This is a genomic window from Vreelandella lutescens (genome assembly GCF_014640815.1).
GTDB lineage: Bacteria > Pseudomonadota > Gammaproteobacteria > Pseudomonadales > Halomonadaceae > Vreelandella > Vreelandella lutescens.
The window spans coordinates 459500-516500 of record NZ_BMHM01000002.1 but is presented as its reverse complement, the minus strand read 5'-3'; the positions used below and the strand labels follow the sequence as shown (position 1 = coordinate 516500).

The 57001-nt window shown below is 53.5% G+C and carries 55 protein-coding genes and 4 tRNA genes (2 of these 59 cut by a window edge); 18 read left to right on the top strand and 41 right to left on the bottom strand.

Features of this window, described 5'->3' with window-relative positions:
- From tamB to IEW65_RS06720, 4 genes are all read right to left on the bottom strand, one after another.
- Positions 1–2531 carry the 5' portion of an autotransporter assembly complex protein TamB gene (tamB, locus tag IEW65_RS06735; RefSeq protein WP_188638713.1) on the bottom strand. 1555 nt of this gene lie to the left of the window's left edge, so the window shows 2531 of its 4086 coding nt (coding positions 1–2531); the start codon lies at positions 2529–2531; the stop codon falls past the left edge of the window.
- A 9-nt stretch (positions 2532–2540) separates the two neighbouring features.
- Positions 2541–4391, bottom strand: coding sequence for an autotransporter assembly complex protein TamA (tamA, locus tag IEW65_RS06730; RefSeq protein WP_188638712.1), 1851 nt, complete (start codon positions 4389–4391; stop codon positions 2541–2543).
- A 66-nt stretch (positions 4392–4457) separates the two neighbouring features.
- Positions 4458–5291: a coiled-coil domain-containing protein gene (locus IEW65_RS06725; RefSeq protein WP_188638711.1), complete on the bottom strand. Its 834-nt coding sequence runs from the start codon at positions 5289–5291 to the stop codon at positions 4458–4460.
- Between the two features lie 9 nt (positions 5292–5300).
- Positions 5301–6593, bottom strand: coding sequence for a nucleotide sugar dehydrogenase (locus IEW65_RS06720; RefSeq protein ID WP_188638710.1), 1293 nt, complete (start codon positions 6591–6593; stop codon positions 5301–5303).
- 205 nt (positions 6594–6798) lie between these two features.
- Between IEW65_RS06720 and ubiG the strand changes: the two genes are divergently transcribed.
- Together ubiG and IEW65_RS06710 are read left to right on the top strand one after the other, a co-directional pair.
- Positions 6799–7542 carry a bifunctional 2-polyprenyl-6-hydroxyphenol methylase/3-demethylubiquinol 3-O-methyltransferase UbiG gene (gene ubiG, locus IEW65_RS06715; RefSeq protein WP_188638709.1) on the top strand — a complete coding sequence of 248 codons (744 nt, stop codon included), beginning with the start codon at positions 6799–6801 and terminating at the stop codon, positions 7540–7542.
- A complete protein-coding gene (locus IEW65_RS06710; RefSeq protein WP_188638708.1) occupies positions 7543–8214 on the top strand; it encodes an HAD-IA family hydrolase in 672 nt (223 codons plus the stop codon).
- A 12-nt stretch (positions 8215–8226) separates the two neighbouring features.
- On the opposite strand, the gene IEW65_RS06705 is transcribed toward IEW65_RS06710, so the two are convergent.
- The 13 genes from IEW65_RS06705 to IEW65_RS06645 form a co-directional block, all read right to left on the bottom strand.
- A complete protein-coding gene (locus tag IEW65_RS06705; RefSeq protein WP_188638707.1) occupies positions 8227–8988 on the bottom strand; it encodes a YciK family oxidoreductase in 762 nt (253 codons plus the stop codon).
- A 33-nt stretch (positions 8989–9021) separates the two neighbouring features.
- Positions 9022–9831, bottom strand: a complete 810-nt coding sequence (ybgF, locus tag IEW65_RS06700; protein WP_188638706.1) for a tol-pal system protein YbgF — start codon at positions 9829–9831, stop codon at positions 9022–9024.
- Positions 9832–9878: 47 nt separating this feature from the next.
- A complete protein-coding gene (gene pal, locus IEW65_RS06695) occupies positions 9879–10421 on the bottom strand; it encodes a peptidoglycan-associated lipoprotein Pal (RefSeq protein ID WP_188638705.1) in 543 nt (180 codons plus the stop codon).
- A 45-nt stretch (positions 10422–10466) separates the two neighbouring features.
- Positions 10467–11753 (bottom strand): Tol-Pal system beta propeller repeat protein TolB, encoded by a 1287-nt coding sequence (gene tolB / locus IEW65_RS06690; protein WP_188638704.1) that lies wholly within the window; start codon positions 11751–11753, stop codon positions 10467–10469.
- Entirely contained in the window at positions 11753–12946 is a 1194-nt protein-coding gene (gene tolA, locus IEW65_RS06685) for a cell envelope integrity protein TolA (RefSeq protein ID WP_188638703.1), read from the bottom strand. The genes tolB and tolA overlap by 1 nt, the downstream gene beginning before the upstream one ends.
- Positions 12947–12959: 13 nt before the next feature.
- Positions 12960–13397 (bottom strand): protein TolR, encoded by a 438-nt coding sequence (gene tolR, locus IEW65_RS06680; RefSeq protein WP_188638702.1) that lies wholly within the window; start codon positions 13395–13397, stop codon positions 12960–12962.
- Positions 13398–13417: 20 nt separating this feature from the next.
- Positions 13418–14110, bottom strand: coding sequence for a protein TolQ (gene tolQ / locus IEW65_RS06675; RefSeq protein WP_188638701.1), 693 nt, complete (start codon positions 14108–14110; stop codon positions 13418–13420).
- A gap of 35 nt (positions 14111–14145) precedes the next feature.
- Positions 14146–14556: a tol-pal system-associated acyl-CoA thioesterase gene (ybgC, locus tag IEW65_RS06670; RefSeq protein ID WP_188638700.1), complete on the bottom strand. Its 411-nt coding sequence runs from the start codon at positions 14554–14556 to the stop codon at positions 14146–14148.
- Positions 14553–15590, bottom strand: coding sequence for a Holliday junction branch migration DNA helicase RuvB (gene ruvB, locus IEW65_RS06665; protein WP_188638699.1), 1038 nt, complete (start codon positions 15588–15590; stop codon positions 14553–14555). Before ruvB ends, ybgC begins: the two co-directional genes overlap by 4 nt.
- Positions 15591–15646: 56 nt before the next feature.
- Positions 15647–16255: a Holliday junction branch migration protein RuvA gene (gene ruvA, locus IEW65_RS06660; protein ID WP_188638698.1), complete on the bottom strand. Its 609-nt coding sequence runs from the start codon at positions 16253–16255 to the stop codon at positions 15647–15649.
- A gap of 68 nt (positions 16256–16323) precedes the next feature.
- Positions 16324–16875 (bottom strand): crossover junction endodeoxyribonuclease RuvC, encoded by a 552-nt coding sequence (gene ruvC / locus IEW65_RS06655; RefSeq protein WP_188638697.1) that lies wholly within the window; start codon positions 16873–16875, stop codon positions 16324–16326.
- Between the two features lie 86 nt (positions 16876–16961).
- Positions 16962–18743: an aspartate--tRNA ligase gene (aspS, locus tag IEW65_RS06650; RefSeq protein WP_188638696.1), complete on the bottom strand. Its 1782-nt coding sequence runs from the start codon at positions 18741–18743 to the stop codon at positions 16962–16964.
- A gap of 67 nt (positions 18744–18810) precedes the next feature.
- The gene (locus tag IEW65_RS06645; protein ID WP_188638695.1) at positions 18811–19086 is read right to left on the bottom strand and encodes an FmdB family zinc ribbon protein; all 276 of its coding nucleotides are present in this window, start codon (positions 19084–19086) and stop codon (positions 18811–18813) included.
- Positions 19087–19284: 198 nt separating this feature from the next.
- Here IEW65_RS06645 and IEW65_RS06640 point away from each other — a divergent pair, with 198 nt between their 5' ends.
- Positions 19285–20235: a D-2-hydroxyacid dehydrogenase gene (locus tag IEW65_RS06640; RefSeq protein ID WP_188638694.1), complete on the top strand. Its 951-nt coding sequence runs from the start codon at positions 19285–19287 to the stop codon at positions 20233–20235.
- A gap of 70 nt (positions 20236–20305) precedes the next feature.
- Here the strand turns inward: IEW65_RS06640 and IEW65_RS06635 are convergent, their stop codons facing one another.
- The gene (locus IEW65_RS06635; protein WP_188638693.1) at positions 20306–20581 is read right to left on the bottom strand and encodes an acylphosphatase; all 276 of its coding nucleotides are present in this window, start codon (positions 20579–20581) and stop codon (positions 20306–20308) included.
- Positions 20582–20598: 17 nt separating this feature from the next.
- Positions 20599–21498 (bottom strand): YihY/virulence factor BrkB family protein, encoded by a 900-nt coding sequence (locus tag IEW65_RS06630; protein ID WP_188638692.1) that lies wholly within the window; start codon positions 21496–21498, stop codon positions 20599–20601.
- Positions 21499–21673: 175 nt separating this feature from the next.
- Here IEW65_RS06630 and IEW65_RS06625 point away from each other — a divergent pair, with 175 nt between their 5' ends.
- A complete protein-coding gene (locus IEW65_RS06625) occupies positions 21674–22768 on the top strand; it encodes a bifunctional nicotinamide-nucleotide adenylyltransferase/Nudix hydroxylase (RefSeq protein WP_188638691.1) in 1095 nt (364 codons plus the stop codon).
- Between the two features lie 11 nt (positions 22769–22779).
- On the opposite strand, the gene IEW65_RS06620 is transcribed toward IEW65_RS06625, so the two are convergent.
- The 7 genes from IEW65_RS06620 to IEW65_RS06590 all read right to left on the bottom strand — a co-directional run bounded on the left by IEW65_RS06620 (position 22780) and on the right by IEW65_RS06590 (position 30484).
- Positions 22780–23697 carry a LysR substrate-binding domain-containing protein gene (locus IEW65_RS06620; RefSeq protein ID WP_188638690.1) on the bottom strand — a complete coding sequence of 306 codons (918 nt, stop codon included), beginning with the start codon at positions 23695–23697 and terminating at the stop codon, positions 22780–22782.
- A 57-nt stretch (positions 23698–23754) separates the two neighbouring features.
- Positions 23755–25173 carry a cardiolipin synthase gene (gene cls / locus IEW65_RS06615; protein ID WP_188638689.1) on the bottom strand — a complete coding sequence of 473 codons (1419 nt, stop codon included), beginning with the start codon at positions 25171–25173 and terminating at the stop codon, positions 23755–23757.
- A gap of 128 nt (positions 25174–25301) precedes the next feature.
- Positions 25302–26807, bottom strand: a complete 1506-nt coding sequence (locus tag IEW65_RS06610; protein ID WP_188638688.1) for a fumarate hydratase — start codon at positions 26805–26807, stop codon at positions 25302–25304.
- 179 nt (positions 26808–26986) lie between these two features.
- Positions 26987–27811: an endonuclease VIII gene (gene nei, locus IEW65_RS06605; RefSeq protein WP_188638687.1), complete on the bottom strand. Its 825-nt coding sequence runs from the start codon at positions 27809–27811 to the stop codon at positions 26987–26989.
- A 3-nt stretch (positions 27812–27814) separates the two neighbouring features.
- Positions 27815–29839 carry an excinuclease ABC subunit UvrB gene (uvrB, locus tag IEW65_RS06600; RefSeq protein WP_188638686.1) on the bottom strand — a complete coding sequence of 675 codons (2025 nt, stop codon included), beginning with the start codon at positions 29837–29839 and terminating at the stop codon, positions 27815–27817.
- A 40-nt stretch (positions 29840–29879) separates the two neighbouring features.
- A complete protein-coding gene (locus IEW65_RS06595; RefSeq protein ID WP_188638685.1) occupies positions 29880–30287 on the bottom strand; it encodes an OsmC family protein in 408 nt (135 codons plus the stop codon).
- Positions 30287–30484 carry a hypothetical protein gene (locus IEW65_RS06590; protein WP_188638684.1) on the bottom strand — a complete coding sequence of 66 codons (198 nt, stop codon included), beginning with the start codon at positions 30482–30484 and terminating at the stop codon, positions 30287–30289. Before IEW65_RS06590 ends, IEW65_RS06595 begins: the two co-directional genes overlap by 1 nt.
- A gap of 191 nt (positions 30485–30675) precedes the next feature.
- Between IEW65_RS06590 and ygfZ the strand changes: the two genes are divergently transcribed.
- Entirely contained in the window at positions 30676–31626 is a 951-nt protein-coding gene (ygfZ, locus tag IEW65_RS06585) for a CAF17-like 4Fe-4S cluster assembly/insertion protein YgfZ (protein ID WP_188638683.1), read from the top strand.
- Between the two features lie 5 nt (positions 31627–31631).
- Here ygfZ and IEW65_RS06580 read toward each other — a convergent pair whose 3' ends face one another.
- From IEW65_RS06580 to IEW65_RS06565, 4 genes are all read right to left on the bottom strand, one after another.
- Positions 31632–32420 carry a TatD family hydrolase gene (locus IEW65_RS06580; RefSeq protein ID WP_188638682.1) on the bottom strand — a complete coding sequence of 263 codons (789 nt, stop codon included), beginning with the start codon at positions 32418–32420 and terminating at the stop codon, positions 31632–31634.
- Positions 32421–32440: 20 nt separating this feature from the next.
- On the bottom strand, positions 32441–34030 hold the full coding sequence (locus IEW65_RS06575) for a peptide chain release factor 3 (protein ID WP_188638681.1): 1590 nt from the start codon (positions 34028–34030) through the stop codon (positions 32441–32443).
- A 189-nt stretch (positions 34031–34219) separates the two neighbouring features.
- A complete protein-coding gene (locus IEW65_RS06570) occupies positions 34220–34429 on the bottom strand; it encodes a putative motility protein (protein ID WP_188638680.1) in 210 nt (69 codons plus the stop codon).
- Positions 34430–34532: 103 nt separating this feature from the next.
- Positions 34533–35774, bottom strand: a complete 1242-nt coding sequence (locus tag IEW65_RS06565) for an NAD(P)/FAD-dependent oxidoreductase (RefSeq protein ID WP_188638679.1) — start codon at positions 35772–35774, stop codon at positions 34533–34535.
- A 335-nt stretch (positions 35775–36109) separates the two neighbouring features.
- On the opposite strand from IEW65_RS06565, the gene amt reads away from it, so the two are divergent.
- Positions 36110–39484, top strand: a complete 3375-nt coding sequence (gene amt, locus IEW65_RS06560; protein ID WP_188638678.1) for an ammonium transporter — start codon at positions 36110–36112, stop codon at positions 39482–39484.
- A 203-nt stretch (positions 39485–39687) separates the two neighbouring features.
- Here amt and IEW65_RS06555 read toward each other — a convergent pair.
- The 4 genes from IEW65_RS06555 to IEW65_RS06540 form a co-directional block, all read right to left on the bottom strand.
- Positions 39688–39762 (bottom strand) — tRNA-His (locus IEW65_RS06555).
- A 64-nt stretch (positions 39763–39826) separates the two neighbouring features.
- Positions 39827–39901: transfer RNA gene (locus tag IEW65_RS06550), tRNA-His, on the bottom strand.
- A gap of 60 nt (positions 39902–39961) precedes the next feature.
- Positions 39962–40038: transfer RNA gene (locus IEW65_RS06545), tRNA-Arg, on the bottom strand.
- A gap of 88 nt (positions 40039–40126) precedes the next feature.
- Positions 40127–40203 (bottom strand) — tRNA-Pro (locus IEW65_RS06540).
- Between the two features lie 212 nt (positions 40204–40415).
- Between IEW65_RS06540 and folD the strand changes: the two genes are divergently transcribed.
- Complete coding sequence (folD, locus tag IEW65_RS06535; RefSeq protein ID WP_188638677.1) at positions 40416–41276, top strand: bifunctional methylenetetrahydrofolate dehydrogenase/methenyltetrahydrofolate cyclohydrolase FolD; 861 nt, start codon at positions 40416–40418, stop codon at positions 41274–41276.
- 50 nt (positions 41277–41326) lie between these two features.
- Positions 41327–42037, top strand: coding sequence for a 5'-methylthioadenosine/S-adenosylhomocysteine nucleosidase (gene mtnN, locus IEW65_RS06530; protein WP_188638676.1), 711 nt, complete (start codon positions 41327–41329; stop codon positions 42035–42037).
- 70 nt (positions 42038–42107) lie between these two features.
- Here mtnN and pyrC read toward each other — a convergent pair whose 3' ends face one another.
- On the bottom strand, positions 42108–43145 hold the full coding sequence (gene pyrC, locus IEW65_RS06525; protein ID WP_188638675.1) for a dihydroorotase: 1038 nt from the start codon (positions 43143–43145) through the stop codon (positions 42108–42110).
- 151 nt (positions 43146–43296) lie between these two features.
- Between pyrC and IEW65_RS06520 the strand changes: the two genes are divergently transcribed.
- Genes IEW65_RS06520 through IEW65_RS06510 form a run of 3 tightly spaced genes read left to right on the top strand, consistent with a single transcriptional unit; the run spans position 43297 to position 45587 of the window.
- Positions 43297–43713: a hypothetical protein gene (locus tag IEW65_RS06520; protein ID WP_188638674.1), complete on the top strand. Its 417-nt coding sequence runs from the start codon at positions 43297–43299 to the stop codon at positions 43711–43713.
- 9 nt (positions 43714–43722) lie between these two features.
- Positions 43723–44994 carry an ATP-binding protein gene (locus IEW65_RS06515; RefSeq protein ID WP_188638673.1) on the top strand — a complete coding sequence of 424 codons (1272 nt, stop codon included), beginning with the start codon at positions 43723–43725 and terminating at the stop codon, positions 44992–44994.
- Positions 44995–45047: 53 nt separating this feature from the next.
- Positions 45048–45587, top strand: a complete 540-nt coding sequence (locus tag IEW65_RS06510; protein ID WP_188638887.1) for a response regulator transcription factor — start codon at positions 45048–45050, stop codon at positions 45585–45587.
- Between the two features lie 11 nt (positions 45588–45598).
- Here the strand turns inward: IEW65_RS06510 and IEW65_RS06505 are convergent, their stop codons facing one another.
- Both IEW65_RS06505 and hybE read right to left on the bottom strand, forming a co-directional pair.
- Positions 45599–46372 (bottom strand): 3-hydroxybutyrate dehydrogenase, encoded by a 774-nt coding sequence (locus IEW65_RS06505; RefSeq protein WP_188638672.1) that lies wholly within the window; start codon positions 46370–46372, stop codon positions 45599–45601.
- A gap of 94 nt (positions 46373–46466) precedes the next feature.
- Entirely contained in the window at positions 46467–46907 is a 441-nt protein-coding gene (gene hybE, locus IEW65_RS06500) for a [NiFe]-hydrogenase assembly chaperone HybE (protein ID WP_188638671.1), read from the bottom strand.
- A 147-nt stretch (positions 46908–47054) separates the two neighbouring features.
- Between hybE and IEW65_RS06495 the strand changes: the two genes are divergently transcribed.
- Both IEW65_RS06495 and IEW65_RS06490 read left to right on the top strand, forming a co-directional pair.
- Positions 47055–47318 (top strand): GrxA family glutaredoxin, encoded by a 264-nt coding sequence (locus tag IEW65_RS06495; protein ID WP_188638670.1) that lies wholly within the window; start codon positions 47055–47057, stop codon positions 47316–47318.
- Between the two features lie 114 nt (positions 47319–47432).
- Positions 47433–48200 (top strand): VOC family protein, encoded by a 768-nt coding sequence (locus IEW65_RS06490; protein WP_188638669.1) that lies wholly within the window; start codon positions 47433–47435, stop codon positions 48198–48200.
- 37 nt (positions 48201–48237) lie between these two features.
- Here IEW65_RS06490 and IEW65_RS06485 read toward each other — a convergent pair whose 3' ends face one another.
- Both IEW65_RS06485 and IEW65_RS06480 read right to left on the bottom strand, forming a co-directional pair.
- A complete protein-coding gene (locus tag IEW65_RS06485; protein WP_188638668.1) occupies positions 48238–48900 on the bottom strand; it encodes a CoA transferase subunit B in 663 nt (220 codons plus the stop codon).
- A gap of 49 nt (positions 48901–48949) precedes the next feature.
- On the bottom strand, positions 48950–49648 hold the full coding sequence (locus tag IEW65_RS06480; protein WP_188638667.1) for a CoA transferase subunit A: 699 nt from the start codon (positions 49646–49648) through the stop codon (positions 48950–48952).
- 200 nt (positions 49649–49848) lie between these two features.
- On the opposite strand from IEW65_RS06480, the gene IEW65_RS06475 reads away from it, so the two are divergent.
- The 3 genes from IEW65_RS06475 (at position 49849) to IEW65_RS06465 (ending at position 52651) form a co-directional block, all read left to right on the top strand.
- The gene (locus IEW65_RS06475; protein WP_188638666.1) at positions 49849–50748 is read left to right on the top strand and encodes a LysR family transcriptional regulator; all 900 of its coding nucleotides are present in this window, start codon (positions 49849–49851) and stop codon (positions 50746–50748) included.
- A gap of 113 nt (positions 50749–50861) precedes the next feature.
- A complete protein-coding gene (locus IEW65_RS06470) occupies positions 50862–51743 on the top strand; it encodes an acyltransferase (RefSeq protein ID WP_188638665.1) in 882 nt (293 codons plus the stop codon).
- 104 nt (positions 51744–51847) lie between these two features.
- Positions 51848–52651: a LysM peptidoglycan-binding domain-containing protein gene (locus IEW65_RS06465; RefSeq protein WP_422822610.1), complete on the top strand. Its 804-nt coding sequence runs from the start codon at positions 51848–51850 to the stop codon at positions 52649–52651.
- Between the two features lie 94 nt (positions 52652–52745).
- On the opposite strand, the gene gcvT is transcribed toward IEW65_RS06465, so the two are convergent.
- Positions 52746–53858: a glycine cleavage system aminomethyltransferase GcvT gene (gene gcvT / locus IEW65_RS06460; protein ID WP_188638663.1), complete on the bottom strand. Its 1113-nt coding sequence runs from the start codon at positions 53856–53858 to the stop codon at positions 52746–52748.
- A 90-nt stretch (positions 53859–53948) separates the two neighbouring features.
- Positions 53949–55352 (bottom strand): alanine/glycine:cation symporter family protein, encoded by a 1404-nt coding sequence (locus tag IEW65_RS06455; RefSeq protein WP_188638662.1) that lies wholly within the window; start codon positions 55350–55352, stop codon positions 53949–53951.
- Between the two features lie 410 nt (positions 55353–55762).
- Between IEW65_RS06455 and gcvH the strand changes: the two genes are divergently transcribed.
- The gene (gene gcvH / locus IEW65_RS06450; RefSeq protein ID WP_188638661.1) at positions 55763–56152 is read left to right on the top strand and encodes a glycine cleavage system protein GcvH; all 390 of its coding nucleotides are present in this window, start codon (positions 55763–55765) and stop codon (positions 56150–56152) included.
- Between the two features lie 85 nt (positions 56153–56237).
- On the top strand, positions 56238–57001 hold the 5' end (the start) of the coding sequence (gene gcvP, locus IEW65_RS06445; protein WP_188638660.1) for an aminomethyl-transferring glycine dehydrogenase. 2131 nt of this gene lie beyond the right edge of the window; only the first 764 of its 2895 coding nucleotides appear in the window; the start codon lies at positions 56238–56240; its stop codon lies beyond the right edge, outside the window.

The window sequence follows — 57001 nt, the reverse complement described above, 5'->3', positions numbered from 1 at the left end:
TGGAGATTCGTTTGCCACTGAGCACCGCCCTGCCGCCAACTGACCGCAAGATCTGCCGTTGTATCGCCTTCAAAACTCCACTCTTCTGGGAGGAAAGGTTCCAGCATTTCCATTGGAACTTCGCGAATACTGAGCACTGCGCGGCCTTGGTCAGCGGATGCGTTGATGGGCTCTTCAGAACATACCAGCCCACCCTGCAGCCTACGTAGGCAGAAGGGTGTCAAACGTGCCTGACCATTCGCCAAGTTGTAGCTAATATCTAGCGGTGCTTCCAGACGAATATCGCCTGCTTCTGAATCAATCTCCAGCGGCGTCAGGCGTGCCTGATACTGCTGAGCCTGTTGGTTGAAACGCCCCTCCAGAGCAACGTTAGCTTGGCTTAAAACGTTATCCTGCTCGCCTGTCGCACTGAGCTGCAATGCATGCTGGGAAAGTCGTCCAGTGAGATCTAAAGCAATCGACGCCAGTGCTTGTCCGCCCGCATTGACACCTTGCGCATCTAAATCAATATTGAGCAGCGGGTCGTCTAGGCCTTGAACACTGCCTGAAAGAGACAGGGAAGCGAGCCTATTTTCTGCAAAGCGCAGGCTGCTACCGTTCAGATCCATGACAACTTCTGGCTGCGCGAAGCTGCCCTGCGCTTGGATATCGCCAGTTAATGCACCGGCTAAATCGGGGTGCAAGCTTTGCAGCTGATTTAGGGCGATATCTGCTTCTAAGGACATTGCTTGCTGAGATACTTGGCCTGATGCGGTTAAGCGGTTATTGCCCTGGGTAAAGAGGAGCTCTTGAATGTCCACTTCGAGATCGCTATTGGCTTCGAGCGCCGCTTGCAGTGTTAAAGGATACTCCTGTAACTGGCCTTGGATATCGAGCTCCGGAAGGCTAACGTCCCAACGTTCGCCACTTTGGCGCACGCTAGCCACTATGTCACCACTGAGATTACCTTCTAGTTGAGGCACAAACAGGGCTGGGTCGATATCATCCAAACGCACACGAGTATCGACAGAAATTGCTTCTGCCCAGCTTACTTCACCCTCACTACTCAGCGCGCTATCGGCGATGGATAGCGTAAGCGGTGACCAGCGGAAAGAGGTGAGATTCCCTTCCCCCTCTAGCCCAATAGTAGTGCCGGGCACCTGCGGCCCTTCGGCGTACGTGGCCAGCGTTACCTGGTAAGCCTCAAGACTGCCATTGACGACTAAATCTAAATTTTCAAGCACATACGGATCGCTTGATGTGCTGTCGGCAACACCGCTGTCCTGTTCCTGGGTTGCTGGTTCATCGCTTTCAGAAGCAGCGGCACCATCGCTGGATGCTGACATTTCAGTGTCAGCATCCAGCGGCCACTGGACGCGTTCGCTCTCAAGCCTAGCTTCAAAAGGCAGCGTTGGAGATAGCGCATCAATCTGTGCCGTCAGCGAGGCAGTAACAGGTCCTGATACATTGAGGTTGGCCGTTAGGTCCGCAAGGCTGCCAGAAAGATCCAGTGATACTTGCTCACCGCGCAAGGCGGGGAATAATTCTGGCAACCACAGCTCAGCTCGAAGCGCTGCGCTTAGAGGATAGTCGCCGCTGAGCGTGACGTTAGCAGACAAACGAGCGTCTGCGTCCGGCGTCGCCAGTTCCAACGTGGTCAGCGTAACGTCACTGCCGTGCGCTTCGGCTTCTACCCGTAGACGATCAACCCGATACTCAAACGCGCCTGTGACTTCCACATCCGTCGCTAAAAACGATGTTAGCGCTACGTTAATAGGGAGCTCGATATCGGGCAGTGCAAGCCTCTCACGCTCATTCACATCAAGCGTCGTCTCTACCGCCACCACCACAGGCTGTGACACCTGTATGGCTGCATCAATGCCAGCAGCCTCTAAGGGCGTGGCAGTGTTTTGTGTCAGCAATACTCCGTCACTAGGCGGCAAGTAAAGCGACAGCGACTCCAGCATCGTTGGCGCAATAGTGACCTGCTGCTGCTCTGCGGTGATGGATGTAGCAAAGGCTTCCCATCTAATCCGTGTACCGTCAGCCAGCGTCACCGCCACGTTATTCAGCGCGATATCGCGCAACTCAACCGGGAAGGGCAACGTGATATTAACTGGCCCGCTCTCTTCTTGAGGAGGCTCCTCGACCTGCGACCCCTCTGTTAAGTGAATATCAGCCCCTTCCACCCTTAGCGTATCCAAACAGAGCTTACCGGATAGCAGGCAGTCCTCTGCCCATGCCAGCTCAAAATCGCTCACTTCAATGCGGGTGCCCGCAATGACCATTTGGAAGCCTTGAAGACGAAAGCTATCCAGCAATGCGCCTTCCTGATGCTCATAGGTGAAAAAACCGCGCTGCTCGCCTTGAGAGAACAGTTGCCCTGTTCCCCATGGCGACAAAGCAACGCCCACCACGATCGCCACTAGGCTAAACAGCCAAAGCGGTAAGATGATGATGAGCCTTAGCAGGCTCCAAAGCGCTAACCAGGTGCGGCGTTTACCTGAGAGCTTCTGACGGTTTTTGGATGTTTTTTTTTCAACCTGAGTCAAAGCGCTCTCCTAGAATTCCGGACCGATAGAGAAGTGCACGCGGAAAGCGTCATCAACATCGAAGGGGTGGGCAACATCAAAACGAATAGGACCCACTGGGGATACCCACCGCACCCCCACTCCAGCACCGGTTTTAAGGTCGTTGGGGCCCCAGTTATCAAAAGCATCACCGGTATCGATAAAGGTAGCGCCCCACCAGTCACCGGTCACACGACGCTGATACTCCAATGTTGAGGTCAGCATCTGCTGACCACCGCGCAAACGCCCTTCTTGGTTGCGCGGAGACAAGCTTTCATAGGAGTAACCACGCACGCTTCTATCACCACCAGCGAAGAAGCGCAGTGATGGGGGCAATTTGTCAAAGTCTTCGGTTTCAATGGCACCCATGCTCAGCCGAGCAGAAAAGCGGTTGTCGTTACCGATCATACGAATCCATTCAGTATCCCCTGTCATGCGAGCGAACTGGGCATCCGATCCCCACGCGCGGTCAGAGTATTCAATAGAGAGCTGCTGACGGTCCCCCCATAACGGGAAGCGCTGAGGGCGGGTGCGAGTCCTCGACCACTGAATCCCGGGATAAAACAGCCACACTTCATCCGCTTGACCACCCTGAGTAAAGTCTTCGTAGGTGGTTCTAAAATAGAGCGTTTGTACCCAGCGGTTTTCAAACTCCCAACGACGCGCCACCTCAACCGTGCCTTCTAACGATTGGGTATCGCTGTCATCGATATTTCGTACCCCGTACTGCAGGCGGTAATTATCTCGGATGGGGTCTTCAAGCGGGATATTGTAAACACCGGTAAATCGCTGCTCGGGGGCAGATACATAGAGGTCATGGTCAAGGCTGTGACCAAAGCGATTAATCCAGGGCTGTTGCCAACCAAAACGAAGCCTTGGGCCTACATCTGTGGCAAACCCTACCCCTACCTCAAACTGATGGCGATCTGCTGGCTCTACATTAATGTCAATGGGTAGGCGGGTATCATCGCTACTGTGGAGGCTAAGGGCGCTGGCCAACGCTGCGCTGCTTACCCGTGGCCGCTGGGGCTGTGACGCGGTCGCTTCACTCCACCATGGGTCACCTCCACTAGGCGGCGCAATGGTCAGTTCTTGAGCCGTTTCTAAACGAGGCCGAACGGAAACAGAGCTAAACCAGCCTGTCTCCGCCAGACGCTGATTATAGCGAGCCAGCGACTCCGCCAGATAAGGGTCGCCCGCCTCGAATGTCTGCATTTCTCTCAAACGTTCAGGTTCAATATGGCTACCGGTAATCAGCGTATTACCAAACTGATAGCGAGGGCCACTATCAAAGGTCATGTAGAGGCGTGCACTTTCTAGATAGGGGCGCACTTCCATACGCCTATCTGAAAAGCCCCAGTCAAAGTAGCCTCGTTCAATAGCCAAGCCAGAAAACTGGGAGCGTAGATTATCCCAGGGGGCATGCCTTAATGGGTCGCCCTCTTTGAGCGGAAAGTCATCTAGCGCTTCTTGAAAAGGCGGGTCATTGCTTGCGTCGCCATTCAGGTTGATATCTAACACTTCGATGATGACTTGTGGGCCTGGCTCAATACGTACGGTGATAGGAGACTGCTCTAACTCGACGGTAATGTCAGGCTCGTAGTAACCATACACCCGCATCGCTTCTTGGGTGCGCTGGCGTATCTCGCCTTCTAGGCGCGCATCGGTGTACTGCTCCTCATCGATGTTTTGCAAATACGCATCGATGTTGGCTGACACTTGTTCATTAACACCGCTAATGGCAGCTTCAAGCGCCCATGCGGAGGATGATGCAGAAAGTAGTGGCAACACCAAACAACACGCCACCTGTTTGGCCGTAGGCCATCGCCGTTGTCTTCCCATACTGTTTTATCCCTAACCCCATCACCGGCTTGGTGGCTTATTCGTTCCGCAGCATGCGGCTGCTGGTTAATTACGCAGCATCTCCATCTGCGCACTGAAGGCTAGCTGAGCTTGCCTTACTTGCCGCACATCGCTCTCCAGCGTATTTAAGCGCTGCGTCCACTGCGTTTCTAGGGCTGTCAGCGCAGCTTGGCTTGCGGGCTCTTCCTGTGTGTTAACGTCGGCAACTGCCGAAGATAGCTGTGATAATTGCTGCTCGACGTCTTCCTGCCACGCTCTGAATTGCTCTTCAAGCGCGGTTCGATCGCTGGCCACCTGCCGCTCCATGGTGTCCAGTCGCTGCGTCATGATGCCTTCCAGGTGAGACACTTCTTCAACTAAATTTTGCCGCCCAGAAGTACCAGCCTGCTCTAGCGCATCTAATGAAGTACGAATGGCCGTTAACTGGCGATCACGTAGAGCAGCTTGCTCCTGAAATTGAGATATCTGTTGTGACAGCGTTTCTAGTGCTTCATCAGATACAAGTTCTTCATTGTTCGTTAAAAGCCCATAAAGCTCTTCGCGCGCATTGGTGAGTGCAACGGCAAGCTGTTCTTGCTCTTGGAACAATGTTTCCATTTGAGCTTGTACAAAGGTTATCGCATCCTGAGCATCCGTGTCACCTGAGTCGAGCCTTGCATGCAGGTTAGATACTTCACCACTGACACGATGCACTTCATCAAGCAGCCTTTCTCGCTCGTACCAAAGCCCAGCCGCCGACGCACCCAGTAGTAGCAGTACTAAGATCAATATCAGCCAAATTGGCCATAACGTTGGCCCCCGCCGATGACGCAGATGCTGTGCAGTTAGGCTTTGATCCACATCAGGAACGATACGTTGAGATGAAGTGGCGTCAGACATGAGTTTTCCTTAGAGCATCGTCGGATCGGCGCGTCGCCCAATCCCTCGGTAGTGCAGGCCGCAGCTGGATACAAAAGCGGGGTCATAGATATTGCGTCCATCTAATACTAGCTTTTCGTTGAGCATGGTGGCTAAACGGTGCCAATCAGGGTTCCAGTAAGCTTTCCATTCCGTTACCAACATCAGCGCATCCGCCCCTTGGCAAGCAAGGTAGGGGTCTTCCTCAAACACCACTAAATCACTGCGCTGTCCAACGGCCGCAAGGAGTGCCGGAATCGCCGCTGGATCGTGTAGTTGCACCTTCACACCTTGTGCCCAAAGTGCCTCAAGCAACGTCAACACCGGCGCATGATCGATACGGGCTGTTCCAGGTTTAAACGCCGCTCCCCATATCGCCACGGTTTTGCCTACTAAATCCCCTTCAAAAAATCCCCATAGCTTTCTGAACAGTGTCTCTTTTTTCTGCTCATTAATATCCATCACCTGCTCAAGCAGAGCCGAGTAGCGGCCACTTGCAGATTGAACATCGGCCAAGCGCATTAAATCGCGTGAAAAATTAGGCCCACCAAACCCGCATCCTGGGTATAAATACTCAAAACCTATGCGTGTATCAGCCCCCATGCCTTGGCGTACATGCTCAACATCCACGCCTAAGGTATCTGCAAGCCCTGCAATTTCATTCATATAACTGATACGGGTTGCCAACATACCATTGATCGCTAGCTTGGTCAGTTCAGCGGCTCGACAAGGCATGCACTGAAATACTTCGCTGCGCCGATTGAACGCGCGCAGCAACTCTCTGGTCATCTGCTCACCTAACGCGTCATCGCAACCCAGTAGCCAGCGCACTGGGCGAGTAAAAGAGAGCCAAGCACGACCTTCTTCCAAGGTGTCGGGCAGTGCTACCCGGCTATGCTGCTGTCCCATCAAGGAATGCAAACGTTCAGTTTCGCCCACCGGAAACGTCGAGTTATTTACTAACACCGCGCCACTGTAGGCATCAAACATGGCGTGCTGAAGTAACGCACTGGCGGATGACCGCTGGCTGGGAGAAAGTGCTAACCAGACAATATCAGGTGACTCAGAGGCGTCAGGAGAGGCGATAATGGTTAAATTGCCCGATGCCATGGCCTGCTCAAGCTGCGTCATTAGCGATGGTTCTCGACGCAGCCAGTCAGCCGACGCTAGCGTTGACCATGGAACGCTTTCGTGGAGTAGCCAGTCGACACGGTGGCCTACCCACGCCAGCGCCGCTGCCGCTGTCGCAGCACTTAGTTCACTACCATGCAGCAATACACGCATTTAGGTGCTCTCCCTGGCCAATAAGCGCCGATAAAATAAAGTGTTAGGCGTCATGCTGCGTTCCTTTCCATGCGTTCCGCGTCAGGAGTGGTTAGAATAACCATAATACTCAACGTTTGAGTGGATGCCACCTTGCCGAGAATACCGCTAACTGGCAAACCACGTTCATATGTCACTCAATACCAACTGCAGAGGGGGTTACACCATGCCAGTGACACTTCAGGATAGCACCACTCGTCGCTATCAAGACAACGTCGATGCCGCAGAAGTTGCGAAATTTGAAGCACTTGCCAGCCGCTGGTGGGACCCTGACAGCGAATTTAAACCGCTTCATGACATTAACCCTCTTCGCTTGGACTTTATTGATGCACGGGCGGGGCTTGCGGGCAAAAAAGTGTTAGATGTGGGCTGTGGTGGCGGTATTTTAAGCGAATCCATGGCGCACCGAGGTGCTAGTGTGACCGGCATTGACCTAGGCGAGGCACCGTTAGGAGTGGCGAGGCTTCATGCCGAAGAGAGCGGCGTCACCGTCGATTATCGCCATATCAGCGTTGAAGGCTTAGCCGCAGAGCAGCCAGGCCATTATGACGTGGTGACCTGCATGGAAATGCTGGAGCATGTGCCCGATCCTGCCTCGGTGATTCGTGCCTGCAGCACTTTGGTACGGCCTGGGGGTTATGTCTTTTTCTCTACGCTTAATCGCACGCCGAAATCTTATGCCTTTGCTATTTTAGGGGCTGAATACGTGCTGAAATTGCTTCCCCGAGGTACTCACGATTATGCGAAATTTATTCGCCCCTCTGAGATGGCTAACTGGGCGCGTCTGGCGACACTCGAAGTCCGTGAACAAACGGGACTGACGTACAACCCTCTCACACGCCATTACCGGCTGGTTCCCCACGATGTCTCGGTGAATTACATGATGTACTGCCGAAAAGTGAGCGAGTAAATGCTGATGCCCTCCCCTCAAGCCATCTTGTTTGACTTAGACGGCACGTTGGTCGACACCGCCCCAGACTTGGCCGCTGCCACCAATGCACTCAGGGCCCATCACGGCCTAGCTCCCCTGCCGTTTCAAGACATTCGTGGGCAAGTGTCGAATGGCGGTAGCGCCCTGGTCACGCTGGCACTTGGCCTTGAAAGTGGCAGTGCCGGGCACGACGAAGCACGTCAGTTTTTACTGGACGCATACGAACAGGCAGTGGCTGTGCATAGCAAGCTGTTTGAGCCACTAGATGAGTGGCTGATTGCATGGCAACAGGAGGCGCGCCAGTGGGGGATTGTCACTAATAAACCACGGCGTTATACACTGCCGCTTCTTGAGGCGCTGGCGCTAACGCCTGGGGCCCTGCTGTGTGCTGATGACTTGAGCGTTAAAAAACCCGCACCTGAGCCGCTTTGGGAAGCGGCAAAACGCTTAGGCGTTTCTCCCGAGGCATGCTGGTACATCGGTGATCATGTGCGTGATATGCAGGCAGCAAAAGCGGCCGGCATGACCGCCGTGGCGGTGGGCTATGGGTATATCAGCAAGGAAGACGACTACCAACACTGGCCTGCCGACGTGTGGTTTGCCACCTGTGAAGAGCTAGTGGCCGCCTTAGACGGCCACCGCACTGTTTGACGCTAACCTGCATTAAACGCGTGGCGGCTGAGCATCAAATTTCTGGCCGCTAACGCCCTTGCTGTCGGGGCCCATTAGCCACAGGTAGGTTGGCATGATCTCCTCTGGAGTACGCAGCGTAAACGGGTCTTCTCCCGGATAGGCCGTACGTCGCATTTGAGTACGTGTTGCCCCTGGATTAAGCGTATTCACGCGCACATTGGGTTGATTGCTCAACTCATCAGAGAGTACTTCGACAAACCCTTCTGTCGCGAACTTCGAGACAGAATAGGCCCCCCAATAAGCTCGCCCTTTGCGGCCAACGCTTGAAGAAGTAAAGATGACCGATGCATCATCCGATGCTTGAAGCAGCGGCAGCAGTGCCTGAGTCATCCAGATGGGGCCATTAATATTGACCTGCATCACCTGTTCCCAAAGTTCGGGATTGTACTGTTCAAATGGCGTAATGCGCCCTAGCAACCCAGCGTTATGCAACACACCATCTAAACGGCCAAACTCTTTGTCCAGAGTTTCTGCCATATCATGGAAATCTTTAAGGGTGGCGCCTTCAAAATTGAGCGGGAAAATAGCAGGCTGTGGCCCACCAGCTGCCTCAATGTCGTCGTAAACGCGCTCAAGCTTAGCGATGGTGCGGCCCAGCAATATTACGGTAGCCCCATGACGGGCATAGGTTAATGCCGCCGCGCGACCAATCCCATCTCCCGCACCGGTTACCAACACGACGCGGTTTTCTAATAGATTGGGCGCTGGTTGATAGTCGATTTTACAACTCATGAGGGTTCCTTGAAGCGTCAATATTAAACCGTATTAACCTGCGGACTGGCGTAAGAAATCATTAGCCAACCCAGCGGCGCTGCTTTGCGGATAGTCATCGCGCACTTGCTCTAGCAACTCACGACTGCGCTCTGCCTCACCTTTACGTGCCTTCACCAGGCCAAGCTTATACAGCGCATCAGGCACTTTGGTGCTACCGCTATACTGCTCGATGACTCGGGTAAAGGCTTGATCTGCTGAATCTAACTCACCTTCTGCAGCGTATAGTTCGCCAAGCCAGTAGTGCCCGTTTGCCGTCAGACTACTGTCTGGATGGTCAGCGACGAAGGCTTCAAAGGCGGCAATCGCATCACCGAACTGTCGCGCCTGCACATGAGCAAAGGCAGCCTGATAATCTGCCTGCGCATCGTCGCTGACGTTGCGAGTAGACGGTGCTTGCACTACCTGCTCCGCTACTTCTGGCTCAACTTGAGGCGTTGCCTGCTCAATTTGACTGGGCGCGCTGCTCATCAAGCGGTCTTCAATATCCAGGTATTGCTGCTGCGATTGATTTCGCAGTTGCTCTAACTGGTGACGCAGTTCTTCAATCTGGCCACGCAGCTGTTGAATTTCCTGCTGGTGCTCTTGCACTTGGTTAAACAGGACAAGATTACCGCCTGACGACTCTTGCCGCTGAGTTTGCTGATAAAAGCTATTGGACGAACCTGAGGAGAGGTCTTGGACCAGCGGCTGCTGCGCCAAGGCGGATGCTGACAGAAGGGATAAGGGCAATACGGACAGCGGGAGCGCTATGGCTCCCGCACCGCACAGCCTCTCAAAATAGCGTTTGAGACTGTGATTCATGATAGCTCCGAGTGATACAGTTGGCGTGCCAGGGCACGCCAATACTATCAGTAGTTAAAGACGACGCGACGGTTTTGCGAGTAGGCGCTTTCGTTTTGGCCACTCGCTGCCGGACGCTCTTCACCGTAGCTAACCACGCTCATTTGTGAAGGAGATACACCCTGAATATTCAGGAAACGCTGTACAGCTCCCGCACGACGCTCACCTAGTGCCATGTTGTATTCACGGGTACCGCGTTCGTCGGTGTGACCGTGAAGAACAACGCGGGCGTTCGGGTTAGCACGCAGGTAGCGCGCATGAGCCATTACCACAGATTCGTAGTCGCTCTTGATGGTATCGCGATCGTAATCGAAGTAAATAGTGCGTACTTCAGGAATACGAGAATCCGCCTGCTGACCAGCCGCGCCAGAACCTGACGTTGAGCCATACTGACCACTGGTGCCAACACCAGACGTGCTAGACCCCATACTGCTGCCATCCTGGCTTCCGTAAGAGTCACCGTCTTGTGTTCCGCCGGTGCTGGAACAGCCAGCGATAACTACGATAGATAACGCGACTGCTAATGAGCGAGCCAACGGCTTAAGTTGCATAATCAGACTCCTTGCCTGAAAACAGAAATTAGTGCTGTTCATCTATTAATTTAAGAAAGGTGACCACGCGGGATCACGTACATCACCTTGTGCTGCGGGTAACCTAAATGACGAGCGGCCATCGGCTGACACGGCACTAAGTACACCACTACTACCCTGTTGGGTAGCGAAGATTACCATGGTACCGTTCGGCGCAACACTAGGAGATTCATCTCTTGTTGAATCGCTTAATACTACTAGGCGACCACCATCAAGATCCTGTTTGGCAACTTGGAAACCCCGGCTGGAACGGTGGATCAAAAAGATCTGCTCACCGTCCGGTGAAAAGCGCGCGCGGGCGTTATAGTTGCCAGTAAATGTTAAGCGATTAGTTTCACCGCTACCCATCACATGCTGGTAAATCTGTGGACCACCGCTACGGTCGGACGTAAAGATGATGCTGCGACCATCAGGAGACCATGCGGGTTCGGTATCGATGCTGTTGCTCTGGGTAATACGGTCCAATGACCGATTGGCTACGTCCAGCACGTAAATTTCCGGCTGACCGTCTTTGGAGAGCGACATAGCGATACGGCGGCCATCGGGTGACCATGTCGGCGCGCCGTTGATGCCATCGAACGACGTCGCTTGAACGCGCTGACCGGTGTTGACGTCTTGGATATAGATAGAAGCCTTACCCGTCTCAAACGAAACATAGGCCAATTTACGGCCATCCGGCGACCATGAGGGCGACATAATCGGCTGATCAGATGTCAGCACTTGCTGGCTGCGTCGGCCATCGGCATCGGCCACGTAAAGGCCAAACTGCATGTTGTCGCCTAAGCCCTGAGCCGTCACGTAGGCAATGCGCGTCGAGAATGCCCCACGAATATCAGTGATCGCTTCAAAAACCTGATCGCTGATATAGTGAGCTGCACCGCGAAGATCATTGCCACTAACGGTCACGGTCTCGCTAATCATCGGGCGCTGGCCGCTAATATCGACGAGATCAAACTGTAGTTCGTAGCCGCCGCCTGTCTGCTGGGCACGACCTACCACCAGATAGCGCACGTCCAGCGAACGCCACGTGCCAAACTCCACGTCGGACGCTTGGCTTGGGCGATCAAACATTGCGCTGCGCTCCAGTGGCTCGAAGAGCCCGCTACGCTCTAGATCATCTTGCACAATTTGCGCAATGTCTTCTGGAAGGCCCTCACTGCCTGCAAAAGGTACCACACCGATCGGTAGTGCCTGATCGCTACCGCGTGTTATCTCAATGGTTAAATTGGCGTTAGCCACACTGCTAATTAGTAGCAGTACGCAAAAAAGCCACACTTTGCTTAACGTTTGCATCAGCGAACATCCCCCGGGGTAAATCGCAGATTAAATTGACGTAAAGTACGTTGCTGCTCCGCTGCTAAGTCACGTAATTCGCTGAACGGAGCGGCGTGTTCAACCGCTTGCATGGCTGAGCGATCAAAAGCACTGTCGCCGCTGGATGACACTACGGATGTCGCTAATAGCTCACCCGATGGCCCAAGCCTTACCTGTATCGTAGCACTCATCGAATCACTCGCTGCAGGTGGAATGAGCCAAGCCTGCTCAACAGCACGCCGAACAATATTAATAAAGCTATTGGCAGCCTGCTGTGCCTGTTGTGCATTGGCGGCCGCCTCGGCTTCACCGGCCAACTGCCGCTGCATGGCAGCCTCAGCGGCTTCTGCGGCACGGCGCTCTTCCGCTTCACGCTCACGCTGGGCCTCAGCCTCTCGGGCACGTTGAGCTTCGGCTTCACGTTGACGTTGAGCTTCCGCTTCGCGCTGGCGCTGCTCTTCCGCTTCACGTTCGCGCTGAGCTTCGGCTTCTTCACGGGCACGCTCCTCTTCAGCTTCGCGCTGACGTTGAGCCTCCTCCTCGCGTTCGCGCTGCTCTTCAGCCTCGCGTTGGCGTTGAGCCTCTTCTTCCCGCTCGCGCTGCTCTTCTGCTTCACGCTGACGCTGTGCTTCTGCTTCCGCTCTGACCCGTTCAGCCTCTGCTTCGCGCTGGCGCTGCGCCTCTGCTTCATCGCGGGCACGCTGCTCTTCGGCTTCACGCGCTTGCGCTTCTGCCTCCTGCTGTTCGGCTAAGCGCTCAGCTTCTTCTGCACGACGCTGGGCTTGTGCTTCTGCCTCAGCTTGTGCTTGCTCCAGCGCTTCAGCTTGTTCGGCCGCTTGTGCAGCCGCCTCCGCTTCACGCTGCGCTGCGGCGGCTTCAGCCGCTTGTTGCTCGGCTGAAGGTTCATCGCTGGGTGGCTCAGGCTCGGTCACATCTGGCTCTGCCGCATTATTCATCGCGGCCTGCTGTTCCGTTACCTGTTGCGCTTGATCCGTAAAGGTTTCAGTACTGACAAACGTCGCCTGCACAATGGATGAAGAGTCAGGTTCAGCACTCATACTGGGAAGCTTAATTAGGCTAAACACAATCACGAGCAGGTGCACAGCGACAGCCAAAATCGTTGGCCACGTATAGCCAACGTCTTGAGGGTCACGAGGTGGTTTTACAGCCATGTGCGACTCGCCCTTAACCATCTTGAGGCGGCTCAGAGAGCAGCCCTACGTTGGCGACACCCGCTCGCTGCAGCGTGCTCATCAGTATGACCACCTGACCATAAGGCACGTTACGATCTCCGCGCACCATGACTGGAGTACCGGGCCGACGTTGAAGGATAGCGACAATGCGCTCAGACATCTGATCCAACGTGACCGACGTTGAATCTTCCCCCAGCGTTATGAAATAGCCTCCGTCGCGGTCTACCGAGATAATGATCGGGTCATTATCTTCTTGGGTTTCAATAGGTTCAGAGGTGACTTGCGGCAGATCGACCTGCACCCCTTGCGTCAGCATAGGGGCAGTAATCATGAAAATGACCAATAAGACCAACATAACGTCGATAAAAGGCACGACGTTAATCTCACCCATGGGCTTTTTTTTGCCGCTTCGATTAAACGAACCTTGCATGACGAACTCCTTTACGGGCGTTAGGCTTGCGGCTTGCCATCACGACCTTGCAAGTTACGATGCAAAATAGCGTGGAATTCTTCAGCAAAGTTTTCATACTTGCCTAGCAATCGTGACGCATCATTCGAAAGTCGGTTGTAGAAGATAACGGCCGGTATGGCGGCGAGCAGGCCCATCGCGGTGGCAATAAGCGCTTCTGCAATCCAGGGTGCAACGGTTGCCAAGGTGGCTTGCTGGGTCATAGAAAGCGACTGGAACGAGCCCATGATGCCCCAAACGGTGCCAAACAGACCTACATACGGGCTAACAGACGCCACGGTTGCTAAAAAGACGAGATGCTTTGTGAGACGGTCTTCTTCTCGAGACCACGCCACCCGCATGCTTCGCTGGACACCCTCTAAAATGGTATCCGCACTGCGAGTTTTGGGCATTAAACGGTTAAATTCTCTGAAGCCAGACTGAAAGATATGCTCAGCACCGTGACGGGGATCATCCGCCGGAATTTCCCGATAAAGCTCATTTAAATCCACGCCCGACCAGAAAGACTCTTCAAACTGATTGTACTCTTGCTTCGCTCGGCGTAGCGCAATACTGCGCTGAAAGATCACTACCCATGAGAGGATCGACCCCACCACTAGCAGCAACATGACCAGCTGCACAACGGTGCTGGCACTCATTATCAAGTGGGGAATGGACATGGCGTTATCGTTCACAGTTGCCCTCTTCAATCAATTAATGTCGTTGTCGACTAGATAGTGGTATTAAGCGACATAGTGGTGTTAAGCGACGATGGCCACGCTTTTGGACGCATTGTCGTCGCGTTTAGGCAGGCTATCTCGACTGTTGCAGAGCATAAGAGTTCCTTGTCGCGCCGAACCTGTTGCTCAAATGTCATCCGGCACCGCCCTTTTTCCGCGATGTGGGCAGTAACCGTTAACGCCTCATCCAATCGTGCGGGTTTGGCGTAGTGACAGGCCATGCGGTATACCACTAGCTGCGTACCTTCGTCTAGCAGCGTTTGCTGATTCAGGCCTAATTTTCTTAACCATTCACTGCGCGCCCGCTCCATAAACTTCAAGTAGTTAACGTAGTAGACAATTCCGCCGGCGTCAGTATCTTCCATATAAACACGAACCGGCATACTAAACTTGCCTGTCATGGCCGACGCTCCCCCTCGACATCTATTGACTGCTCATGAGGCGTACGGTCAAAGTGAAGCCACGCTTGGCGAGTGACGACTCGGCCTCGGGGAGTGCGCATCATGAGCCCTTGCTGAATCAGGTAAGGTTCAATCACATCTTCAATGGTATCGCGCTCTTCGCCAATCGCTGCTGAGAGTGAATCAACCCCTACCGGGCCACCATCGAATTTATCGATCATCGCCAGCAACAAACGACGATCCATATGATCAAGACCGTGGTGGTCTACGTTAAGCATATTCAGTGCAGCGTCAGCCACATGTACATCCACTACGCCATCGCCCTTGATGTCGGCGTAGTCACGGACTCTACGCAGCAGCCGATTAGCTATACGCGGCGTACCACGCGAGCGTCGTGCTACCTCAATTGCCCCTTCACGGCTGGTTTCAACGCCTAACAAGCGTGCCGAACGGGCGACAATCTCTGTCAGCTCTTCCAGGTTATAAAACTCTAGCCGCTGAACAATACCAAAGCGGTCCCGTAGCGGTGAGGTCAATAGCCCTGCCCGAGTGGTAGCACCGACTAGCGTGAATCTGGGCAAGTCGAGCTTGATCGAGCGTGCGGCTGGCCCTTCACCAATCATGATATCGAGCTGGAAGTCCTCCATCGCAGGATAAAGCACTTCTTCCACCACAGGTGAAAGGCGATGGATTTCATCGATAAACAGCACATCGCCCGGCTCAAGGTTAGTTAGCATGGCCGCCAGATCACCGGCACGCTCCAAAACAGGTCCAGAGGTGGACTTGAGCCCCACGCCCATTTCAGTGGCAATGATATTGGCAAGCGTCGTTTTGCCTAACCCCGGCGGGCCAAATACCAGCGTGTGATCAAGGCTCTCTTCGCGCAGCCTCGCTGCTCCGATAAAAATTTCAAGCTGTTCGCGAACCCGAGGCTGGCCGATGTAATCTTTTAGATGCTTCGGACGAATAGCATGGTCGATACGCACTTCGCCGTGCTCTGGCTCAGCGGCAATTAATCGGTCATGTTCTAACATAGAGACTCTTCTTGAGTGCTATCTAATGAATACGCGCTCTTGCACTCATGGTGGCTTTAACCAGCCATTCGCTTGGTCAAGGCGGCTTTGATAAGCGCTTCTGTGGTTTGATTCGGGTCGACATCAGCCAGCATCTTCGCGGCCTCTGTCAGCTTGTATCCCAAACTCACCAGCGCAGCTTCCGCATCGGCTAAGTGATCTCTAGGGGCAGTCCGCCCATTTGTTGCTTCAAGAGCCAATGGCGCATCACTACCATGCTCCCACTCAGGAAAGCGGTCGCGCATTTCGATAATCAGTCGTTCTGCCGTTTTTTTGCCCACTCCAGGCAGTTTAGTCAGCGCTTTGCTGTCGTCATCTCGGATGCAGCGCATAAAGGCATCTTCGTCCATACCGGACAGAATCGCTAATGCGAGCTTGGGCCCCACGCCATTCACTTTGATTAAGGCACGAAATAGCGCCCGCTCATGCTCACGCCCAAATCCGTAGAGTAGATGTGCATCATCGCGAATAGTGAGATGAGTATAGAGCGACACTTGCTCGCCTGGGGCGGGTAACGCCACAAAGGTATTCATGGAGGCTTCTAGCTCATAGCCTACGCCATGCACATCCACGACCATCCATGGTGGCTGCTTTTCTAATAACAGGCCGGTTAGTCTTCCAATCATCACGCGCCTCACAGCAGGAAAAAACAGCCCTCACTATAAAGCCAGTCTGTACAGATGACCAGTAACCCCTAGAGCCGCCAACGGCCTGTTGAGCGACGCTTACTACGTGAAGGAGTCGCCGTCGCTAATGCACTGCCTGCAAACGCATGGGTGAGCGCGATGGCAAGTGCATCGGCAGCATCCGCTTGTGGCGTAGCCGATAGCGAAAGCAGCGTGGTGACCATGTGCTGCACTTGGCTTTTATCGGCCCCACCTTGGCCGGTAACTGCCTGCTTGATCTGCCGGGCCGCATATTCGGCAATGCTTAACCCGTGATTCGCCAGGCAAACGAGCGCCGCGCCGCGGGCTTGCCCCAGCTTCAGGGCTGAATCGGCATTCTTCGCCATGAAAACACGTTCTACAGCCACAGCATCAGGTCGATGCAGGCCAAGCACTTCGCTAATCCCTGCATAGATTTGGGCCAAACGCTGCTCTAACGCACCGTCTGCCGTGCGGATGCAACCGCTGGCCACGTAGCGAGGCTTGACACCGACGAGGTCGATAATGCCGTAGCCCGTAATGCGTGAGCCTGGGTCAATGCCTAAAATCCGAATCGCTTTCACAGGCTGTTGTGCATCCATGTCAACGTCTCTTCGCTCTTTCTTGAAACAAAAACACCGACGCTAAGCGTCGGTGTTTTAATGGGACTTAAAACAGAGCAGCAGGCTTACTCGGCTGCGGATTCCGCTTTAACCTTCTGACGTAAGCGAATATTCAGCTCTTTTAGCTGATCAGCACTCACTTCACCGGGGGCATCTGTCATCAGACAGCCAGCACTTTGGGTTTTCGGGAAGGCAATGACTTCACGAATTGTCTTAGCGCCGACCATCAGCATCACTAAGCGATCCAGACCGAAGGCCAAGCCGCCATGGGGCGGTGCACCGTACTGCAGCGCATCAAGCAAGAAGCCAAACTTCTCTCGCGCTTCTTCTTCGCCAATGCCCAGAATCTCAAATACCGTGCTCTGCATAGCTTGGTGGTGAATACGAATAGAACCACCGCCCAGCTCGGTACCGTTAAGCACCATGTCGTAAGCACGTGAGAGCGCCTTAGCCGGATCAGCTTTCAGCTCTTCTGGTGAACAGGAAGGCGCTGTAAACGGATGGTGCAGCGGGCTTAAGCGGCCATTGTCGTCAGCTTCAAACATCGGGAAGTCAACGACCCACAACGGTGCCCACTCCTGAGTATACAGATCTAAATCCGCACCCAGCTTCACACGCAGCGCACCAATCGCTTCGTTCACGATGCGCGCTTTATCCGCACCAAAGAAGATAATATCGCCATCTTCTGCGCCGACACGATCAAGCAGCTCTTCGACGATATTTTCCATGAACTTCACGATCGGCGACTGCAGACCGTCAAGCCCTTTGGCACGCTCGTTAACTTTGATCCAAGCGAGGCCTTTGGCACCGTAGATACCAACGAACTTGGTGTACTCGTCAATCTCTTTACGGGAGAGCTTGGCACCGCCCGGCACTTTCAGAGCCGCAACGCGGCCATCATCTGCACTCGCGGGGCCAGAAAACACCTTGAAGTCAACTTGCTGCATTAAGTCGTCAACATCGGTGAGTTCAAGCGGAATACGCAGGTCGGGCTTATCTGAACCAAAGCGATCCATGGCTTCTTGCCACGTCATCCGCGGGAATTCGCTGAGCTCGACGTTGAGCACTTCCTGGAAGAGCTGACGAATCATGGCTTCCGTAATGCCCATGATGTCATCTTCTTCTACGAAAGAGGCTTCAATATCAATCTGCGTAAATTCAGGCTGGCGATCCGCCCGCAGATCTTCATCACGGAAGCATTTAGCGATTTGATAGTAACGGTCGAAACCCGCCACCATCAGCAGCTGTTTAAACAGCTGAGGAGACTGCGGTAGAGCAAAGAAGCTGCCCGCGTGTGTACGGCTAGGCACGAGATAGTCACGTGCACCTTCCGGCGTTGCACGCGTTAGAACCGGGGTTTCGATATCCAAGAAGCCCTGATTTTCTAGATAGGCGCGCACGTTATGAGAAATACGCGAGCGAAGGCGCAGTTTCTCGATCATGTCCGGACGGCGCAGATCAATGTAGCGGTGCTTAAGGCGCACTTCCTCACCGACTTTACCATGATCATCAAGCTGGAAAGGCGGCGTCGCAGCGGTATTCAGCACTTCTACTTCTTTCGCCAGTACCTCAATCATGCCGGTAGGCATATTGGGGTTCTGGGTGCCTTCAGGGCGCAGCCGAACGCGGCCCGTAATACGCAGAACATACTCGCTGCGCGCGCGGTCGGCATTAGCAAACGCCTCGGCGGTATCGGGGTCTACGACAAATTGAGCGATACCATCACGGTCACGCATGTCGAGAAAGATAACCCCACCGTGGTCACGACGGCGGTGAACCCAGCCGCAAACGGTGACCGTTTGATCCACCAATGTTTCGTTAAGCTGGCCGCAATAATGGCTGCGCATGTCTAATCCTGTTCTGTTTCGTGGCAATTAAGTTGTCTTGGGCCTCAAACAGCCCTGACAGCCGCGGCTATGCCGCAGCGCCATTTTTCGTTGATGTGCTACTGGCATCCGTTTTTGCGCTGCCAGAGGCCTTTCCATCGGCAGCAAGATTCTTTTTGCTGCCCGTTTTGAAGTCAGTTTCGTACCAACCGCCACCCGCTAAGCGGAACCCGGCTGCCGAGACCAAACGCTCCAGATCATCTTGCTGACACGCGGGGCAGCTTTTTAAAGGATCTGCGCTAATTTTCTGAAGTTTTTCCATGCGATGGCCGCAGGCCTTGCACTCGTACTCATAGATGGGCATGTTGATGGCTCCTGAAAAGCTCAACTCCGACAGGTGTGGGTTGACAGAATCGTGGTAAACCTAGCACTACCAGGCTGACAATATGTGGCCTGCCGGGATAAATTCCAAGACTGCGGTCGATAGAGCGCTCATTATACCCTTTTGTGCCCCCTGCCGAGCAAGGCCAAGCGGCTTTCGGCGGTTAATGGAGAAAATAAAATGCCCAATGCGGTCATACTGGATGCCCAAAGCCTTGGCGAGGATATTGACCTGACGGCGATTCGCAATGCTGTCACGCACTTAGATATTCATCAGCAAAGCAGTACGGCGCAGGCGCGTGAGCGTCTAGCGGACGCTGAGATCGCTATTGTCAATAAAGTGAGGTTGGATGCTGAGACGCTCTCGCAGCTACCTTCTTTAAAGTTGATCTGTGTTCTTGCCACCGGTTTAAACAACATTGACCTTGACGCGGCTAAAGCCCATAACATCATCGTTAAGAACGTAACGGCCTATGGCACTGCCAGCGTCTCGCAACATACGCTAATGCTCATGTTGACGCTGGCGAATCGCTTGCCCCGTTACCAGGCCGATATCGCGGACGGCAAATGGCAAACGAGCGATTTTTTCTGCTTACAGGATCACCCAACGCTGCAGTTGGCAGGTAAGCAGCTCGTCATGGTCGGACAAGGGGAGTTGGGGTCTGAAGTTGCGCGGTTAGCAGAAGCCTTTGGCATGCAGGTGACATTTGCAGCAAGACCGGGGAATGAACAGCACGACCCGCGTCCTTCTCTTGATGACCTGCTGCCCACCGCCGATGTGATCAGCTTGCACTGCCCACTCAACGATGCCACCAAGCATCTGCTCAATAAAGAGCGCCTGGCGGTGGCAAAGCCTTCGCTGCTTATCGTTAACTGCGCTCGTGGCGGCATTATCGACGAAGAAGCGGCTTTAGAGGCGCTTCGTAGTGGCAGTATCGGCGGGCTAGCCGTTGATGTACTGCCCGCCGAGCCGCCCAAAGAAGGTCATGCGCTGCTTGATGCGCTGGCCAATCAAGAGCCGCTCAACCTTATTGTCACGCCACACAATGCGTGGATTACGCCTGAGGCTCGCCAGAACATTGTCGACTTAACGGCCGACAATGTCCGTACATGGTTGGCAGAAAAACGTTAAAGGCAAAGCCACGGCTAAGCACCTAATTATCCAAGCACCTAATCAGATAAGTACTTAATCAGCCCAGTACTTAGTAAGTAGAAAAGTGATCAGGGGCGTGATGGTCACCCAGTGTTTCAAAGGTAACATGGGTGACCTGCGCGTTTTCGGGCCCTTGCCATAACCACTGACCTAGCTCTGAAACAGCAGATGGAGGGCCGCACATTAGCACCTCGACTCGGCCGTCAGGCAGGTTTTTAGCGTAACCGGTTAACCCACGCATTAGCGCCTGCTCTTGAGTGGCACGTCGATACCAGACTCCCTGAACTTTACCTGTCACGTAAGCACGAACGCAGCAATCAGCCATTGCAACCTCCTCTGTTGTTAAAGCAACTCATGCTTAACCAACACAGCGCTGTTGCGCGGTACCAGTGGGCGTCCGCGACGTATGAGTAACGAACGCGTGAACGCTGCACCAAACAGCAGGATAAGCGAGCTGTAATATACCCATAGCAGAATCATGACCACTGAACCCGCCGCCCCATAGGTAGAGGCCGTTGCGGTGTAAGCAAGGTAAATAGCAATAACGCTGCGGCCAATCGTGAAGAGTACCGCAGTAACCACTGCCCCAATGAGCACATCCTGCCAGCGCAGCACCACATCGGGCAGGACTTTAAAAATGGTCGCAAACAGTAGCGACACCATCGCAAGCGATATCAATGATTCTGCTGTCGTGGTGAGTAGGCTGGCAAAAGGCAACAGATCATTCGCTGCATGAAGCATGCCACGAAGCACTACCCCAAGCACTAGCGATACCAGCAAAATAAAACCGATAGAGAGAACAACGGTTAATGACAGCAACCGGTTTTTAATAAAGATAAACGCACTGTTACTGGTGGGTTTAGCGGTGACACCCCAAATGGTATTGAGCGAGAACTGCATTTGCGCAAACACCGTGGTGGCACCCACCATTAAAGCAAGAAAGCCAAGAATCGTGGGTAAAAAACCAGACTCTTCGATGCGCGACTGAGCAACGGCTTGTTCCACAGCAAGTGCGGCATCCGCGCCTAGCGTGCCTTGCAATTGGGCAACGATCTGCCCTTGAGCCGCTTCCTCCCCAAGCACTACCCCGATCACGGTGACCGCAATGATGACCGTTGGAGCCAACGAAAACAGCGTATAGAACGCCAATGACCCCGCATAGCTAAACGCGTTTCTTTCCAGCCATAGCGACGTTGCATCCTGCACCACGTTCCACCAAAAAGTGAGCGTGTTTTTAATCATAATATTGTCCCTTAACACTATTCACAGCGTCCTTCTGCAACGCTTATATGACGAATAATGAATAAGCATACCCAATCAAAACGTTGAGCGCAGGTATGATTGCGTTGCAGCGCTTTATAGGGCCGACCATAATGGCTCCGCCCAAGTCACCTTTTTTAGCAATCAAGGACACGCAATGAACTCAGATTCAGCTCGGTCTGTCACGTCTTATGCCTTTGATTGTCTGGTTTTTATTGGTCGTTTTCAGCCGCCCCATTTAGGCCATCTTGCGATTATTAGAGAAGCGCTGAAGCAGGCACGGCAAGTCATTGTCATGGTGGGGTCTTCATGGCAAGCGCGCTCGCTGCGTAACCCATGGCATTTTGATGAGCGCCAAGCGATGCTGCGATCTGGATTTGATGATGCGGACAACCTGAGGCTTGAGATCACCCCGCTACTGGATGCGCTTTATAACGACGATGTGTGGGTGAGGGATGTTCAGCGTAAAGTACGTGATTTAGCAGCACCTGCGAATGCGCGGCTGCCTCGTATCGGACTTATTGGTGCAAGTCGCGGACAATCCAGCTATTACTTATCACTATTCCCCCAGTGGGAATCTGTGAGCGTGCCGCTGGTGGAAGGCATTTCTGCCAGCCAAATCAGAGAGCGGCTTTTTCGCTCACCTGGCTCTACCGACGACTATCTGAGCACAGGTGCTTATCACGACCTCCCACCTGGCGTTGTAGAGCGCGTTGGCCAGTTCTGTAAAGGCGATGATTACTATCGATTGCTAGAGGAGCAACAACTGCTTGATCAGTATCGTCAGGCATGGTCCCAGGCACCCTACCCGCCCATCTTTGTAACCGTGAACGCGGTCGTCGTTCAGTCAGGCCATGTGCTGCTCGTAAAGCGTACCGCTGCTCCCGGAAAAGGGTTATTTGCGCTGCCTGGTGGGTTTATCAATCCGCATGAGCGATTGCTGGATGCCTGCCTGCGAGAATTACGTGAGCGGCTGCGCTTAAAAGTGCCAGAGCCCGTGCTTAAAGGCTCCTTACGTGGCCAGCGTTTATTTGATGAGCCGCACCGCAGTTGGCGAGGCCGCACGTTGGCAGAAGCTTTTTACTTTGCTTTACGCCCCGACCAGCAGTTGCCGCGTCTGAAACCCGTGCAAGGGGGGGATCATGCTCGCTGGGTAGCGCTGGCCGACCTAGAGCCCGAAAGCTTATTCGAGGATCACTTCTTTATTATTCAGAATTTCCTTGGGTTGCCTGCTGACTTTGGCTCTCTTTAACTCTGCCGGGATTAGGCCTGTAAAAAATCGCGTGGCAACTTCATCATTTGCCGCCATAAGCGCTCTACGCCGGGTTTGTGAACTAAAGAGCAGCGATATAAACGAATTTCAAGCGGGATATCCCAACTTTCATCGCCAGCTCTTACCAGTTTTCCTGTTTTTAGCTCCTCGCGAATACAAAAATCAGGAATCCATGCAACGCCGACACCCTGTAAAACCATCCCTTTCAAGCCTTCGGCCATTGCAGTTTCATACACCGTTCTAAGCTTCATACGCAATGGGTCGTTTTTAAGCAACATACGGACACTGCGCCCTAAAAAAGCACCCTGGGTGTAGGCCAGATAAGGGATAGAGCTATCACGTTGCAAGGAGAATAGCGGTTTACCCTGCTCGCCGGGCAAAGACACTGGCAACATGTTGACCTTACCAATAGAAAAGGAGGGGAAGACCTCCGCATCTAGCTGCATGGTGGCAAAAGGGTCGTAATAGGCGAGCATTAAGTCGCAGTTGCCTTCCCGCAGCACATGAATGGCTTCGCCGACGTTCATAGCGACCAAGCGCGTTGGTAACTCCCCTAGCCCCTTCTGTAATCTGGAAATCCAGGGTGGGTAAAAGCTCAATGCTAAGGAGTGGGCCGCGACAATGTCCAGCGCTTCATTAGCGATAGAGAGCCCCCGTAAATGGCTAAGCGATTCGTTTAATTGCTCGACTAAGTTGCGGGCAGTGACGAGAAAAAGCTGTCCCTCTGACGTTAAGCCAATGGGCGTGGTTGACCTATCCACCAACGTAACGCCAACGGCCTGCTCTAACGCTCGAATACGCCGGCTAAACGCTGGCTGGGTGACATGGCGCTGTCGGGCTGAGGCTGAAAAACTGCGGGTGTTGGCCAGTGCGACAAAGTCCTCTAGCCATTTTGTTTCTAAATTCACCCATGACTCCTGTTATTTGAACATTGCTTGTTGTGTCATTTGGTTAGGCAACCTGACTTACTGAACGGGTGCCATCAAATAGGCTGCTCGGGAAACAACTTTCTTCCACATCGGACGTTGGCTCACCTCATCCAAGGTAACTCGCCGACATTGAGCAAAATCGGCTTCTAGCATAGTGGCAACATCACGTGCAAAGTCTCTACTCGGAACGAAAGCCGTGATTTCAAAATTTAATCGAAATGATCGGTTGTCTAGATTGACCGTGCCTACCGTTGCTGAAGAATCATCAATCAGCATGACTTTTTGGTGAAGAAAGCCAGGGCGATAACGGTATATTTTTACACCCGCTTTCAACATATCGGGTAAGAATGAGAACGCTGAGAGAAACACCAGTAAATGATCCGGCCGCTCTGGAATCATCACGCGAACATCGACCCCTCTCATGGCAGCCAGGCGTAGGGAGTCTTGGACACCCTGGTCAGGCACAAAATAAGGACTAGTCACCCAAAAGCGCTGGTTGGCACTGTGAATGAGCTGTTGTACTAACAACCCTGCCGTATCCTGCTTGTCGGCTGGCCCGGAAGGCACGATGACGACTTGCTGGTCTTGCTGGGGATGGCTCTCTGCATGCCAATTTAACGTGATGACAGCCCCCGTTGCCCAATGCCAGTCTTCCCAAAATGCTTCTTGTAGACCAAGCACGCAGGGACCTTGTACCAACAAATGTGTATCGCGCCACGGGCCATGCTTAGCACTCTTGCCCAGGTATTCATTGCCCACATTAAAGCCCCCCACCCAGCCTTGCTTACCATCGACAACGGCAATTTTACGGTGGTTGCGAAAATTAAGCTGAAAGCGATGCTTGAAGCCTCGAGATGAGCGAAAAGGTGTCACTTCTACACCTCTGCTGCTCAGTTCTTTTAAATACCCTTCACTTAGTTTACGACTGCCCATTTCGTCATAAAGAAAGTACACACGTACACCGCGCTTCACTGCTGCAATCAAATATTGCTGCAGTTGCCGCCCCAGTTCGTCATCTCGTACGATAAAAAACTGAATCAGTAAATAATCTTGCGCTCGCTCAATACCTTCAAACAGGCTTGAAAACGTAGCGTCACCATCAATCAGCAGCTTGGTACTGTTACCTTTCGTTAACGGCATCATCGCTAGCTGCTCAACCGCTTGAATATCAGTATTGTTGGATATGGCAACATGGGGTTTAACGTTATGTCGATAGCGTACCAGCACTCGTCTTAAGACGGAGTCTCGCGCACCTCTTGCCGTCACATAGCCATAAAACCGCGGGCGACCAAACAGCCAATAGGCTGGAACCGCCGCATAGGGAAAGGTCAATAGCGATATAATCCACGCTACTGCGCCTTGCGACGTACGACTCGACATCAAGGCCATCACCGCTGAGATCATCCCCAGCACGTGAATCAGCATAATCCCTGTCCCTAGCAACCAAGAGGTCATTTGCTACTCCTCGCTATCCTTTAGGACGTTTGCTACTTATCGTTGCTTTTACTATGGCATGTCTAATACACAGGAGCCCCGCTAAAACGGGGCTCCTGTTAACCAGCATCAATCGATACGTTAGCGCATCATGCTTTTTCAGCAATGATTGCTTTCCACTTAGCTGGGCCAGTTTGGTGTACAGAGGTACCCTGACTGTCTACCGCTACAGTGACCGGCATATCTTCCACTTCAAATTCGTAGATAGCTTCCATGCCCAAGTCTTCAAAGCCGACAACACGCGATTTTTTGATCGCTTGAGCCACTAGGTAGGCTGAACCACCAACGGCCATGAGATACACCGCCTGATTATCGCGAATGGCATCAATAGCCAGCTGACCACGCTCGGCTTTGCCCACCATACCTAGAAGGCCGGTTTCTTCCAGCATCGTACGGGTGAACTTATCCATGCGCGTGGCAGTTGTAGGGCCAGCAGGACCTACCACCTCATCGCCCACGGGGTCGACAGGGCCCACGTAATAGATGAAGCGGCCTTTCATATCCACCGGCAGCGGCTCGCCCTTGGCGATCATATCAACCATGCGCTTGTGTGCAGCGTCGCGGCCGGTGAGCAACTTGCCATTGAGCAGCAGCGTATCGCCTGGTTGCCAAGTCTGAACTTCCTCAGGAGTAACGGTATCCAGATTGACGCGCTTCACGTTATCACCCGCTTCACGGGTAATTTCTGGCCAATCTTCCAGCTTCGGCGCAGGCAGCGAAACAGGGCCAGAACCATCCAGCGTGAAATGCGCATGGCGAGTCGCCGCGCAGTTAGGAATAATCGCCACCGGCTTGTTCGCGGCGTGGGTCGGATAATCTTTCACTTTAATATCCAATACGGTGGTTAAACCACCTAACCCCTGCGCACCAATGCCGCTCTTGTTAACTTTATCGAACAGCTCAAGCCGCAGTTCTTCGGCACGATTGCTTGCGCCACGCGCCTGAAGCTCTTGAATATCGATAGGGTCTAGTAGCGCTTCTTTAGCAATTTCCATCGCTTTTTCAGCGGTACCGCCAATGCCAATCCCCAGCATGCCCGGCGGGCACCAGCCAGCGCCCATTTTGGGGAGCTGCTCCATCACCCAGTCCACGACGCTATCGGAGGGGTTCAGCATGGCAAACTTCGATTTCGCCTCGCTACCACCGCCCTTCGCCGCCACGTGAATATCGACCTTATCGCCTGGGACGATTTTGTAGTGAATGATGGCAGGCGTGTTGTCTTTGGTGTTCTGACGTTTACCGTCTGGATCTGCTAGCACTGACGCGCGTAAAACGTTATCCGGCAAATGATAGGCACGGCGAACGCCTTCATTAATCATATCGTCAAGACTGAGCTCGGCGTCCCATGTGACGTTCATTCCCACGTGAACAAACACCGTCACGATACCGGTATCCTGGCAAATGGGGCGATGCCCTGTCGCACACATGCGCGAGTTGATTAAAATTTGAGCGATTGCATCTTTTGCTGCCGGGTTCTCTTCACGCTCGTAGGCCGCGGCCATCGCTTGAATAAAATCTTTCGGATGATAGTAAGAGATGTACTGCAGAGCATCGGCAACGCTTTGAATAACGTCGTCCTGGCGAATCACGGTCATGGATTAACAGCTCCTCGGTTATCGTCTTGGCTGCGGCCTTATCGGCCGTCTAAGTGTGCGGGAAGTATACCGCATTGATGCCACCACGGCAGCCAAGACGGGGCTTCACTGTTTGATCACCGATAGCGCTTTGGTCTGAGAGTGTTAGCGTTTATTCAAGATAACGGTATAACTTTGTATTAAAGAGGTGGCTGGCACTGTGGGCAACAGTAGAGTCGGCGTGAACCCACCATCATGCGCGTAATGATATTGCCACAGCGATGACAGGAGAGTCCTGCACGCTCAAACACACTGAAACGCCACTGCCTACGGGGCTCGCCAGATGCCATGGCCTGCTCAATCCAGGCTTCTTGATTAGTCACTCCCGCCGTTCGGTAGGCGGTGCGGGTAATGTCGACGATATAAGTTGATAGTCGCGTTAACTGCTCGTCAGTCAAATCATCTGGGCGCTGCTTGGGATGAAGGTAAGCAAAGAACAGAATTTCAGAGCGTAAGTAATTCCCCAGCCCCGCCACTAGGCCTTGATCTAAGAGCAGCGCTCCTAAACTGCGGCGTTTAAACGCTGGCATGAGCAAGCGCTGTTTCACATCGTGAGCGTTGACGTCTTGGCTAAGCAAATCAGGGCCCAGGCGCGATAAAAAAGGGTGATGCGCCAGCGTATCCTCCTGCCACAGCGATATATCAGACGCGCTGTAGAGGCTTGCGGCCCTGCCCTCAGCCACTAGCCGCACACGCAGTGAGCGCTTGGTGCTAGGCGGCGTATCTTCAGCGTGCAGCTTCCACACGCCATACAGTTGATTATGCGAGTAAAGCACGCGTTGGTCGGCAAACCGGATCAGCATGGCTTTACCCCAGGTATCCACTGCTGACACCTTAACGCCGATCAGCGAGCTTGCTTGGCTGGACAACTCAGGAAAAGCAAACCACACATCATCCAGCACTTTGCCGCCAATTTGCTTTTCAATACGATCCGCTGCGCGGCGAATTTCTGGACCTTCGGGCATGGGTTATCCTAGCGCCAGCTGTTTCTCTTTCATTTGATGGAGCTGGTCGCGCAGCCGCGCCGCTTCTTCAAACTCCAAGTTTTGAGCCGCTTCAAACATGGCATCTTCTAGCTTACTGATCGCCATGAGTAAGTCCTGCTTGCTCATGGTCGTTACATCGTAACCACCCTCAGGTTCGGCCACCTTACGCTCATTACCCTTACGTCGAGTACTCTTCTTACCCGGTGTTTGAGCTGCCTCCAGAATATCGGCCACGGAACGCGTGACCGTCGTGGGAGTGATACCATGCTTTTCGTTATGCGCCATCTGTTTATGACGCCGGCGCTCGGTCTCATCAATCGCTTTACGCATCGAGTCAGTGATGCGATCACCGTATAGGATCGCTTTACCATTGGCATTACGGGCTGCACGGCCAATGGTTTGAATCAATGAACGCTCGGCGCGTAAGAAGCCCTCTTTGTCAGCATCCAGAATAGCAACCAAAGAGACTTCAGGAATATCCAGCCCCTCTCGCAGAAGGTTGATACCCACCAACACGTCAAACTTACCCAGACGCAAATCGCGGATAATTTCCACCCGCTCAACGGTATCGATATCTGAGTGCAAATACCGCACCCGAATACCGTGCTCATCGAAGTAATCGGTTAAATCTTCTGCCATACGCTTGGTTAGCGTGGTGACCAGCACACGCTCGCCGACCGCTGTTCGCAAACCGATTTCCGACAGCAGGTCATCGACCTGCGTGCTTGCCGGGCGAACTTCAATTTGCGGATCTAACAACCCCGTTGGCCGAACGACCTGTTCTACGATTTGGCTTGCGTGCTCTGCTTCATAGTTCCCAGGCGTGGCGGATACGAAAATCGTCTGAGGGGAGATCGCCTCCCACTCTTCGAACTTCATTGGCCGGTTATCCAATGCCGAAGGCAACCGGAAGCCATACTCCACCAGCGTCTCTTTACGAGAACGGTCGCCTTTATACATCCCCCCCACCTGAGGCACGCTGACGTGGGACTCATCGATAAACAGCAGCGCATCATCGGGCAGGTAGTCAAAGAACGTGGGGGGCGGCTCGCCGGGGGCACGGCCAGATAGATAGCGAGAGTAGTTTTCGATACCGTTGCAGTATCCCAGCTCAAGCATCATTTCAATATCATACAGCGTACGTTGTTCAAGCCGCTGGGCTTCTACTAACCGCTCATGCTTGCGTAACCACTCCAAACGCTCCTTGAGCTCCGCTTTAATGGAGTCGATGGCTTCTAGTATGGTTTCTCGAGGCGTCACGTAGTGCGACTTAGGGTAAATCGTCATGCGAGGCACTTGCCCGCGCACATCACCGGTTAGCGGGTCAAATAGCCGGATAGAGTCAATCTCGTCGTCAAACAGCTCAACGCGCACGGCCTCTTCATCAGAATCGGCGGGGAAGATATCAATCACGTCGCCACGCACACGATAGGTGCCTCGACGAAAATCCATATCGTTACGGGTGTACTGCAACTCTGCTAAACGACGCAGGAAGGCGCGTTGATCAATCAGCTCGCCGCGAGTGAAATGCAGCCGCATCTTTAGGTATTGTTCAGGGTCGCCCAAGCCGTAAATCGCCGAAACCGACACCACAATCAACGCATCGCGGCGCTCTAGTAGCGCTTTCGTGGCGGAAAGGCGCATTTGCTCAATGTGATCATTGATAGAGGCGTCTTTCTCAATAAACGTATCCGACGAAGGCACATAAGCTTCCGGCTGGTAGTAGTCGTAATAAGAGACGAAATACTCAATGGCGTTATCGGGAAAGAACGATTTAAATTCACCGTAAAGCTGCGCTGCGAGGGTCTTGTTGGGTGCCATGACAATGGTTGGCCGCTGCAACTGTTGAACAACGTTCGCCATGGTGAAGGTTTTACCCGAACCGGTGACCCCTAGCAGCGTTTGATGGGCAAGCCCGGATTCCAAACCGCTGATCAGTCCGCGTATAGCCGCAGGCTGGTCGCCCGCAGGCTGAAATTTTGACTGCAGACGAAATTCCTTGCTCATCGTAGCTCCTGTCGGGGAAGTAGGTCTTGGTGTAGTCGACCTACTCGGTGTGCGTCGATATGTCGATCGTTGCCTGAGTCATCAAGCGCTGGATGGGGCAGCGGTGGCTAATATCTTCCAGCTTTGCCCGCTGTTCTGGATCGCTGATGCCATGCAGCGACAGTGTAACGCTCAGTTTATAGACACCCTTGCGCTCTTCACTGTCATCGCGCTGTACTTTGACGGTAATACCTTCCAACGGCCACTGCTTGCGCTTAGCGTACATTTGGACCGTAATCGCCTTACAGGTTCCCAGCGCGATATCGAAATAATCGTGGGGATCCGGCGCACTTTCATCGCCCCCCACTACAGCGGGTACATCGGCATAGAGATCTTCCATACCATGGACCTCTATGCGCTGGCGAAACACGCTGTTTCGCTCACTGATCACTACAATAGGTGGATGCATCACGATACCTTGATACGCAGGTTAAGTTTCTCAACCGCTTTGATCAGGGTGTCCCGTTTCGCTCGGCCTTCCACCTCCGCACCATAGCGGCCAACTTCGGCGCTATCGACACCATCGAGCATCATCAGCGCGGTGGTGATTTTATTCACCTGCTCGGCAGTCGTGACACCTTGAAAGCTTAATGATTGAACAGCCATGCCGCGTCCTTTGCTAAATTGTTACCAACTCACCTGCATGAAAGTCGTCTACAGGCGATTACCTATGCAAACCTGATACAGGATAAAGAGTCTAGCATGCTCCGAAGGCCTTGCAATCTGCCTATCCTGCCCGCACTTTTATGAGCATGCTTACTGATCACACATCTCACTGACCACGCCCAGGAGTGACCATGGCCACCGCGAACACACCGCCCTCTAGCGCCGTACGATTGACCCAGTATGCAGCGCTCGATATTAAAGGGGCCGATGCGGAGAAATTCTTACAGGGCCAAACCAGCGCACAGGTAAGCTTAGCGAATGGTACCTTTGCTCCGCTTACCTGTTTTTGCACACCCAAGGGGCGAATGCTAGCGAATGGCCAGCTTTTGCGGCTGGGCAACGATCATTTCCGCTTAATTTTAGATACCTCATTGGCAGACACACTCGCCAACCACCTAAAGAAATTTGCCGCGTTCTATAAAGCGGAGCTGTCACTTGCCGCCTCGGTGACGTTTGCAGGCGCCAGCCAGCCTTTAGATGCGATGGCTGAACATCTAGGTATCACACTGCCTGAACAGCCCTATACGCATGTGACAAGCCCGAAAGGCACGGCGCTACGCATGCCTGGCAGCCCACGCTGGCTCTTCATGTTTGAAGAAGACGCGGGCAGCTTAGTCAGCAGCGATGAAGCGCTGCAGAATGCGTGGCAACTCGCGGATATTCGCAGTGGTCTTGCTTGGCTCACCGACGCGCAACAGGATCACTTCCTTCCCCAAATGTTGAATTGGGAAGCGTTAGGAGGTATCAGCTTTAAGAAAGGGTGTTATACAGGACAGGAGGTCGTTGCCAGGGCCCACTTCCGCGGCCAAGTGAAAAAACGCTTGGTGCATGCCAGCATTCATGCCACCACCCTTCCCGCAATCGGTGAGCCACTTCACGATGAGAACGGCAAATCAATGGGAGAAATCGTCAGCAGCGCGTTTAGTACTGAGCAAGAGGTAGAGTTACTGGCGGTGATGAATACCAAGGTTACGGAAGAGGCATTGCCGATGTATTGGCAACAGAAGCCTATCACCCTACACCCACTACCCTACCCCGTTGAGCGCCTAGACCCTGAACAAATTGCCGCTCAGTTGGCATAAGGCTCTCACTCATCATCACTTAGTTGAAACACTCGTGTGGCGTTGGCACTGCTCAGCGCCGCAATAGTATCAAACGTTTGGCCTCGCAATTCCGCCACCGCTTGAGCTATCAGGGCCACACGTGAAGGCTCATTTCGCTGGCCCTGGTAACCGCTTAGCGGCATATCGGGGCTGTCAGTTTCTAGCAAAAATCCATCGTCTGGCAGCTTGGCAACAACGCCACGCAAACGTTGTGCTCGCTCATAGGTCACGGCTCCACCCAATCCCAATACGTAGCCAAGGTCTAAAAACTTCACAGCCTGCTGGTAGGAACCAGCAAAGGCGTGTATTAGACCTGCCTGAGGTAGCGCCCGCTGACGGAGCTTTTGACTGACCGAATCGTTGGCCTTAACACAGTGCACCACCACCGGCAGTTTGCAGCGCTTCGCAATACCTAACTGCTCATCAAAATAGTGCCACTGTTGATCCAGGCTTTGCGTAAAACGGCCATCCACACCGCATTCACCAATGGCCACTGGGCGGATGGAAGAGGCGGCTGCTAACTGCTGATTCACCAGCCCTTCCAGCGCCTCAATATCCTCCGGCCGATGTTGCTCAATAAAGTAAGGGTGGAGCCCTAGGCAAACGCTCACATCAGGCCGCTCGCCCAGCGCCAGCAGCTTATGCCAACGGGCTCGCACCGTGGCGGGCACTATAAAACGGCAAACGCCCGCTGCCTTGGCAGCGGCGATGACGGTCTCACGGTCCGTATCGAATTCCGCAATATCCAAATGGCAGTGGGCGTCTATCAGCATATTGCCCTCTTCAGGAGGTTTTAATGCTCGCGGGTAGGCTGGAAGCGAATATCCGGCCAGCGCTCTTGGGTCATTTGTAAGTTAACCCGTGTAGGCGCGATGTAGGTCAGGTAACCGCCGCCATCGATGGCGAGGTTAGTACTGGCCTTACGCTTAAACTCTTCCAGCATCTTGGCATCATTGCAATACACCCAGCGGGCGGTTTGCACGTTCACACCTTCGTAAAGACAGTCGACCTTGTACTCTTCCTTCAAGCGGTGGGCAACAACGTCAAACTGCAGTGTACCCACTGCCCCAAGAATGAGGTCATTATTGTCCATCGGCATAAAGACCTGGGTCGCACCCTCTTCCGACAGCTGCTGGAGGCCTTTCTGGAGCGCTTTCATTTTTAGCGGGTCTTTTAAACGTACGCGTTTGAAAAGCTCGGGGGCAAAGTGAGGGATGCCGGTAAAGCGCATATCTTCACCTACGGTGAAGGTGTCACCAATCTGAATCGTGCCGTGGTTATGCAAGCCGATAATATCGCCTGGCCACGCTTCCTCAACTTGCGAGCGGTCAGAGGCCATAAACGTAAGCGCATCAGCAATCTTGACGTCTTTGCCAATCCGCACGTGGCGCATCTTCATGTTCTTTTCGTACTTACCGGAGCACACCCGCAGGAAGGCGATGCGGTCCCGGTGATTTGGGTCCATATTGGCCTGAATCTTAAATACAAAACCGGTGAAGCGCTCATCCTGAGCTGTCACTTCACGGGTATCGGTTTCCCGGGACTGTGGAGCGGGCGCATGCTCTACGAAACCGTCCATCATTTCCCGTACGCCAAAGTTACCCATGGCAGTGCCAAAATAGACGGGCGTAAGCTCACCACGGCGATAAGCTTCTAAATCAAATTCGTGCGAAGCACCGCGCACTAAATCGACTTCCATGCGCAGTTCTTCTGCCTGCTCTTCCCCCAACACCGCGTCGACTTCGGGGTTGTCTAGCCCTTCAATGCGCTTGTCGTCTGGAATACGGCTACCTTGCCCTTGGGTATAGAGGTGAATCACATCGTTGTAAAGGTGATAGACACCTTTAAAGTGACGCCCCATACCAATCGGCCATGTCATCGGCGCGCACTGGATATTCAGTACCGTTTCCACTTCATCCATCACTTCAATGGGGTCGCGAATGTCACGGTCCATTTTATTGATGAACGTCAGAATCGGCGTCGTGCGCAGACGACACACTTCCATCAATTTGATGGTGCGCTCCTCAACACCCTTAGCGCCATCAATCACCATCAGCGCGGAATCCACCGCCGTTAGCGTGCGGTAGGTATCTTCAGAGAAGTCTTCGTGCCCTGGGGTATCCAGCAGGTTGACGATACGCCCCCCATAAGGGAACTGCATCACCGACGTGGTCACCGAGATGCCACGCTCCTGCTCCATCTTCATCCAGTCAGACGTGGCGTGACGGTCATTACGTTTGCTTTTCACCGAGCCTGCTAGCTGGATGGCATTTCCAAATAGCAGCATCTTCTCAGTGATGGTGGTTTTACCGGCGTCGGGGTGCGAAATAATCGCAAAGGTACGGCGAAGCTCTGCTTCACGCGCTAATTGGGCGTCAGACATGGAATTCTCTACAAGATGGTACAGCGTGAACACTTAAAACGTAGCGCCAAACCCGCGGCGTTGTGTGTGCCTATGGTAACGCAACTCGCCTTCAACGGCATACCACCAAGTGCAGCTGGCATTTTTTACCGATATAAAAAAACGCCGACGAAGTCGGCGTTTAGATACGTTAGTAAAGCAAACATCTATCTAAGCGTAAGTGTTGACCTGTGTGCCAACACTGCCTTCTTGAGCCAAGTTGGGCTGAGCCCCCGTATCCGCAGAAGCGAGCACTTCCGTGATTTGCTCGGCCTGCACATCAAGGGCTTGGCGGAACATCTGCATTTGCGCCTGTTCAGCGGTTTGCGCTTGGTTCATATACAGCGCTGTGCTGACAGCATTACTCGCAGCGACATCCATTATTTCACCTCAGTCTATTGAGTGACACCCTCAGCGTAGCAAACTCAGCCTGACTCGGCCACGTTTGTCACTTTGCGTATCGTAACAGCACGCAACATCACGTTTAAAACCGATCAGCCCGAAACGGTGCCATATCAATAGCGGTAGGCTTATCTTCCATCATATCCGCTAGCAGTTGGCCGGTAGCCGGGCCAAGTGTGAAACCTTGGTGACCATGACCGAATGCTAACCACAGGCCAGGGTGGCGCGGCGCAGGGCCAATCACGGGTTTCATGTCGGGTAAACACGGACGAGCCCCCTTCCAGGCGGCGCTATCCTTACGCTCGCCCAGCGGGAAAATCGTCCTTGCGACTTTTTCAGCGGCTCCTAGCTGTTCTTCATCCGCCGGAGACTCCAGGCGATCTAGCTCAGCCCCAGTGGTCAGCCTCACACCTGCATTCATGGGCGCCAGCAGATACCCTACTTCGGCATCCATTAACCAGTAGTTTAATTTGGCTCCAGACTGGGTGGCATAGTGCATGTGGTAGCCACGCTTCACAAACGTTGGGAAGTGATAGCCCAATGGCTTCATCCATTGCCCTGCCCAAGGGCCAAGCGCCATAACGACCTGATCAACGCTGAACGCCTCTTCACTGGTCGTCACAGTCCACGTATCGCCCTGCTGCGTAACGCCGGTGATGTCCGCCTGTACAACACGCCCACCCATGGCTTCAAACGAGGCGGCGTAAGCGGCCACTAACCCACCCGGGTCGGCAACGGTCCAGGGGTCTAACCAATGAATCGCACCAATGATCTTTTCATCAAGCTGTGGCTCTTTCTCGCTCAACGCCTCACGGTCCAGCACCGTAAACTGTACGCCGTATAGCTCACGGGCTTCTTCAGCTTCTTTGACGCGCTTGGCGAGCTTCTCCTGAGTACGGTAGATCTCCAGCCACCCTTCACGGCGGACCAAGTGCCCAGCGCCCGACGCTTCAATCATTGGCGCGTGGGCCTCCAGACAAAGCTGAATCAGCGACGCGTACTCAGGAACGATCTTTTTATACAGCCGAGAGGAGGAGTGATGCCAGTAGCTCAATAGTGGCGATGCCGCGTTTACCATACCTGTTGGCCGGTAACGGATATCAACACGCCGGTTCGGCAGCACGCTTAATATCGTTTTCATATCACGCGGGAACGGATAAGGCCTGACGGCTTCACGCTGGATAATCCCCGCATTACCAAACGAGGTTTCACGCCCAGGCTGGCGGCGATCCACCAGTGTTACCTGGTAGCCACGCTGCTGCAGCTGCCAAGCAATACTGACACCCACCATTCCTGCTCCTAAAACCACCGTTTGACGCGCCATTATGATGCACTCCTCTCAGTCTTTTGATTGCCCAGCCTCACGCTGCCAACCCCATAAGTAATATATTGAAAAATATCACCAATCAAACCGCTTTTGCACAGTTATAAAGACTGTTTTAAGGCACTATTTTAGTTATTTATAACGCAAAAAACGTAAATAAGGATGACTTCACTAAGCGCGGCACAACATTTGCTTAATTACTGTTAGCACTGCTTTAACGCACCGGAAACCTTCAGCAACACCAGGCACCGCGCTGAGTTAATAAGAGGCAACGCACGCATTACTGCACCCGAACAGTGCTCGCACTGCACCAGATCAGCACAAGGACCCTGCCCATGACCGACAGCTTCGATACCACTCTCATTGATACCCTTTGGGTGCTGTGGGCGGCCGCACTGGTCTTCGTTATGCAGGCTGGCTTTCTGTGCCTTGAAGCGGGAACCACCCGAACCAAAAATGCCATTAACGTCGCTATGAAAAACTTAGCGGATTTTGCGATTGCGGTCAGTGTCTTTTGGCTAGCAGGCTTCGGCATGATGTTTGGTGCTTCCCAGGCAGGTTGGGTCGGTAGCTCACTGTTTGGATGGGAGCTGGAGTCGACTGACACCTGGCTAATCACCGTCTTTATCTTCCAGGCCATGTTTTGCGCTACAGCGGCCACGATTGTGGCGGGCGCGGTGGCTGAACGCATGCCGTTTCTTGGTTACCTGTGGACCGCGTTTTGGATAGCCCTGCTGATTTACCCGGTATTTGGCCACTGGGCGTGGGGTGGACTGTTAGGTGGCAGCCCTGGCTGGCTGGCAGCCCTGGGATTTATCGATTTCGCCGGAGCAACCGTTGTGCACAGCGTTGGCGGCTGGGTGGCATTAGCGGCAGTACTGGTCATCGGCCCTCGCCAGGGCCGCTTTCAGGTGGATAAGCCCCCGACTGCCTTTCCCGCGGGCAACTTACCGCTCGCCATGCTGGGCGCTCTGTTTATGGTGCTGGGCTGGTTTGGCTTTAACGGTGGCAGCACGCTTGCTTTAAATGGCAGCGTGCCCGGCATCATCGCCAATACCATGCTAGGCGCAGTGGGCGGCATTCTATCGGCCATGCTGGTGGGTTGGCGTGTGCGCCGCTATGCAGATGTGATGTATGCCATCAACGGTGCCATTGCAGGTTTAGTCGCGGTAACAGCTGGAGCACATGCACTATCACTGGCTGCCGCCTTTTTTATGGGCGGTGTCAGCGGTGTACTCATGGTATTAGCGAGCGAATGGCTGTTAAAACGACGCATTGATGACGCGGTTGGTGCTATACCTGCACACCTAGTCACCGGCCTATGGGGCACCCTCGCCCTGCCGTGGATAGCAGACCTTGATCGACTAGGCACTTCCCTTGGCCGATTTGATCAATTTATGGTCCAACTGCTCGGTGTCGTGGTCTGTGGCCTGTGGAGTTTTGGGCTCGCCTGGCTGCTCTTCCGTATCACCCGCCGGTTTTTACCTCTTCGCGTCTCCAAAGATGCCGAGAAAATGGGCCTTAACCTTGCCGAGCATGGCGCACAAAACGAGCTCAACCAGCTGTTGGAGCATATGCGGCAGCATGAAAAACAGGGCGATATGCGCCAGCGTATTGAGGCCGACCCCTTCACCGAGGTCGGTGAGATAGCGGCAAGCTATAACCGCGTGTCGGCAGCACTTGAACGCGCGGTAGGTCACACTCAGGTCATGCTGCGCAACCTGCGCGACGGCGTGATTACCTGGCAAGCCGACGGAACGCTCACGGGGTTAAACCCGGGCGCAGAGGCTTTGTTTGGCGTTAATGCAGAGCGCCTTATTGGCCAACCAGTAAGCACGCTACTGGCCAACAAGGCGCTGACGCCCGGGGCAATGCATGAAATTAAGCTGCGCACAGAGGACCAGCAGATACGCTATTTGGAAATCCAAGTCAGTGAGGGTGCCGAGGGCTCTGCCTCAGAGTGCTCGGGGATGGTGCGCGACATCACAGAGCGCAAACAGCTTCAAGAGCAGCTAAACCGCGAGCGCGACCTTGCCCGCACCACACTCGCCTCAATTGGTGACGGCGTGATCACTTGCGACGCTAGCGGCAATATTACGTTTATGAATGCGGAAGCAGAACGACTAACGGGGTGGGCGCTTGATGACGTGGTAAACAAGCCGATCCAAACCATTTATCAGCTGCGAGACGAGCTTAGCGATGAACCCATCAGCAACCCCGCTCGTAAGGTGCTCACGCAGCACCGGGCTGTTCATTACAGCGAACACTGCCAGCTTATCCATCGCACCAGTAAGCGCTACCCCATTCAACATAGTGCAGCACCTATCCGCTCCAGAGGGGGCATCACGCTTGGCGCCGTGGTCGTCTTCCAAGATGTGAGCCTAACGCGCAAGCTGTCAGAGCAGCTTAACTATCAAGCCACACACGACAACCTCACCGGCCTTGTGAATCGGCGTGCATTTGAAACACTGCTCACTAAACTGCTCGATCAAACTGAGCGTCACCATGTGCTCTGCTATCTCGATTTGGATCAGTTCAAAATCGTCAACGACACCTGCGGCCACCTCGCGGGGGATGAACTACTACGCCAAGTGTCGATGAAACTAAAAGCGCATGTACGCAATAGTGATACCGTTGCGCGCTTAGGAGGCGATGAGTTTGCCCTGGTACTGCCCGACTGCCCGCTTGATAAAGCCAAGATTATTTGCGAAGCCGTACGCCGCGATATAGAACACTTCCGCTTTGCCTGGCAGGGGCACACATTTGGTATTGGCGTTAGTATTGGCTTAGTGGCGATGACCCCTGAGCAGCCGATGCGCTTGTCTGACACACTGCACGCCGCCGATGCCGCCTGCTATACCGCCAAGGAGGCAGGCCGCAACCGTATTCACTGCTATCAGCCCAATGACCATCTGCTATTAGAACGTCATGGTGAGCTGCAGTGGGTACAGCGGTTACAAAATGCCCTCGATAATGATGCCTTTCGCCTATTTGCTCAGCCCATTCACGCCGTATGTGGCCAGGGGCCCGGTTACCGAGAAATTTTGCTCCGCCTTGAAGAAAATGGCGCGCTGATCGCGCCAGGCAGTTTTTTACCCGCCGCCGAACGCTATCACTTTATGCCGAGGATAGACCGCTGGGTAGTGCGCAACACACTAGCGTGGCTTGGGGATCGTTATCGCTGCGCGGAGAATCATTCGATAGGCCATTGGGGCATTAACTTATCAGGCGATTCTTTATCAGATGGCGACTTCTGTCAGGAGCTGGTGCAGCAAGTACGCCGCGCCGAGCTACCAGAAGGCACTCTATGCTTCGAAATTACCGAGAGCGCAGCCATTGCGCAGCTTTCAAAAGTCAGTGAATTGATACAGGCCCTTAAAGCACTGGGCTGCCGATTCGCACTGGATGACTTTGGCACTGGGCTCTCATCCTTCAGCTATTTAAAACAGCTGTCGGTCGACTATTTAAAAATAGATGGGAATTTTATTCGCAATATTCACCAAGACCCCATCGATAGCGCCATGGTGGAAGCCATTCACGCCGTAGGAAAGGCGCTTAATATTGATACAGTCGCTGAATACGTGGAAAACCAGGAAACGCTGGATACGCTGCGCTCTTTAGGCATCGACTACGCGCAAGGCTACTTACTTGGAAAACCAGAACCCATTACCGCTACAGTTGGTAACCAGATTAAGGTTATGCCGAGATAGGTAAAGTGGTGATTGGTGAGTGGTGAGTGGTGAGTGGTGAGTGGTGAGTGGTGAGTGGTGAGTGGTGATTGGTGATTGGTGATTGGTGATTAAATACTATGAAACAATGACTATTTAAAAGTCATAAAGATAATAACCAAGATTTGAAATGCAAAGAGGAACAAACAAGGGAGGGAAAAACTGAAGAACAAATAACAGGTTAATGGGGTGGATGATGGGGATCGAACCCACGACCACCGGAGCCACAATCCGGGGCTCTACCACTGAGCTACATCCACCACAACCTGAAACTGTTTACTGCGGAGTTACTGATACTGCTTTATATTGCTAGCGTTTTGTCAATGGGGTGGATGATGGGGATCGAACCCACGACCACCGGAGCCACAATCCGGGGCTCTACCACTGAGCTACATCCACCATAGACAAAACTGACTTGAGAAGACCCAACTGGATGACAAATACTGGTAAGCATTTGATTGGCACGCCCAGCAGGACTCGAACCCGCAACCTACGGCTTAGAAGGCCGTTGCTCTATCCGGTTGAGCTATGGGCGCACATGATATATTCGCAATGAATACTGATGAGCACTTGACCACAACCAAAGTTTGGAGAAGCAGATTAACACCTTCCGTGCTAGGTACGTGGTCGGGATGGAGGGATTCGAACCCCCGACATCCTGCTCCCAAAGCAGGCGCGCTACCAGACTGCGCTACATCCCGATTTCTTACCTTAGACGCTGCTGCGTATCTCGTCTCAAGCGAGGCATATATTACTATTTCTAATTTTAAAGTCAACACTTAAAGTGATTGATTCGATAGGCGCTTTGCCTTGTCGCCCTACCATGCGAAAATTGCCGCCTTTAGAAAGCCCGTCATGACACCGGTGCTTGTCAGTTTGCTTTGCTTTTCAACCTTCATAGGGATCTCATTACATGACCGCCCAGCTCATCGATGGTAAAGCCATCGCCGCTAATGTCCGTCAACGCGTTGCCGAAAAAATTACCGCACGCCAGCAGGCTGGCAATCGTGCACCCGGACTAGCCGTTGTTGTGGTCGGCGAAGACCCCGCATCTCATGTATATGTCAGCAATAAGCACCGGGCATGCGAACAGGCTGGCATTCTCTCTTTTCAACACGCGCTGCCCGCTGACACGACCCAGGAAGCGTTAGAGGCGTTGGTGGATCAACTAAACAATGACACCGCCGTGGATGGCATTTTGGTACAACTGCCGCTTCCCGCGCATCTGGATGCTCGCCCCATTTTAGAACGCATTCGCCCAGATAAAGATGTCGATGGCTTTCACCCCTATAACCTTGGCCGCCTAGCGCAGCGCCTTCCGTCGCTACGCCCCTGCACCCCCAAAGGCATTATGACCATGCTGGTGCAAAGCGGCATTGCGGTACGCGGCATGGATGCCACGATAGTCGGCGCGTCTAATATCGTTGGCCGCCCGATGGCGCTTGAACTCATGCTAGCAGGCTGCACCACAACGGTATGCCACCGCTTTACACAGGATTTGGCCGCTCACGTCAGCCGGGCAGACTTGGTGGTAGTGGCCGTTGGTAAACCAGGCATTGTGAAAGGCGAGTGGATTAAACCAGGTGCCGTGGTGATTGATGTGGGCATCAACCGGCAGGATGACGGCTCGCTGATTGGCGACGTCGACTTTACCGCTGCTGCCGAACGCGCAAGCTACATTACCCCTGTGCCGGGCGGGGTTGGCCCGATGACCGTCGCGACGCTGCTGGAAAACACCCTTGAAGCCGCCGAACGTCACGACCAGCAGTTATAAGCACTAGCGTTCAGCGCCCTACCCCTACGACCCCTTCGGAGAATGCGACAGTGAAACGGATCGGAATTATTGGCGCTATGGCGCAGGAAGTGAATATCTTGGCAGGACAGCTCGATAACGCAGAGCGCTACGAGCATGCAGGGTTTGTATTCCACACTGGCACCCGTCACGGCCTTGAGGTCATCATACTGCAGTCGGGTATTGGCAAAGTGAACGCGGCGGTGGGCACGGCTATTTTATTAGAGCGTCACCAGCCAGATGCCATTATCAATACGGGCTCAGCGGGTGGTTTTGCTACTGACTTAGCGATTGGCGACGTCATCATTTCCGATGAAGTGCGGCACCACGATGTCGATGCAGTGGTATTTGGCTATGAGCTGGGTCAAGTACCCGGCATGCCTGCCGCCTATCAGGCGGATCTGCATCTACGCGAGATTGCCCGTGGCGCGATCTCCGCCTTGGGCGAGGTCAACGTCCGCGAGGGAATGATTGCTACCGGCGACGCCTTTATGGCCGACCCAGAGCGCGTTGCCACCACTCGCGCTCAGTTCCCAACAATGCTAGCAGTCGAGATGGAAGGTGCCGCTATTGCGCAGACCTGTTATCTCTACAGCTGCCCGTTTGTAGTGATTCGTGCGCTTTCCGATATTCCAGGTAGCGGCGACAACCATCTTTCCTTCGAGCAATTTCTGGATATCGCCGCCGACCACTCCTCGCGCATGGTGGACCAGATGCTTATCGCCCTAGGTGATAACCAGTAAGGCATACCTGCCATCGTCACTCACGAAAACGGAGCCGATCAGGCTCCGTTTTCATAACGCCCTAGGCATGTTATGCCTTCATTGCCCACTCAAGCGTTTCGCCTGCCAATAGGGGGACAATGGTCTGGCCCGACGCGTATGGGTAGCTCTCTGGCAGCACCCACTGACGACGCTCGAGGGTGACGGTATCGGCGTTCGGCGACAAACCATAAAAGCGCGGGCCATTGAGACTAGCGAAGGCTTCCAGCTTATCCAGTGCCTGCATCTCTTCAAATGCCGTCGCATAAAGCTCGATAGCCGCAGGAGCGGTATAGGCACCCGCACAGCCACAGCTGGACTCTTTATCACCTTTTGCGTGAGGCGCACTGTCCGTACCTAAAAAGAACTTCGGGCTACCGCTGGTCGCCGCTTTCAATAGCGCTTGCCGGTGCTGCTCGCGCTTTAGAATAGGAAGGCAGTAGTAGTGAGGCCGGATACCACCCGCCAGCATCTGATTGCGATTGAATAACAGATGATGAGCGGTAATGGTCGCTGCCACATTATCAGAGACGCTGGCCACAAACTCAGCAGCCTGCTGCGTGGTAATGTGCTCAAACACCACCTTCAAGGTGGGATGACGCGCCAGCAGGGGCTTCATGACACGCTCAATAAACACCGCCTCCCGATCAAAAATATCAATCTCGTGATCAGTGACCTCACCATGCACCAGTAACGGCATACCTAGCTTGGCCATCATAGCGATGGTGGCGTCACAGTGGGCAATATCTGTCACACCGGATGCTGAGTTAGTCGTCGCTCCAGCCGGATAGAGCTTCACGGCTTTGACCACCCCACTTTCCACGGCGCGCTCAATCTCCTCAGGCGGCGTCGTATCGGTGAGATAGATGACCATCAAGGGCTCAAAGGCGCTACCTGCGGGCAGGGCCGCCAGAATGCGCTCGCGGTACGCTATTGCTTGCTCCGTGGTGGTCACCGGCGGCTTTAAATTAGGCATAATAATGGCACGCCCCATCTGAGCAGCGGTATGCCCCACCACAGCGTTTAACGCTTCGTCGTCACGCAAATGCAGGTGCCAGTCGTCTGGGCGGGTAAGGGTAATAGCGTCCACGGCAAATCCTATTGATCTTAGGTGAAAGGGTTCAGCGAGCGGCCCCAGTATACCCAATACGGAGGTAGGATAAATCTGCTCGTTAACCCCACAGCTACCCACAAGTGTCGTATCATGGCGCCACGCTGTAAGATCAAGGACTCGGTTGTTTATGCAGAACGTACGACGCTATGCGGATTTTATCGCCAGCATCGAGGGGTTAGTCTGGTTAGGACTCGCATGGTCGATTTCGATATCGATGCACCATGGAAGCACAGAGCCTACGCTTGCCGCTCTGTTTGTGGTGGCAACACTGGTCCTGTTTAGCTGGGCGCATCGGCCCATGCGCTATTTATTGCGCCGTTACCATATTCGTAAACGTCGTACTGATATGTGGATCCACACCCTAGCACTCCCACTACTGCTGGCGATGTTTTTTCATCTGATGCTGGAAGCGCTACTAGGCACGGCGTGGCTACCCCCTAAAATGCTACTGTTCAATCTACTGGCATCTGCTGGCTGGATGACCTTTGTCATGACGCTATTTATCAAATTCGTTATCCATAGCGTTAAAACATCAAGCAAATAAGCTACCCCCATGCCAACTGCCCTACCTTTGCCGCTTTCGACGCCTAATCGCAACCTAGTTAGGCTGACTATTGTTCGGGGAATTACCTGGACGGGGTTTTTAATCGCTATCATTGTCGGCATTGAGCTATTGGCATTTAACCTACCAGTGACGGCCGTGGTGAGCGTTGTCATTGCCATGGGCGTATTGAATATTGCGACGTGGTGGCGTCTGGGCAGACCAAAAGCCGTCAGCCATGGCGAGTATCTATCTCATTTACTGGCTGATATCGCAGGGCTTACCCTGCTGTTTTATTTTTCGGGTGGCTCCACCAACCCGTTTATTACCTATTACTTGGTGCCCGTCACTATTGCCGCTGCCACACTCCCCTGGCGGCACGCGTGGATTATTGCTGCCTGCGCCATGGCGGGTTACAGCTTTCTAATGTTCTACTATCACCCCATCCCACAGTTAGGGCATATCAGTAGCGATGGCCCACTAAGTCTGCATATTCTAGGGATGTGGCTAAACTTCGGGCTCTCTGCAGGCCTCGTAACGTTTTTCATTTATAAAATGGCGCACGCACTGCGCAGCCGCGATAAAGCGCTTTCACGCACCCGGGAAGCCGCTTTGCGCAATGAACAAGTGCTGGCCGTGGCCACCCAGGCAGCAGGCACTGCTCATGAGCTAGGAACGCCGCTTTCCACCATGGCCGTGCTGTTAAAAGAGATGCAGGCAGATACTGAGAAAGAGAGCCCGCTAGGACAAGACATTGCGCTACTGCGACAGCAGGTTGATATCTGTAAATCGCGTTTGCAACACTTAGTGACTAATGCGGATCGGCGACGCATGGCTGAGCCAGAAGTACTCGACGCTGAAATATGGTTGGCAGGTGTGGTGCAGCGCTGGCTGGTGATTCGACCAGACGTTAGCCACCAATTTGATGTAGCGGAACGACGTGGTCGTCCCTGGCTGGCCGTTGATGCCACCCTAGACCAGGCGTTAACGAATTTGCTCAACAACGCCGCCGATGCCAATCCAGAACACATTGCCATTCGCCTAGATTGGCAAGATGAGAGCGTAGTGATAGACATTCGTGACCATGGGCCTGGCGTGGCGATGTCGATTGCTGACCAGCTAGGCGACACCTTTGTATCTACTAAAAGCAAAGGTATGGGAATTGGCCTATTTCTTACGCACGCCACGATTAACCGCTTTGGCGGTGGCGTAAGCCTTTATAACCACCCAGAAGGTGGAACGCTGACTGAGGTCACCCTGCCGCGCTGCTCGGCACCAAACTAGGGTGAGACGGCTGCTATTAAGAAAACGAGGGTACTATGCAGAATCAAAGTACTATGCAGAACCAAGACCAACGTCTGCTGATCGTCGATGACGATGAAATGTTTTGCCATGTACTAAGCCGAGCGCTAACGCGGAGAGGCTTTGACGTTATGGTGGCGCATGACGCTGACCAAGCACTGAGCATTGCGGCGCAGTTTATGCCCACCATGGCCACGCTGGATTTGAAGCTGGAGCACAGTTCAGGGCTAAAGCTTTTGCCAGAGCTTCTGTCGACAGTTCCCGGCTGCCGCATCGTCGTACTCACCGGCTACTCAAGCATTGCAACAGCAGTAGAAGCCATCAAACTCGGGGCTATCAACTACCTTTGCAAACCAGCAGATGCCGACGACGTGATGGCAGCCTTCGAACACCCAGACGCGGACCCTAACATTGAATTGGCAGACAACCCGCCTTCCATCAACCGGATCACCTGGGAACATATCCAGAAGGTGCTTCAAGAGCATGATGGCAATATTTCCGCCACGGCCCGAGCGTTGGGGATGCACCGCCGTACACTGCAGCGCAAACTGCAAAAACGCCCGGTCCGTCGCTAACTCCGCCTTCTTTAGTGGGCGGTCCAACCCAGATCGATATTCCAACTGGCTCCGGTAACGGCACCCGCCGCATCAGAGGTCAGATACGCCACTAGCTCGGCAACCTCTGAGGGTTCGATTAGCCGTTTGACCGCCGCATTTTTCAGCATAATTTTTTCGATGACTTCCTGCTCATCCATATTATTTAATTTGGCCTGATCAGCAATCTGGTTATCGACTAACGGAGTTTTGACATAAGCAGGGCAAATCGCATTGGCCGTAATACCCTGCTCGCCGCCTTCCAGCGCTGCCGTTTTGGTTAAACCAATCATACCGTGCTTGGCACTGACATAGGCCGCCTTACCCGGCGATGCCACCTGAGCATGAATCGAGGCAATGTTCACCACGCGCCCCCAACCTTTTTCACGCATATAGGGCCAAGCCGCCTGAGTCAGCAAGAACGGGGCGGTCAGCATCAGGTCGATAATTTGCCGCCACTTTTCTTCTGGGAACGTTTCAATCGAGGCCACATGCTGAATGCCCGCATTGTTCACCAGAATATCGACCCCGCCAAACCGCTTGACTGCCTCCGCAATCGCACCGCGACAGGCGTCCGCATCGGTTAAATCTGCCTGATAAAATGCCGCACCAGCTGCTTCTGCAATCTCTTTTCCGGCAGGATTAAAATCGACCGCCAGCACTTGATGCCCCTGCTCGCAGAAGTGTTTAACAACGGCTGCACCAATCCCGCTGCTGGTACCTGTGACCACAGCCACCCGAGGAGTAGAAGGTTTTGAAGATGACATTCAGGCTTCCTTTTGTTAATTAAACCGCAGTATATGTAGAGAGACATAGGTAAGCGTTCATGAGTATAGGAGTCACTAAGTGTCTCTGCCTACTCTAGCCTTGCGGCTCAGCAGGCGACGCCATCAGCTGTTCCATCATGCGCTGCGCCAGGCGAGCAGCCTCTTGAAGCGATTCAAGATCACTTAAATCGTCCAAAATTTTTCGTTTATAAAACTCGATGCCTGTCGGTAAACGCTCCAGTTGCAACGTGTAACGACCGGACGGCAGTGTTAACACACATTCAGGTGCGAGCGGCGCTTGCAACGTTGATTGCTCTGGCAGCGCGACCAGCCATAATTCGCAAGGAGTAATTAACGCGCCAGCCATCACGCTCGCACCACTGATACGCGGTGCTATATGTTGAAAGCACAGTGCGTCGACCCCTAGCCGAGGGTTAAAGCCAGCGTGGCGCTTAAGTAACGCTAGGTGCTCATCGCGATAGCACTTGGCAAGCTCGGCTAAATACCCATACTCATGTGATTCCAGGGTTTGCATGGTGTCTCCTTTCCCATCACTCATTATGCGGCTTTATAGGGCGCGTAGCGTGGTGCTATTGGCGAAACATGTTGCCCTACGCCACAATGGGCGCTGATTTCTTCTTCAAACACTTACTCAACTCTGTATCGTAAAGGAGCAGTTGCCATGTTTGTGGTTATTTTTGGGCGCATGTCGTGCCCCTTCTGTGTACGTGCCAAGCATCTTGCCGAACATTTAGAAGGTAGTGGCAAAATTGAAGGATACCGCTATGTGGATATGCCATCAGAAGGCGTGACCAAAGAGGATATCGCGAAAACGGCTGGCAAGCCGATTCATACCGTCCCACAAATTTTTGTCGATCAGCAGCATATCGGCGGATTCACTGAATTCGATCAGTTTGTCCGCGATAAGCAACTTCTGGCTTCTTAGCTGCCGTTAAAATCGCCGTTAAACCCCGTTGAACCCCCGAACCCCTTGCTTGCCTATACTGACCATTCAACTACCCGTTTACTCACGGACGTCTATAGGCGGCGAGGAACCCCCATGCAGCGCGAGGAGTTTGTACAACAGCTGTGGCTGGACTATATCCACACCCATCCTGATATTGGCAGCTTAAGACTATGGCCGCTGAGCACCACCGCTGAATATTTAACGCTGGTGACCCTGAACTATGGGCCGTTTTCCATTACTGCATTAAGCGCTCCGCTGGCGCGCATGGGTTATCGGTCCGTGGGACACTATGCGATGGCCGATAAGGGACTGCTTATCCACTTGATGGCCCCTAATGACGACAGCAGCTGGCTGGTCTTGGCGGAACTGCAAATGGGCACCCTTTCGAAGACACCTCGCGAGGCACTCACGTCGCTGGTCCACCAAAGCCACCCGGCCGATTGCAAAGGGCACAACCTGCTGTGCCGGGGAAGGCCATGGCCGATGCCTTCTTGGGCGCTTTATCAGCAGCTTCAGAACGCCCACCCACTCGCCGCTTGGCTCTCGGTGATGGGACCGCGTCTACATCATGCAGGCTTTGACTGTGAACGCTTCAGTGAGTCCATCGACGCGATTAGCGAACAACTGGAGAGCGCTGGCATGCCACCGCTGAGCGGGCCTCAAAACGGCGTATTTTCAGTATCCACTCTCCTGGAACACCGTTTTTATCCAGCCACTCCACGAAAAGTGGTGTTTAGCGATGGCGATGAACACCGCTTATGTTTAGGGGGATTAGCGCTCACCCAAAAACAGCTAAGCGATGACCATGAACGTGTCGCTGAAATTTTGCTGCCCTTTCACACACGGTGCGAAATGGCGTGAGCCTATGACTCACGCCTAGCGCGACGGGCGGTGTGCGTTATTCGTCGAAAGTCATTTCAGGCACGTGATCAGGAACGATCAGTTTGCCTGCCGTCTTCTCAACGATCTCCTCGACGCTAACGCCCGGGGCACGCTCTTTGAGAATAAAAGCACCGTCTTTAATTTCTAGATAGGCCAAGTCAGTGAGCACTCGACTAATGCACCCAGCACCGGTCAGCGGCAAGTTGCATTTTTCAAGCAGCTTAGACTCACCGTGCTTTGATGCGTGAGTCATGGTGCAAATAATATTCTCTGCACCTGCCACCAGATCCATTGCGCCGCCCATTCCTTTGATGAGCTTGCCAGGAATCATCCAAGAGGCAATATTTCCCTCCTGATCCACCTCAAAAGCACCCAATACCGTTAAGTCTACGTGCCCGCCACGAATCATAGCGAACGACTCCGCCGAGGAGAAAATGGCAGCGCCAGGACGAGCCGTCACCGTCTGTTTACCGGCGTTAATCATATCGGCGTCCACTTCCTCCTCAGTGGGGAAGCGCCCCATGCCTAGCAGGCCGTTTTCCGACTGCAGCATGACATCCATGCCGTCTGGGATGTAGTTGGCTACCAGAGTGGGAATACCAATGCCCAAATTGACATAAAAACCATCTTGCAATTCGCGGGCAACGCGCTGCGCCATCTGTTCACGAGTTAAAGCCATGGTGCCACCTCTTGTTGTAACGGTTAGTTGATTGTTGGCGTTGTTGCGCTTAGCTGCGCACAGTGCGCTTTTCGATACGCTTCTCGAACGTGCCTTGAATAATGCGATCCACGTAAATACCCGGGGTATGAATCTGGCTTGGCTCCAGCTCACCGGGTTCAACAATCTCCTCTACTTCTACCACCGTTATTTTCCCCGCTGTAGCAGCCATGGGATTAAAGTTTTGCGCGGTGTGGCGGTACATCACGTTGCCATAGCGGTCGGCTTTCCAGCCCTTCACAATCGCAAAATCGCCTTTAATGGCTTCTTCCAGGATGTAGTGACGACCATCGAAAACACGCACTTCTTTGCCATCACCAATAGGAGTGCCATAACCTGTCGCGGTATAAAACGCAGGGATACCAGCACCACCCGCTCGCATTTTTTCAGCTAGCGTGCCTTGGGGCGTGAGCACTACATCAATTTCGTTGTTCAGCATCTGCTGCTCAAACATAGCGTTTTCGCCAACATAGGAGGCGATAATTTTACTAATTTGGTGGTCTTCCAGCAGCACGCCCAGGCCAAAGCCATCAACACCACAGTTATTAGAGACAACGGTGAGATCCTTCACACCACGGCGCTTAATTTCTGCGATCAGGTTTTCGGGAATACCACACAGACCGAAGCCGCCCGCGATCACGGTCATACCGCTTTCGATGCCTTCCATTGCTTCTTCATAAGAAGCCACACGCTTATCGAATCCTGCCATTGTTATGCCTCACATTGTTGTTGAGTACGTATCGGTGTTGGGTACATTTATCGAGAGTAGTGTCAGCAACGTTTGCTGGCGTATCGCGTCATTGCTGTACAAAGACGATGAGAACCGTATTGCCAGTGTTGTCCTAGATGATATATTTGTTAAGTTTGTTTTTCTTATCAATTTATTTTAATAACTTATAAAGAGACACCATGACCGTCAAGCAGCTTCGTGCTTTTTTGGCCGTTGCACAAACGCTTAGCTTCACCCAAGCCTGTGAACGCCTGCACCTTTCCCAACCCGCTTTAAGCCTTGCTATCAAAGGGTTAGAGGATTCGCTAGGGGGAAAATTACTTATTCGCAGTACTCGGAGCGTGCGTCTAACACCTGAAGGAGAGTCGCTACTACCGCTCGCTAAGCACCTGCTCGCCCAATGGGATAATACCGAGGAGCGCCTACGTCAGCGATTTACACTGCAGCTAGGGCGACTGAGTGTGGCGGCCATGCCCTCTTTTGCTTGTAATTTACTGCCAAGCGCACTGGTAAAATTTCGTCAGCAGTACCCTAAAATCAATGTCACTGTGCACGATGTGATCAATGAAGAGGTCACTGATATGGTGCGCTCCCGCCAGGTAGAGATCGGCATTGCCTTCTCGCCAGAGGGTACGGGTAGCTTGAGCTTTACTCCTTTGTTTGAAGACCGATTTGTTGCGGTGGTGCCACGCAACTCTGCTTTGGCTCATCACAATACAGTGCCCTGGCAACAACTGTTGGAGAACGATTTTATTACCTTACAACGGCCCTCCATGGTGCGGCGACTGCTGGAACAGGAACTGGGCAAACGTCACATTGACCTCCCAGTTGCCTTTGAAAGCCACCAACTCTCCACCGTTGGGCGCATGGTTGCCGAGGGCCTGGGCGTTAGTGCCGTACCTTCAATGTGTATTCAGCAAATGCATGAACTTGGCGCGCGCTGTGTGCCACTGGTCGAGCCAAGCATTGCTTGCCGAGTGGGCATGCTCACCCATGAAGAGCTGTCAGTTGCCGCTCACGCGCTGCGCAGCGTACTGCTTGAGAGTGTCAGAGCTCCCACTCTTGTCATTGAAAGATAACGCATTGATACAGTTATGCTGGGCAGCGTGGCGCTGATCTATTAGCATTTATCATTAAGCGCGTGTTTCAGACGTCATTAGCACGCAGACGAATTGCTGTGAGGGATTGTGGTATGCCTATTATTAAAGGGGGCGTTAGCATTTTGCTGCTGACGTTAAACACACTGTTTTGGGGTGTCCCCCTGATTATTTTGACGCTACTCAAAGTCATCGTTCCTGGACGACGGCAAAAAGAGTGGTTGCTCAAAGGGCTATGTGCCGTCTCATTGAAGTGGATTGGCGTGAATTTGTGGTGGATGCGTCACTGGTTAAAGCCCAACGTCTCCATCAACGTTCCGGATACGCTCAGCCCTGAGCAGTGGTGGCTGGTGATCTCCAATCATCGCAGCTGGACCGATATTTTTATTCTTTTTATGGCGCTGCATCGCCGCATTCCCATGCCACGTTTTTTCCTCAAACATCAGCTCATTTGGATTCCGATTGTTGGCTTAGCTTTTTGGGCTCTTGAGTTTCCGTTCATGCGTCGCTTTAGCCGAGAACAGATCGCCAATAACCCGAAGCTGGCTACGGTTGACCGTGAGGCTACCGAACGAATGTGTCGCAGAGCCCGCCACGCACCTATCGCTATTTTTAATTTTGTCGAGGGGACACGTTTTACTGTCGCCAAGCGTGATGCCCAGCAAAGTCCTTTTCAACACCTGCTTCGTCCCAAAGCGGGTGGCGTCGCTCAAGTACTTAGCCTGCTTGGCGACCAGTTGGATGGTATCCTAGATGTCACCATCAGTTACACGAACCCTTCACCCACATTTATGGGTTTTTTATGCGGTAAAGAAGCCCCCATTACGCTTGAAGCCCGGCAGCTAGCTATTCCTGAATGGATGCAAACTGCTAACTACCATGAAGAACCGCAGCACAAGGAACGCTTCCACGCATGGATCAATTCTCTCTGGCAGGAAAAAGACGCCTTGCTAGACAGCCTCAGCGACCACGATTAAGCCATTGGTTAACCATTTGCGTATTGGCCAGTGTGCTAGCGGGTTGCGCCAGCTCGGCACCCACATCTAGCCAACGAGTGCCCGCCGCGAGCAGTGCCAGCGCTATGGGCGGCAACTGGGTAGAGGTTAGACGCGGGGATACGCTGGGGCAGCTTGCTGCGCGGGCCAATGTACCGCTTGAGCGGCTGGAGCGCTTTAATCCAGGCGTTGACCCTCGGCGCTTAGCCGTTGGGCAGCGCTTATTGATACCGACTACACAAGAGCGAGCGCCGTCAGGCGGGCCTTATCGCTATCAAATTCGCCCTGGGGATACCTTTTCCGGTATTGCCAGGCACTTCGGCACCACCACTGGTCGTATTCAAAGCGCCAATCAGGGAACGTCGGCTACCGCCTTGCGTGTCGGTCAAGTGATCAGCGTACCGTTAAGCAGCAGCGCCAGGACGGCCTCTTCCAGCAGTGGCTCAGCTTCCAGTAATACCGGATCACGTAGCGCACCCACTCCGGCCCCTACACCCAGCGCAAGTCTGCCAGCATCAGCACGCCGCTGGCCCTGGCCTCTGGAAGATTACCGCGTCGTGCGTCGCTTTGGTGCCGATAGCCGGGGAACGCTGCAACCGATGCTGCTCGCTACTCAAGAAGGAGCGCGCGCAAAAGCTGTCGCCCCTGGCGAAGTACGCTTTGCAGATAGTATGCGACAGTTAGGAGAAGTCGTGATTGTGCATCATGCCGATAATTTACAGACCGTTTATGCCTTGTGTGAACGGATACTGGTTCGTATCGGGGATCAGGTGAGCGCAGGGGATGATCTCTGCGATGTCGGTCAAAGTAACACCACGCAACGCTATGATCTGCTGTTTGATCTACGCCAGGGTGGTAAGCCCATCGACCCACGGCAAGTACTGCGATAGGAACGTCACAGCCCCTGTCAACATAAAAGCCCCTGCCGTAGCAGGGGCTTTTTCATCACCCATCGATGAACAGCGATTGATGAACGGTGACAGCTTAACCGCGATAGTAGCCTGGGGCCACAAACGGCATCGCGGTGACACTCATGGGGAGCTGCTTACCGCGCACCAGCGCATAAACGGTGGTGCCGGGCGCTTCCCATTCGCGGGCAACGTACCCCATCGCGACGGGCTTGCCGACACTTGGGCCAAAGCCGCCAGAAGTGACCACACCGATCTCGTTGCCCGCCTCATCGACCAGTAGGCTTCCTTCACGCACCGGGGCACGCCCTTCTCCCACGAGCCCCACACGCTTGCGTGTGTGATCTTTGGCATCTACTTGATGCAGGATCACATCGGCGCCGGGAAAGCCCGCAGAACGTTCGCCGCCATGGCGGCGAGGCTTGCCAATAGCCCAAATCAGGCTAGCTTCTACAGGCGTGGTCTGCATATCCATATCATGCCCATATAGGCACAAGCCCGCTTCTAAGCGCAGTGAATCACGCGCGCCTAAGCCAATCGCTTCTACTTCAGGCTCAGCTAGCAGCGTTTCGGCAAGCGCTTGGCACTCTTCAGCCGCCACAGAAATTTCAAAGCCGTCTTCGCCGGTATAACCACTGCGGCTGATCCACACCTCGCACCCCGCGAGGGTGTAACGACCATGCTGCATAAACGTTAGCTCACAGGCGGCTGGGCAAAGGCGCTGCATGACATCTCGTGCCTGTGGCCCTTGTAGCGCCAGCAAACCACGGTCGAGCACGTCAATCTGGTGGGTATTGCCAAGATTGGCCCGCAAATGAGCAATGTCCTGATCTTTGCAAGCAGCATTCACCACCAAGTAGAAGTGGTCACCCGCATTGACAGCCATGAGATCATCAATAATTCCGCCATCAGTGCTGGTAAATAGGCCGTAACGCTGCTGACCTTTTTGCAAACCTACCAAATCCGCTGGGATCAGGCCTTCCAGCGCTTGAGCAACATGATCACCGGAGACCAAGATCTGTCCCATATGCGACACATCGAACAAGCCACACCGCTCCCGGGTATGCTCGTGCTCTTTTTTAACACCCAGCGGGTACTGCACCGGCATGTCATAGCCAGCAAAGGGCACCATCTTGGCCCCAAGCCGCGTATGGAGCGCATGAAGTGGCGTGTGGTTCAGATCAGTCATGGCATTTCCTCTGTCAAAAAAGAGAAACGGGAAGCCTTACTAGGCTTCCCGGCTCTATCACATCGTGCGTTACCTGCTCATGGGCAGGGCTTATTTATCATGATCCAGGGCTTCACCCGGCAGTACGTCCTTACCTGCAAAATAATCCCGAGTGAGCTTAAAGACAACCGGAGATAGCAGCGCCAAAGCAATAAGGTTAGGAATCGCCATCATCGCATTGAAGGTATCCGCCATTAGCCAAATGAAGCCAAGCTGCGCAATGGCACCCAGTGGGATAGCCAGTACGAACAGTACCCGGTACAGCATAATAGAGCGCGTACCAAACAGGAACTGGCAGCACTTCTCGCCGTAGAACGACCAGCCCAGAATGGTGGTAAAGGCAAAAATGGCCAGCGCAATGGCGACAATTTGATTACCAAACCCAGGCAGCGCCGCATCAAAGGAGAGCGCGGTGAGCGAGGCCCCCGCTTCGCCTTCCATCCATACCGTGGACGTCAAAATGACCAGTGCTGTGATCGTACAAACGATGATGGTATCAATGAACGTACCCAGCATGGCAATTAACCCTTGGCGAACCGGGTTTTTCGTTTGCGCCGCGGCGTGGGCAATCGGCGCACTCCCCAGACCCGCTTCGTTGGAGAAAATACCGCGCGCCACGCCAAAACGGATCGCCGCCATCACCGCAGCGCCAGCAAAGCCACCGGCGGCAGCGATGGGGTTAAAGGCGTAGTAGAAAATCAGTCCAAAGGCTTCACCAATCTGGCCCGCGTTGACGATCAGCACCAGCAGGCCCGCAATCACATAAGCAATACCCATCACCGGCACCAGTTTCCCGGCTACCTTAGCAATGCGCTTAATGCCGCCCAGAATGACCGCACCGGCAAGCACCATAATGATCACGCCGGTCAACCAGTGGGGAACGCCAAAGGTGGCGTCCATAGCGTCTGCGACAGAGTTGGACTGAACAGTATTGCCAATGCCGAAAGCGGCGACCGCCCCAAAGAACGAGAACAGCCCCCCGAGCCACAGCCACTTTTTCCCTAAGCCGTTTTTGATGTAAAACATCGGCCCACCTACGTGGTAGCCCGTGCTATCCGTTTCCCGGTAGCGAACGGCCAAAACCGCCTCGGCAAACTTAGTTGCCATACCGACTAATGCGGTGATCCACATCCAGAACACAGCACCCGGGCCACCGAGTGCAATGGCGGTAGCCACACCAGCAATATTACCGGTACCAATCGTTGCCGACAGCGCCGTCATCAACGCGTTAAAAGGCGAGATTTCGCCATCATCGCTGGCTTTTGCAGACGTTTTATCGGAAGGCTTCGCATCTCTTCCCTGCCACATGAGCTTGAAACCCATGCCGAGTTTGCGTATCGGCATCAGTTTCAAGCCAATCTGCAGGTAGATACCCACTCCCAACAGCAGGATCAGCATCAACGGGCCCCACACTACCCCATTAATGGCCCCCAACAGGCTTGTTAACGTTTCCACACGACTCTCCTTACCCAATTGATTGATGCATTTGTTATGAAGGTTAGGTTGCTCATCTACTAAGACTAGTAACAGATGAAATCACCAAGCGCTCCTACCATAGCGCTTAATTCACGCTGGAAAAACGCATGATAGCTATGTTTTACACCATTTTCTTAGTGCGCTTCCATGCCAATGTCGCTTGATGGCAGAGAAAGCTACTCTTTTTGAAACTTGCGGGCGTGCTGCAACTGGAGAAAAAAAACCGGCTCTTTTTGGCCTTTTGGAGGCAATGAAGAAATTTGTTTCCGATAAGAAACACGGTACCATAGACCCACTTACGCTCACTGCGAGCTGGCCACAGTCGCCAAGGCGAACCACAAGCGCTAGTATGCTTTCGTTCTGTCCACTGATTTTATAAGGGAATCATTATGAGCAACCTTCCTGCCAATCTTCGTTACGCTGCCAGCCATGAATGGGTGCTTGATCACCAAGATGGTACGGTGACTGTCGGCATCACTGATCACGCTCAAGAAGCACTCGGTGACGTTGTATTTGTTGAACTGCCTGAAATCGGTCAAGCCCTTAACAAGGGTAAAGAGTTTGGTGTCATTGAGTCTGTTAAAGCAGCCTCTGACCTTTACTCACCAGTGGATGGCGAAGTGATCGAAGTCAACGAAGCACTGGAAGATGCCCCTGAAACGGTGAACGAAGCACCTTATGAAGGCGGCTGGATTATGAAAGTTCGCGTTGCCGACCAAGCCTTTGAAGGCTTGTTAGACGCCGACGCTTATCAAGCAACGCTGAGTGCCGACGACTAAGACAAGTAGCCAAAACGCCTGCCCTTCTGGCAGGCGTTTTATGATCGCCTCTGCACGGTTTTCACATCACGTCCGGAATCTCCCCATGCCTTTTGAATCACGCCGTTTGGCCGAACTGGCCGACCACGATGCTTTTATCAAACGCCATAACGGGCCTAGCCCCGATGATGTCGCCACCATGTTAAAAGCGCTCAATATACAGCGCATGGAAGACCTGATTGAGCAAACCGTGCCTAGCGATATTCGCTTAGGTCGCGAACTTGCCCTTGACGACCCCCGCAGTGAAGCGGAAGCGTTAGAGTATTTGAGCCAGTTAGCGCGCCAAAACCGCGTTAGCAAAAGCTATATCGGCCAGGGCTACTACAACACCCACATGCCAGCGGTGATTCAGCGCAACGTGCTTGAAAACCCCGGCTGGTACACCGCCTACACGCCGTACCAACCTGAAATTTCCCAGGGTCGCCTGGAAGGCTTGCTGAACTTCCAGCAGGTGATTATGGATTTAACCGGCATGGAGCTTGCTAACGCCTCTTTGCTGGATGAAGCCACCGCCGCCGCTGAAGCCATGGCGCTGTGTAAGCGGGGCAATAAAAAGAGTAAATCAAACGCGTTCTTTGTGGCTGACGACCTCTTTCCGCAAACGCTGGACGTGGTCAAAACCCGCGCCGAGTTCTTTGGCTTTGAACTGATCACCGGCCCTGCTGAGAGCCTTGCCGAGCACGATGTGTTTGGCGCACTGGTTCAGTACCCGTCTGCCAGCGGCAGCGTCAGCGACCTAGCACCCATGCTAAAAGCGGCGCAAGAGCGTGGCATCATGACCTGTGTCGCGACCGACCTGCTTAGCCTGGT

Coding starts and splice junctions, on each gene's coding strand:
- tamA (WP_188638712.1), bottom strand. CDS start 4,391: ATGGGAAGACAACGGCGATGGCCTACGGCCAAACAGGTGGCGTGTTGT.
- IEW65_RS06725 (WP_188638711.1), bottom strand. CDS start 5,291: ATGTCTGACGCCACTTCATCTCAACGTATCGTTCCTGATGTGGATCAA.
- IEW65_RS06720 (WP_188638710.1), bottom strand. CDS start 6,593: ATGCGTGTATTGCTGCATGGTAGTGAACTAAGTGCTGCGACAGCGGCA.
- ubiG (WP_188638709.1), top strand. CDS start 6,799: ATGCCAGTGACACTTCAGGATAGCACCACTCGTCGCTATCAAGACAAC.
- IEW65_RS06710 (WP_188638708.1), top strand. CDS start 7,543: ATGCTGATGCCCTCCCCTCAAGCCATCTTGTTTGACTTAGACGGCACG.
- IEW65_RS06705 (WP_188638707.1), bottom strand. CDS start 8,988: ATGAGTTGTAAAATCGACTATCAACCAGCGCCCAATCTATTAGAAAAC.
- ybgF (WP_188638706.1), bottom strand. CDS start 9,831: ATGAATCACAGTCTCAAACGCTATTTTGAGAGGCTGTGCGGTGCGGGA.
- pal (WP_188638705.1), bottom strand. CDS start 10,421: ATGCAACTTAAGCCGTTGGCTCGCTCATTAGCAGTCGCGTTATCTATC.
- tolB (WP_188638704.1), bottom strand. CDS start 11,753: ATGCAAACGTTAAGCAAAGTGTGGCTTTTTTGCGTACTGCTACTAATT.
- tolA (WP_188638703.1), bottom strand. CDS start 12,946: ATGGCTGTAAAACCACCTCGTGACCCTCAAGACGTTGGCTATACGTGG.
- tolR (WP_188638702.1), bottom strand. CDS start 13,397: ATGCAAGGTTCGTTTAATCGAAGCGGCAAAAAAAAGCCCATGGGTGAG.
- ybgC (WP_188638700.1), bottom strand. CDS start 14,556: ATGACAGGCAAGTTTAGTATGCCGGTTCGTGTTTATATGGAAGATACT.
- ruvB (WP_188638699.1), bottom strand. CDS start 15,590: ATGTTAGAACATGACCGATTAATTGCCGCTGAGCCAGAGCACGGCGAA.
- ruvA (WP_188638698.1), bottom strand. CDS start 16,255: ATGATTGGAAGACTAACCGGCCTGTTATTAGAAAAGCAGCCACCATGG.
- ruvC (WP_188638697.1), bottom strand. CDS start 16,875: ATGGATGCACAACAGCCTGTGAAAGCGATTCGGATTTTAGGCATTGAC.
- aspS (WP_188638696.1), bottom strand. CDS start 18,743: ATGCGCAGCCATTATTGCGGCCAGCTTAACGAAACATTGGTGGATCAA.
- IEW65_RS06645 (WP_188638695.1), bottom strand. CDS start 19,086: ATGCCCATCTATGAGTACGAGTGCAAGGCCTGCGGCCATCGCATGGAA.
- IEW65_RS06640 (WP_188638694.1), top strand. CDS start 19,285: ATGCCCAATGCGGTCATACTGGATGCCCAAAGCCTTGGCGAGGATATT.
- IEW65_RS06635 (WP_188638693.1), bottom strand. CDS start 20,581: ATGGCTGATTGCTGCGTTCGTGCTTACGTGACAGGTAAAGTTCAGGGA.
- IEW65_RS06630 (WP_188638692.1), bottom strand. CDS start 21,498: ATGATTAAAAACACGCTCACTTTTTGGTGGAACGTGGTGCAGGATGCA.
- IEW65_RS06625 (WP_188638691.1), top strand. CDS start 21,674: ATGAACTCAGATTCAGCTCGGTCTGTCACGTCTTATGCCTTTGATTGT.
- cls (WP_188638689.1), bottom strand. CDS start 25,173: ATGACCTCTTGGTTGCTAGGGACAGGGATTATGCTGATTCACGTGCTG.
- IEW65_RS06610 (WP_188638688.1), bottom strand. CDS start 26,807: ATGACCGTGATTCGCCAGGACGACGTTATTCAAAGCGTTGCCGATGCT.
- nei (WP_188638687.1), bottom strand. CDS start 27,811: ATGCCCGAAGGTCCAGAAATTCGCCGCGCAGCGGATCGTATTGAAAAG.
- uvrB (WP_188638686.1), bottom strand. CDS start 29,839: ATGAGCAAGGAATTTCGTCTGCAGTCAAAATTTCAGCCTGCGGGCGAC.
- IEW65_RS06595 (WP_188638685.1), bottom strand. CDS start 30,287: ATGCATCCACCTATTGTAGTGATCAGTGAGCGAAACAGCGTGTTTCGC.
- IEW65_RS06590 (WP_188638684.1), bottom strand. CDS start 30,484: ATGGCTGTTCAATCATTAAGCTTTCAAGGTGTCACGACTGCCGAGCAG.
- ygfZ (WP_188638683.1), top strand. CDS start 30,676: ATGGCCACCGCGAACACACCGCCCTCTAGCGCCGTACGATTGACCCAG.
- IEW65_RS06580 (WP_188638682.1), bottom strand. CDS start 32,420: ATGCTGATAGACGCCCACTGCCATTTGGATATTGCGGAATTCGATACG.
- IEW65_RS06575 (WP_188638681.1), bottom strand. CDS start 34,030: ATGTCTGACGCCCAATTAGCGCGTGAAGCAGAGCTTCGCCGTACCTTT.
- IEW65_RS06570 (WP_188638680.1), bottom strand. CDS start 34,429: ATGGATGTCGCTGCGAGTAATGCTGTCAGCACAGCGCTGTATATGAAC.
- IEW65_RS06565 (WP_188638679.1), bottom strand. CDS start 35,774: ATGGCGCGTCAAACGGTGGTTTTAGGAGCAGGAATGGTGGGTGTCAGT.
- amt (WP_188638678.1), top strand. CDS start 36,110: ATGACCGACAGCTTCGATACCACTCTCATTGATACCCTTTGGGTGCTG.
- folD (WP_188638677.1), top strand. CDS start 40,416: ATGACCGCCCAGCTCATCGATGGTAAAGCCATCGCCGCTAATGTCCGT.
- IEW65_RS06520 (WP_188638674.1), top strand. CDS start 43,297: ATGCAGAACGTACGACGCTATGCGGATTTTATCGCCAGCATCGAGGGG.
- IEW65_RS06515 (WP_188638673.1), top strand. CDS start 43,723: ATGCCAACTGCCCTACCTTTGCCGCTTTCGACGCCTAATCGCAACCTA.
- IEW65_RS06510 (WP_188638887.1), top strand. CDS start 45,048: ATGCAGAACCAAGACCAACGTCTGCTGATCGTCGATGACGATGAAATG.
- IEW65_RS06505 (WP_188638672.1), bottom strand. CDS start 46,372: ATGTCATCTTCAAAACCTTCTACTCCTCGGGTGGCTGTGGTCACAGGT.
- hybE (WP_188638671.1), bottom strand. CDS start 46,907: ATGCAAACCCTGGAATCACATGAGTATGGGTATTTAGCCGAGCTTGCC.
- IEW65_RS06495 (WP_188638670.1), top strand. CDS start 47,055: ATGTTTGTGGTTATTTTTGGGCGCATGTCGTGCCCCTTCTGTGTACGT.
- IEW65_RS06490 (WP_188638669.1), top strand. CDS start 47,433: ATGCAGCGCGAGGAGTTTGTACAACAGCTGTGGCTGGACTATATCCAC.
- IEW65_RS06485 (WP_188638668.1), bottom strand. CDS start 48,900: ATGGCTTTAACTCGTGAACAGATGGCGCAGCGCGTTGCCCGCGAATTG.
- IEW65_RS06480 (WP_188638667.1), bottom strand. CDS start 49,648: ATGGCAGGATTCGATAAGCGTGTGGCTTCTTATGAAGAAGCAATGGAA.
- IEW65_RS06475 (WP_188638666.1), top strand. CDS start 49,849: ATGACCGTCAAGCAGCTTCGTGCTTTTTTGGCCGTTGCACAAACGCTT.
- IEW65_RS06470 (WP_188638665.1), top strand. CDS start 50,862: ATGCCTATTATTAAAGGGGGCGTTAGCATTTTGCTGCTGACGTTAAAC.
- IEW65_RS06465 (WP_422822610.1), top strand. CDS start 51,848: ATGGGCGGCAACTGGGTAGAGGTTAGACGCGGGGATACGCTGGGGCAG.
- gcvT (WP_188638663.1), bottom strand. CDS start 53,858: ATGACTGATCTGAACCACACGCCACTTCATGCGCTCCATACGCGGCTT.
- gcvH (WP_188638661.1), top strand. CDS start 55,763: ATGAGCAACCTTCCTGCCAATCTTCGTTACGCTGCCAGCCATGAATGG.